We start from the raw sequence: 54692 nt of genomic DNA, 5'->3' as shown, positions 1-54692 counted from the left end.
TCGCCCACGGCGAGGCGATGGCCCACGACGTCGACATCACGCAGGGCATCGAGTGCCGCTCGCACGACATGAACATCGACGTCCTCGGCAGCCTCGGACTCGTCAACGGTGCCCTGGGCAACGCGCTCAACGGCGAGGGCTCCCCGGGCGCGCAGCCCAGCCACCTCGGCTCGGACATGGGCTGCAACAGCGGAGCGCTCAAGTAGACCGTAGGAAGTGTTCGGTTCAACGCCCGCTCCATCACGGGGCGGGCGTTTGGACTGCGAGCCGGAGAGACCGCATGAGACTGTCCTATGCCGACGAGATGCTGCTGCTCAACGGGTGTCCTGGAGTGATCGGCCTGGCGGTGGTCCTCTCCGGCGAGCAACCCGACGTGGAGCAGGTGCGGGCGCGTGTCGCCGAGCGGTGGGCGGGCCTGGAGCGGATGAACTGCGTGCTCGACGGCCCCACGGGCAGCGGCGGGACGGCGCGGCGGGGGCTCTTCGGGCGGCGCGGGCGGATGCGGTGGGTCGTCCCGGGTCCGTTCGATCCCGTCGCGCATGTCGGCGTGGCGCGGACCAAGTTGGACGACCTGTGGACGCAGAGCGTGGACCGGCCGCTCCCCGGCGGGCTGCCGCCCTGGCGGCTCTCCGTGCTCCCGGACGCCGCGCACGGCGGTGATTTCGCCTTGGCACTCGTGGCCCAGCACGCGCTGCTGGACGGGCGTTCCCTGGCGACGCTGATGCGCTCGCTGATGGACGGCCCGGCGACGGCGAGGGAGTCGGTGCGGTCGGTACCGCTGCCGCGGACCGGGCTGCGGGCGGCGGGCAGGGAGCTCATGACGATGGCAGCCGCGGGACAGGCCCTTCCGATGCGGCCGCCCGGGGAGCCGTGCTCCTCGGTCGTGGTGAGCGAACTGCCCGCGCACACGGTCCGCTCCGCACGCCGGCAGCCCGCCGACGGCCGTGGTGCGACGCTGAACGAGCTGCTGGTGGGCGCCGTGGCCGGGGCGGTGCGGGCCCGGTACGGGCCGGTGCGGCAATGGCGGCAGCGGGACGAGCCCGCGTACACGGCCGTACCGTGCGACCTGCGCACCGGGGCGACCACGGGAGAACTCGGGAACACCCTCACGGTCGTTCGGGTGCCGTTGCCCGTCGACGTGGACGGTCCCGTGGCGCGGCTGCGGGCGTGTCAGGACGCGATGGCCACCGTCCCCGAGCGGGCCGCCGCCCACGCCGGCGTGCTGTTCCCCGCCGCAGAAGCGGTTCGCCGGACGGGCCCCTGGGTCACCAGGTTCCTGGCCGACCGCGGTCGCCACTCCTGCTTCGCGGCGACCGCGACCACGGCCATGAAGTGGCCCGGCGGATCCAGCACCTTTCAGGGCCGTCGGCTCGTGCGCACGGTCGGGCTGCCGCCCCTGCAGCACCCGGGCACGGTCAGCTTCGCCCTGGCACAGGCAGGGGACGCGTTCACGCTCACCGTGGTGTGCCACCTGCGCCCGAACGACGCGGCACGGTTTGCCGACGCGGTCGTCACGGAGTTCGAGACATGGGCCCGGATGACGACGCCGTCAGTGCCCTGACGGCACCAGGAGATGGAGGCAGTTGCATGGAAGCGGAACACGGCGACGTATGGGAAGCGCTGCGCCCGCTGTGCGCGCGGGTGATGTCGGTGCCGCCGGAGGCGGTGGTCCCGCAGGCTCGGCTGGTCGCCGACCTGGGAGCCGACAGTCTGGACATCACCGAACTGGAAGCGGCCTCCGAGGAGTTGTTCGGGGTCTCCTTGCGCGGGACCGACAAGGCCGGCGTGTCCACCGTGGGTGATGTGGCCGACCTCATCGTGCGGCTGCGTACCCCCGGCGCCCACAGCACCCTCGCCCGATGACCGGCCGACCCGCTGTCGCCGTCACCGGCCTGGGAGTTCGCAGCGCGGCCGGGGCGAGTCCGGCGGCGCTCTGGGAGAGTCTCGTGCGACGCCGTTCCGCGACGTCGCTGCATGCCTTCGACGACGAGGGCACGGTCGTGTATCCCGCGTCCGCGATGACCGCCTTCGACCCCGCCGGCTATCTGGCGCCCAAGGAGGTACGCCGGACGGACCGGTCGGTGCAGCTCGCCGTGTGCGCGGCCGTGGACGCCGTGGCGGACGCCGGGGGACTGCACGTCGATCCCGGTCGGCGGGCGGTGGTCACCGGCACCGGGTACGGCGGGGTGATCAGCCAGGAGAACGGCATCGGGCAGCCCGACGTGCTCTACGCGCCCCGGCTGATGCACAACGCGGGCGCGTACTGGATCAGCGCCGGGCTCGGGATCGCCGGGCCCAGCCTGACGGTCTCCACCGCCTGTGCCTCCGGCACGCATGCCGTGGGTGAGGCGATGCAGATGATCCGGGCGGGGTGCGCGGACGTGGTGGTGGCGGGAGGTCATGACAGCCCCCTGACGCCGACGACCGCGCTCGCCTTCGGGCGGGCCGGGGCGATGGTCACCGAGTGCGAGGATCCCGCCTCCGCGTCACGGCCGTTCGACGTCGAGCGGCGGGGGTTCGTCCTCGCCGAAGGTGCGGCGTTCCTGGTGCTGGAACGACTGGACCTCGCCCGCGCGCGGGGCGCCCGCGTCTACGCCACGCTGACCGGATACGGACGGACCTCCGACGCCCACCACCTGACGGCTCCGCATCCCGACGGCGCGGGGGCCCGGGCGTGCATGGAGCAGGCGCTCGCCGACGCCGGCACGACCGCCGACGCCGTCACCCATGTCAACGCGCACGGCACCGGCACCGAGCTGAACGACCTCGCGGAAGCGCAGGCCATCAGCGCTGTGTTCGGCCCTCGTGCGGTGCCGGTCACCGCGCCCAAGGCCGTGACCGGGCACGGGCTGGGGCTGGCGGGAGCGCTGGAGGCCGTGATCACCGCCTGGTCCGTGCGGGAGGGGCTCGCGCCGCCGACCGCCCATCTCACGCGGCTGGATCCCCGATGTGAGCTGGACATGGTCGTCGGTGAGCCGCGCAAGATCCCGGACGGGCCGGTGATCAGCAACAGCTTCGCCTTCGGCGGCCACAACGCGTGCATCGTGTTCGACTCGCCCCACGGCTGTGGCGCATGAGGCTGACGGCCATCGACGAAGGGCATCTCCGCAACGGACTGCCGGGGACGATCGGCATCGCCGGGGTGTTTCCCGGCGAGCCGTTCGACCTGGAGCGGGTGCGGGCCCGGGTGCGTGACCGGTGGGGCGGGCTGGAGCGGATGAGCCTGGTCCTCCAGCCGCCCGCCGGGCCGGCGGCGCTGTCCGGCCACCGGTGGCTCACCGCCCGGCCGTTCGATCCCGTCCCGCACGTCACCGCCACGGACCAGGACCTGGAGTCCCTGCTCACCGACGGTGTCAGTCACCGGCTGCCGGCCGAACGGCCGCTGTGGCGGCTGCTGGTCGCGCGGCACGCCCTGGTGCTGTTCGCCCATCACGCACTGCTGGACGGCAGATCACTGGAGACCGTCTTCCGGCTGCTGATGGACGACGCCGCACCGCCACCGCCGCGCGGGCCGGCCGCGGTGGACCCGACCGCGACCGTACGGCAGCGTCCGCGCGTCAGCGCCGCCACCGTGGGCAGGGAACTGCGCCGCATCGGGGCCCTCGGCCGGCCCCTTCCCACGGCTTCCCCCGGCGAGGTGCGGCCGTCGGTGGCGCTGGTGGAGCTCGACCCGCAGGTGATGCGTACGGCCCGCCGCCAGCCGGCCGGCGGGCGGGGAGCGACCCTCAACGAGCTTCTGCTGAGTACGTACGCCGGTGCCCTGCGCGTCTGCCACGGGCCGCTGCGGGCCTGGGCGACGGGATCGGCCCCGTTCTACGCCACGGTGCCGGTCGACCTGCGGACCCGCCGCACCGCGCAGCAACTCGGCAACGGCGTCACCGTGTTGCGGATGCCGCTGCCCGTCGACGTCGAGTCCCCCGTGGCGCGCCTGGAGGCATGCCAGGACCAGGTCGCCGGGTTCGACCGGCGCTGTGACGCCCACCGCGCGATCCTTCCCGCACTGCAGGGTGCCGCACGGGCGGTGCCGTGGCTGGCCGGGGTGATGGCCCGGCGGCTGGCCCGTCCCGAGCTCACCACCAGCCTGTGCACCGCTTTCAAGTGGCGGGACAACCCCAGCCGGCTGCACGGCCGTCCCCTGGCGCGGGTCATCCCCCTGCCGCAGCTCTCCCCGCCCGGTACGGCGAACCTCTGCCTCGTCCACACCGCCGACGCCTACACGCTCACGGTGGTCAGCCACGCGCGTGCCGGTGATGCCGAGATGCTCGGGGCGGCGGTCGCCCGGGAGCTGGAGGCGCTCGCGGTGTCCGGCACGACGTCCGGCACGGCTGCCGCGCGGGTCGGCTAGGGCTTTCGTACGTCTAGGGCTTTCGTACGTCGTGGCTCAGGGCGCGGGACGACTCCGGGCGGGACAGGACGTCCGTACTGTCGATGAACTGGTCCACCGCGCCGACGGGCGGCACATCCTTGAGGGACGGGTCGGTGATGCGGGCGGTCAGGGCCGCGGTGAAGCGGTCGGCGCGCAGGACCTGGAAGGGTCCGGAGCGGTACGCGCGCGTGGCGGGATCGACGCGGTCGGTCAGGCGCAACTGGTTGTGCTGGTGCGCGACGATCTCGTAGGCGTGGACCAGGTGGCGCTCGCGGGTGTGCCAGTCGGTGGCGGCCAGCGCGGCCGTGAGCACGGGGGAGAGGCGGGGGCCGGCGGCGGTACGGGCGAAGGTGCTGCCGAGCCATTTGCCGTACGGCGGGTAGCGGCGGTCCATCAGCAGGCACAGTCGCATCAGGTCGCGGGCCAGGCGGGCGGCGTTGACGGCGGAGCCCAGTTCGTCGCCGACCTCGCCGCAGCGGCCCACGAATGCCTCCTCCTGCGCGATGCGCTGCCACTGGCAGGCCAGGACGTACAGCCAGACGTCGTGGGGGTACCAGCGCAGCGCCCGGCGTAACGGGGTGAGGGTGTGCAGGCCGTCGTGGAAGACGGCACCCGAGGTGACCTCGGCGAGCAGCTGGGTGGGCAGGGCCAGCCAGTCGGCCGGGGTGATGCCCTGGGCCGGGTCGAAGCCGAGGGTGTCGGTGAACCAGCTGGAGGTGCCGGTCACTTCGACCCGGCGGTCGGTCGGGTGGCCGAGGAAGGTCTTCGGGAGGTGCTCGGCGAGTATGTGTCTGATGCGGGCGGCGTGGCGGGGCACGTCGTGGCGGTGGAGGAAGACCTGGAGGCGCGGGCCCCACGCGTGGTCGGCGGAGCGGGGGGTGTCGTAGCCGAGGACCTCGGAGCCGCTGCCGATGCGGGACGCGGAGTGGGGCACGCCGGGGGCGGCCTCCTCCAGCAGGGGGCGTACGGCGTCGGTGTAGAAGCGGCGCGAGAGTTCGAGGCCGGGGACGAAGTCGGGCTCGCAGGCGGGGGAGTGCGGGGTGCGCATATGCGTGGGGCTCATGCCGGTGAGCCGTGCCCGTTCTGTGAGGGCTCATGCGAACTGCCTTCACACTGTTGCCGGTTGAGGACATTCACGCCGGGGCCCGCTGGTGCTCAGGTCACCGACAACCGCGGTGGTCGCGCAGCCGCCGCGCGATTTCCAGCTGGCGCTCCTCCAGCGGGCGGCCGTCCTCGATGTCCCAGAGGCAGTTCTGCAGGAGTCGGCCGTATGTCCACGCGCGCGCGTGTGCCCGGTCCAGGCCGAGTACGTCGGTCATGGCGTCGAAGCGCCAGCGGATGTCGCCTGCGTCGAAGCGGTTGGCGAGGGCGGGCCACAGCTCGAAGCCGGGGTCGCCGGCGAGGGGCTTGGGGTCGATGACGAGCCAGGGGGCGCGCTCGCAGGCGAGGACGTTCTCGTCGTGGAGGTCCCAGTGCAGCAGGCGGTCGCCGGGCTCGTCGACGACCTCCCGTACGGCGGCCGCGCAGTCGGCGACGATCCGGCGGGCCTCCGGGTCCGGGATGTGTTTCAGGGCCTGCGGCGTCTGCTCCAGCATGTCCTCGGCGATGTCGCCGAGGCGGCGCAGTCCGGCCGGCGCGGGGAAGGAGGTGAGGTGGGCCAGCAGGCCGGCGATGACCAGGACGGACTCGTGGACATCCGGGTGGTGCGCGAGCATGCGGGACGAGTCGAGGCGTTCGAGGAGCATGGTGCCGGTGGTCCCGTCGTGGGTCAGGAGGCGTACCGCTCCGTCGCCGTCCCACGCGCGCAGGGCCACCGGTTCGCCCGCGCTCTCCTCGTCGAGGAGTTGCAGCTTCAGGACGGCCGGGGTGCCGTCCCGGCGGATCACGGGGAGGACCAGGGCGGCGACTCCGTGCATGGGGCGGCCGTCGAGCCGTAGCTCCCAGCGGCCCAGGAACTCCTCGGCCAGGTCCGGGAGCCGGGCGATGAACGCCCGCCCCTCCTCGCCGTTGAACTCCTCCTGCGCCGCCGCCAGACCGTCCGGAATCTCGATCACCTTGTGACCCTACGGGCGTGTGGGAATCGGCTCACCCGAATTAACGTCCTCCCCATGAGCAGCTCGGTCAGCGGTGCCGTGAACGGCGCCATCTCCTTCTGGTACGCGGACGACGGCCTCCCCGCGGTCCGCGAGCCGCTCGCGGGGGACACCTCCGCGGACGTGGTGATCGTGGGCGGCGGATACACGGGACTGTGGACCGCGTACTACCTGAAGAAGGCGGTCCCCTTCCTCCGGATCACCGTCCTGGAGCAGAAGTTCTGCGGCTACGGCGCTTCGGGGCGCAACGGCGGCTGGCTGTACAACGGCATCGCGGGCCGCGACCGGTACGCCAAGCTGCACGGCCAGGAGGCGGCCGTACGGCTCCAGCGGGCCATGAACGACACGGTCGACGAGGTCGTTCGGGCCGCCGGGGAAGAGGGCATCGATGCCGACGTCCACAAGGGCGGGGTGCTCGAAGTCGCCCGTACGCCCGCCCAGTTGGCTCGGCTGAAGGACTTCCACGCGCACGAGCTGTCCTACGGCGAGAAGGACCGCGAGCTGTACGGCGCCCGCGAGACCGCCGAGCGCGTCCGGGTGGCCGACGCGGTCGGTTCGAGCTGGACGCCGCACGGCGCGCGCCTGCACCCGGTGAAACTGGTCAAGGGGCTCGCGGCGGCCGTCGAGGCGCTGGGCGTGACGATCCACGAGCTGACGCCGGTCACGGATATCCGGCCCAAGCACGCCGTCACCCCGTACGGCACCGTCCGCGCGCCCTATGTCCTGCGCTGCACCGAGGGCTTCACGGCGAGCCTCAAGGGGCAGAAGCGGACCTGGCTGCCCATGAACTCCTCGATGATCGCCACCGAGCCGCTCACGGAAGAGCAGTGGGATTCGGTGGGCTGGGCGGGGCTGGAGACGCTCGGCGACATGGCGCACGCCTACATGTACGCGCAGCGCACGGCCGACGGGCGGATCGCGCTGGGCGGGCGCGGCGTGCCGTACCGCTTCGGGTCGCGGACGGACAACGACGGCAGGACGCAGCCCGAGACGATCGAGGCGCTGCGGGAGATCCTCGTCGGGTTCTTCCCGGCGCTGGCCGGGGTGCGGATCGAGCACGCGTGGTCGGGGGTGCTGGGGGTGCCGCGCGACTGGTGCGCGACCGTCACGCTGGACCGGTCCTCGGGGCTCGGCTGGGCGGGCGGCTACGTCGGATCGGGGGTGGCCACCGCGAACCTCGCGGCACGGACCCTGCGGGACCTGGTGCAGCAGGACTCGGGGCAGGGCGGGCGGACCGAGCTGACCGACCTGCCGTGGGTCGGACACAAGGTGCGCAAGTGGGAGCCGGAGCCCTTCCGGTGGCTCGGGGTGCACGGGCTGTACGCCACCTACCGGGCGGCGGACCGGCGGGAGCACCTCACCAACAGCGCCGAGTCCGCGAGGCTGGCACGGATCGCCGACCGGGTGGCCGGGCGGAACTGACGAAACTTTCGCCCGCATCCACCCCTGGATACTCACGAGAGCGTTGCCACACCCCTGTGCGACTATCGCCACAACGACCACTGATCCAGGGGGGATTCCGTGTCCGACGACGACTCCTGTCCGTCTGCGAGACCGGGGCGGGCAGCCGTGTTCCCGGCCGTCTTCGCCGCTCTCGTCTCGCTGCTCGCCGCACTGCTGACCATGACCGGGGCGAGCCCCGCCGTCGCCGCCGACGAGGGGTGCGCGCCGCTCGCGCTCGCCCCGTTCGGTGACCCCGGGGACGCCGTCGGCAAGGCGACCGTCGCACCCGAGTCGAGCGTCTGCTACACCGTCACCGTCGGGACGCCGGGCCTGTATCTGGCCCCGGCCCTGGACGACAGCGGCAACACCATGACCAGGCAGCTGCTCGCCGCCGACGGCAGCGAGGTGGACTGCTACGGCGACGGGTACGCCACGCACGGCATGTGCGCGGTGCCCGCGGCCGGCACCTACACGCTGAAGGTGCTCAACACCGACTGGCAGGACAAGGCCACCTCCGTCACCTTCGTCCCGCTCGGCTCGGTCGAGGGCTGCGCGGAATCCGTCGGCACGAACTGGGACCAGCCGGACGTCACCCGTAGGACCGTGAGCCGCGTGGAGGTCGACTGCCAGCCCTTCGAGGGCACGCGCGGCGACCGGGTCCGGCTGACGTACGGCACGAAGGTGTACGGCGACTCCCTCGCCTGGATCACCGACGCGACCGGCAGGCGGATCTGCGAGCGGTTCCCGGAGAACGACGAGGACAGCTGCGTCCTGCCCGGGGACGGCCCCTACCGGGTGATCTCCACCGTCTCGCGCGCGGAGAGCGGCTTCCCCGCCGAGTTCGCGGTGAAGGTGCGCCGGCTCAGCGACCCGCAGGGCTGCGCCGTCGCCCCGGTCCGCGACTACGGCCCGCTGGACGGACAGCACCCCACCGCCAACCCGTGCTTCACCTTCACGGCCGGTGCGGCGGGACCGTACACCGTGCACTCGGTGAGCGAGGACCGGCAGGTCGGGGTGGCCCGGGTGTACGACGCGGCCGGGCTGAGCGTGTGCCGGTACGAGGCCGACCCGTGCCGGATCAAGACGCCGGGAACCTACACGGCCGTCCTCGACGGCACGTACCCGTTCCGGGACAGCCGCGCCGGGCTGGTCGTCCTCGACCGGGCCTCCGACGCCGGTTGCGTGGCGACCGGGGCCGGGCTGCACAAGGGCGAGTTGAGCACGGTCGGGCAGTACGACTGCCTGACGCTGGACGCCCCGCAGGGCGCCCGGATCGCCGCGCTCACCTCGCTCTCGTCGGCCGGGCTGACCCCCGAGGTGGAGGTCCTGGACCGCGTCGGCACGCCGCAGTGCGACGAGGAGAGGCTGCGGGGCGGGGACTGCGCGCTCACCGGTGAGGCCCCCTACCGGGCACTGGTCCACACCGAGGACGGCGGGGACTCGGCGACCGGCCCCTACGCGGTCGCCTTCCACCGCACCGACGTCGCCCAGGGCTGCCCCGTCCTGCCCGCCGGCAGCTTCGCCGCGGACGGCGCCAAGGCCACCCTGACCACCGGCGGCGGTGTCTTCTCGCACTGCCTGGGCATCCCGGCGGACGCGCACACCGACGCCGAGGTCTTCCAGCTGGCCGCCACCTCCGGGACCGCCTCCGCCCAGTTCTCGGTGCTGGACTCCGACGGCAAGCGGATCTGCCAGCGCGGGGGCACCACCAACGGCTGGACGATCTGCTCCCTGACCCCGGGCAAGGCCCACACCGTGCTGGTGACCGGCCGCGACGAGGCCGCCACCTACACCCTGACCCGGCGGGACGTCACCGCGAGCGCCTCCTCGGCGGGCTGCGTGAAGACCGCGGCCGCGAAGGTCGGCGGCCCCTCCGTGAAGAGCGCGTACGGCGCCCCCGGCACCCTCGACTGCCGCCAGGTGACCACCGCCGCGGACACCGACGTCGTACACGTCAACGTGCGGGACGCCCTCGGCACCGCCAACTCCTCGGTCGTCGCCGGGGACGGCCGTGTGGAGTGCTCCTTCCGCAACACCTCCTGCGCGGTCACCGGGTCCACCACCCACCAGGTCCTCGTGCAGACCCCGGCCAACCTCAAGGCCTCGCCCGAGTACCGACTGGACGCCCTGCGGATCGCCACCGCCGACGGGCCGGCGCCGGAGTGCGTCAAGGTGCCGTCCGTGGCGTACGGGTACGGCCCGATCACCGGCACGCTGGACGAGTCGCACACCGCGGTGTGCGCGGCGCTGCCGACCGCCGGGTTCGACCGCTTCGAGACCGACATCAAGGACACCGCCGGCGCCGCCGCCACCGCGGTCCCGGTGCTGTACAACACGTCGACCTGGGCCAACGGCTGCACGCACTACATCCCGGAGGGCTACGACTGCGACGCGCTCGGCTCGTCCTCGCAGAGCACGCCGACGGTGTTCCTGCTGGGCCTGCCCGAGAAGGCGCCGAGCACGGCCTACAGCGCCGAGCTGACCTGCACGTCCGCGCCGTGCGGCACGGAGGAGACGGCTGTCACCGCCGTCAGCCCCGACACCGGGGCCGCGGGCGGCAAGGTGAAGCTCACGGTCACCGGCACCGCCCTCGGCCCGGACGTCACCGTCCGGATCGGCCAGGCCGGGAAGACGATCACGGCGGCGGCCGACTCGGTCTCCGCCGACAACCGGACGGTGACCGCGACGCTCGACCTGACCGGCGCGGCCACCGGCACCTGGAACATCAGCGTGCTCACCCGCGGCTGGGAGTTCCCGCGCGGCTCGTTCACCGTGACCCCGCAGCCCAGGCTGGAGAGCACGGCCGCTCCCCGGGTGACCGGCACGGCCAAGACCGGCGCCAAGGTCACGGCCACGCCCGGGAGCTGGTCGGCGACGCCGTCGTCGTACAAGTACCAGTGGAAGGCGAACGGTACGGCGATCAGCGGGGCGACGGCGTCGACGTACACCGTCCCCGCCTCGATGGTCGGCAAGAAGCTCACCGTGACCGTCACCGCGGCCAGGTCCGGCTGGGTCGGCGGCTCGGCGACCTCGGCGGCGGTGACCGTGGCCAAGGGGGCCGCGCCCAAGGCGACCAGGCTGCCGGTGATCAGCGGGACGGTGAAGGTCGGCAAGACGCTGAAGACGTCCACGGGGACCTGGAGTCCGGCGGCGACGTCGTACGCGTACCAGTGGTACGCGAACGGCAAGGCGATCAGCGGGGCCACCAAGTCGTCGCTGGTGCTGAAGTCGGCGCAGAAGGGAAAGAAGATCACCGTGAAGGTGATCGCGCGCCGTACGGGTCACCAGGACGGGTCGGTGCTGAGCAAGGCGACGAAGGCGGTCGCCGGCTGATCGTCACCGCGAGGGCCGGGCGGCCTTCGTGAAGGGGTGGGGGAGGGGCTCCGCGGTCCGGTGGGGCCCCTCCTCCCGTCTCTCAGGCCGCCGTACCGATCGAACCGCCCACCTGCTGCGAGGTGTTGATGGCTGCGGAGGTGAGTCCGGAGCCCTGCGGGGCCAGGTGAGCGATGATCACCAGGCCCCACCGGCGGCGGGGAGGGTCGGCGGCCCGGGCCGGGGCTTGCGGCTGCTCATGGCTCCAGTACCACCTTTCCGGTGGTCGCGCGCGTTTCCAGGGCCCGGTGGGCGGCCGCGGCCTCCGCGAGTGGGAAGCGCTGCACGGCGGGGGTGAGGCGGCCCGCGGCGGCCTCGGCGAGGGCGCGCAGTTCGAGGGTCCGTACGGGGTTGGGGCCGCCGGCCTTCTGCATCATCACGGGGCCGAGGACCTGCTCGGAGACGCCGTCGACGAGGTAGGGCTCGCCGTCGTGCAGGCCCGCGCCGGACCAGCCGAAGACGACGTGCCGGCCGCCCGGACCGAGCAGGGCGACGGACTCGCGGGCCACGTCGCCGCCGACGCCGTCGAAGACGACGGTGGCGGGCCGTCCGCCGAGGAAGGCGCGGACCTTCTCGGGCCAGGCGGGGTCCTGGTAGTCGACGGAGAGATCGGCGCCGTTCGCCTGTACGCGTGCGGCCTTCTCCGGACCGCCCGCGAGCCCGATGACGACGGCCCCGGCGTTCTTGGCGTACTGCACGAGCAGCGTGCCGATGCCGCCCGCCGCCGCCGGGATCACGGCCACCGCGTCCGGGCCGAGCTCGGCGAACTGGAGGATCCCCATGGTCGTACGGCCCGTGCCGATCATGGCGACGGCCTCGGCGAAGTCGAGGTTGGCGGGGATCTCGTGGGCGCGGTCGACGTCGGTGACGGCCAGCTCGGCGTACCCGCCCGGCGCGAAGCCGAGGTGGGCCACTACGTGCTTGCCGAGCCAGAGCCCGGCGACGTCCTCGCCGACGGACTCGACGACTCCGGCGACCTCGCGGCCGGGGATCGTGGGCAGCGCGGTCGGCTGTGGCGCGGGGCCCTGGAAGCCCTCGCGCAGGGCCGTGTCGAGGAGGTGGACCCCGGCCGCCTTCACGGCGATACGGACTTGGCCGGGGCCGGGGGTGGGGTCGTCGGTCTCCTCGTAGGCGAGGTTCTCGGCCGGGCCGAAGGCGTGCAGGCGGATGGCGTGCATCGGGGTCCCCCATCGCTGTGAACTCGGGTGCGAACTCGGGTCGTCAGTGCGCCGCCCGCCCTGTCGCCGAGGCGACCGGACGCGACCGGATGCGATCGGAGGCGGCTGATCGATGCTGCAACCTCAAGCTCTCTTGAGGTCAAGGGCGTGCCGTCCGAGGGCCAGGGACACGGCCGTGAGTGCGCTGTTGAAGGAGACCTCGGACAGGACGCCCGGGGCGGCGACCTGGTCGCCCGCCAGGTAGATCCCGTCGCCGCGGTCGACGGCCGGGCGGTCGCGCCAGCTGGTGCCGGGCAGGTCGACGGCGCCGGTACGGCCGCTCGCCACCGACTCCCGCCGCCAGGTGACGCGTTCGCGCCAGCCGGGGAAGCCGAGGTCGAGAAGCTGTTCGGCACGGGCGATGCCGTCGGCCCTGGTCTCGTGCGGGGCGATCGGGAACTGGCCCTGGATCAGCTGTTCACCGGCGGGCGCGAGGGACCGGTCCTGTGCGGTGAACCGCTCCAGCCAGCCGGTCTCGTCGAGGTCGGAGACCGCGAAGGCGTCCCCGCGCCGGGTCCGCACGGCGAGGTCGATGAGCGCCGTACGGCCGCTCGTCCAGGTCAGGGAGTCGTCCTTGAGGAGCCGGCGGGCGGCGTCGAGGGAGGTGGCGACGATGACGGGCGCGTCGGTCGCCGGGCTCTGGAGGCCGTCCAGGTCGTCGAGGCTGTCGACACGGGAGAGGGTCTCCATCCGGACCCCGAGGTTCCAGGCGCGGGCCGCCATCCGGTCGATCATGGTCGCCCAGCCTCCCTGCGGATAGTGCGCCTCCGGCGGCAGCTTGGTCGCCCGGCGCAGCCGCTCCCACACGAACGCGGCGGACAGGGCTCCGGGGTCGTGGTGGAACAGGGCGACCGCGGAGTAGTGCGCGGCGGCTCGGGCGCCTTCCTCGCCCGCGATGCCGGTGGCCCAGGTCTGGAAGTCGACGTCCACGGGCGCCTGCGGGAGGCCCCGCCGCAGCAGCTTGAGCATGGCGAAGGGCGGGGTACGGCGCAGTACGCCCCGGTGCCGCAGCCGGAGCCGGGCGGCCTCCAGGGGCGGGATCGGCGCGAGCGGTCCGATGAGGTCCCGCTGCTTGAGCCAGGCCCAGTGCGGGCCGCCGCTGTACAGGGCGTGCGGTCCCTCGTTCGTCCGGTACGGCCCCTCGGCGGTCCGCGCCCATCCGCCGAGGGTGTGGTGGGCTTCGTACACGGTGACCTTGGCGCCCGCCTCGGCGGCGGTGATGGCCGCGGTGAGTCCGGCGAAGCCGCCGCCGATGACGGTGATGCGGTGCATGGCTGGGGGTCTCCCTCGTGCTCGGGGTCGCCTGTCTGTCCTGCTCTGTGAGTACGACGGTTCTGGGCACCCGGAATGTGACATCGAGGGTGTCGGGCCGTGTCGTCGCAGGTCGGGGGAGTTGTCAGTGGTGGGGTGCAGCATGGGGGCATGGCGAGGAGAGCGATGGGTGAGGGCGGCGGCGGTCCGGGCCGGGGCGGCGTGAAGGCGGCGCGGCGGCCCGAGGTGCGGCTGCCGCCGCTGGAGCCGTTCCGGAAGGGGGAGTTGGAGCCGGACGGGGACTATGACGGGCTGGAGTTCCGGGAGGAGGACCTCACCGGGCAGGACGGCGGGGGCGCCCGCTTCATGGACTGCGCGCTGACGGGGTGTGCGCTGGACGAGACGAGACTGCGCCACGCCCGGGTCCTCGACTCGGTTCTCACGGGGCTACGGGGTGTCGGCACCGATCTCGCCGAGTCGACCCTGCGTGATGTGGAGCTGGTCGACGCCCGGCTGGGCGGGGTGCAGCTGCACGGGGCGGCGCTGGAACGGGTCGTGATCCGAGGCGGCAAGATCGACTACCTGAACCTGCGCAAGGCCAGGCTCAGAGACGTCGTCTTCGAGGGCTGCGTCCTGGTCGAGCCGGACTTCGGGGGCGCCCGGCTGGAGCGGGTGGAGTTCGTGGACTGCGCGGTGAAGGGGGCGGACCTCACCGGGGTGACGCTGGCGGACGTGGACCTGCGGGGGGCGGCCGAACTGGACATCGCGCGAGGGGTGGACCGACTGTCGGGAGCGGTGATCAGTTCTGGTCAACTACTGGATCTGGCACCGGTGTTGGCGGCCCAGCTCGGGATCCGCGTGGAGGATTGAGGGGAGGACTGTGGAACGTCGGCGGGGTTGAGGGACGGGTTCGGCCAATGCTGTGAACGGCTCGTAGAGAGGTGGGCGTTCGCTCCTTCACGTGCCGCGCGAGCGTGCTTCGATCCCGGCATGGCGGGGGTCGTCGGAGTCGTCCGGCGGGCCGCCTCCGTCGCAGTGCGCCACGCATTCGGCGACCCATCCCACCAGAGAAGAAGGACGCTCCTCAGCATGAGCAACATCTCTCCCATCGAGACCCGTGAGATAGCCGACGCCGACCTCGACGGCGTCGCGGGTGGCCTCTCCGTCGGCGGCTCCGTGGAGGGCCTCACCGCCAACTTCGAGCAGGGCCCCAACGGTCTGCCCGTCCTGACCGACATCTCCGCGAAGTCCGTCAGCCTCACGGTCTCCGACATCAAGCTGGGCCCGATCGCCGGCTGAGACAGCGGGTGGCTCGGAGCTCTGTGCGGCGGGTTCCGTGCGGCGGGTTCCGTGCCGAGTTCTGTGTGACGGCGGCCTTTCCGACCCGGTTCCGACCCGGTCCCGGTCGGGAAGGCCGCCGTTGTGCTCAGGCCACCCGGGGATAGCGCGCCTGGAGCGTCCAGATCGCCGGGTTCTCGCCCAGATCCTCGTGCAGGTCGATCAGGTCGGCGATCAGGTCGTGAAGGAAGTCACGGGCCTCACGGCGCAGTTCGGTGTGCGAGAAGGTCAGCGGGGCCTCCTCCGCCGGCATCCAGTCCGCCTCGACGTCCACCCAGCCGAAGCGGCGCTCGAAGAGCATGCGGTCCGTGGACTCGGTGAAGTCCAGTTCCGCGTGCTGGGGGCGGGAGGCGCGGGAGCCGGCCGGGTCCTGGTCGAGCCGCTCGGCGATGTCGCACAGGGCCCACGCGAAGTCGAGCACGGGCACCCATCCCCAGGCTGTGGACAACTCCCGGTCCGCTTTGGTGTCGGCGAGGTAGACGTCGCCGCAGAACAGGTCGTGGCGCAGGGCGCGGACGTCCGCGCGCCGGTAGTCCGTCTGCGGGGGGTCCGGGAAGCGGGTGGAGAGGGCGTAGCCGATGTCGAGCACGGGGGTGATGGTGTCACGCCCGACCTCATAGGATCACGGGCGTGTCCCGTTTCGCGCCTGTTGCCCTGACTGTCGCCTGCGCCCTGCTCGTCCTCACCGCGTGCAGTGGCGGCGTCCAGGGCACCCCCGGTGGGGCCGGCGCGCGCGACCCGTACTTCCCCAAGGCCGGCAACGGCGGCTACGACGTCACCCACTACGACCTCGACCTCGGCTACGACCCCGACGAGGAACACCTCACCGGTACCGCCACGCTCACCGCCCGGGCCACCCAGGAGCTCTCCGCCTTCGACCTCGATCTCAAAGGGCTGGACGTCGAGAGCGTCACGGTCGAGGGCGAGCGGGCCCGCTGGAACCGCTCCGGGCAGGAGCTGACCGTCCGCCCCCGCGACGACCTCGACGACGGCGAGACGTTCCGCGTCACCGTCCGCTACTCCGGCTCCCCGGTGACGATCACCGACGCCGACGGTTCCGAGGAGGGCTGGCTGCCGACCGAGGACGGGGCACTCGCGCTCGGGGAACCCGTCGGATCCATGGCGTGGTTCCCCGCCGACAACCACCCCTCCGACAAGGCGTCGTACGACATCGACGTGACCGTGCCGGAGGAACTGGAGGCCGTCTCCAACGGCGAGTTGCTCGACCGGTCGACCCGGGACGGCCGTACGACCTTCCGCTGGCACACCGCCGAGCCCATGGCCAGTTACCTGGCCACGCTCGCCATCGGCGACTACGACATCAAGCGCTCCACCACCGGGAGCGGCCTGCCCGTGTACGTCGCCGTGACGCCGGACCAGGCCGCGGCCGGCCGGAAGGTGCTCGCCGAGATCCCCGGGATCATCGACTGGGCCGAAACCAACTTCGGTCCGTATCCCTTCTCCTCCACGGGCGCGATCATCGACCGTCCCGATGCCGCCGGATACGCCCTGGAGACCCAGAACCGGCCCGTCTTCCCCGGCGCCCCCGGCACCGCACTGCTCGTCCATGAACTCGCCCACCAGTGGTTCGGCAACTCCGTGACGCCGAAGAGCTGGCGGGACATGTGGCTGAACGAGGGCTTCGCGACCTACGCGGAGTGGCTGTGGCGGGAGGACGACGGCGGCGACAGCGCGCAGGAGACCTTCGACGCCCTGTACGACCACGGCGAGGAGCACCACAAGGACCTCTGGTCCTTCCCGCCCGCCAAGCCCACGAGCGCCGCGCACATCTCCGACGACCCCGTCTACCAGCGCGGCGCGATGGTCCTCCACAAGATCCGCCAGGCGGTCGGCGACGACATCTTCTACGACATCGTCCAGGGCTGGGCGGCCGAGCACCGGCACGGCAACGCGTCCACCGCCGACTTCACGGGGTACGTCGAGGAGAGGGCGCCGGACGAGGACTTCGACGGGATCTGGGCGGACTGGCTGTACGGCGAGGGGAAACCGGACCGGCCCTGACGGCGGTCAACGGGAGGCGGGGGTGCCTGGGATGTCGACCGCCCGGGGGATGTCGACCGCCTCGGGGGCGGCTTCCGTCGGGTCGGGCCGGGTGCCGTCGAGTCGTGTGCCGTCGTGCCGGGTGCCGCCGGTCCGTCTGCGCAGGCCGAAGGCGCTGATGAGGGCGTCGAGGGCGGCCGCGACGAACGGGACGACCTGGCCCGCCCGGTAGCCGTCGAGCAGCGCGGCGGGGGCGGCGGCGTGGGTGGCGGCCGTACTGACGGCGGTCGCGGCGGTGAGGCCGAGGGCGGCACCGAACTGGAAGGCCGTGCAGCCGTGTGGAGGAGACCGCCCGCGAGGCCCTGCTCCTCCTCTGGCGGCCCCGTCCGTCGCTGTGATGGTCAGCGGGCCGCACGCCAGGCAGAAGGCGAGTCCGAGGACGAGCAGGCTCGGGAACATCGCCGCGTAGCTCCCTGACCGCGGGGGCGCCGGTGCCGGTGTCAGTGCTGGCGTTCCTGCCGGGTGCGGTCGGCCGGGTCGCGGTGCCGGCGGGCTCGTTCAGGCGCCCTCGGCGCCAGGTGGGGAGGCCGGTGGCGTGGTCGGCGGCGTGATGAGCGGCTTGCGCAGGACCGTGCAGGGGCGGTCGAGCTGGCGGTCCCGCCCGTAGGCGATGGTCTCGTAGCCGAGGGCCGTCCAGAAGGCGAGGGCCGCGGGGTTGTTGTCGAGGACGGCGAGGCGTACGGCGGTGCGGTCCGCCGCGCGGAAGCGGTCCTCGACGAGCGAGGCCAACCGGCCTCCGTGCCCTTGGCGTTGCGCGCCCGCGTCCACCATCAGGAGCCCGATCCACGGGTCCGGGTCGGACGGGTCCGGGTGCCGGGTCAGCGTGATCACGACCCCGACCAGCTGTCCGGCGCTGCGCGCGAGCAGCACCTCCGCCCCGGGGACCTGCAACTCCTCGGCCAGTGCCGCGGCCACCTGCTCCGGGCGGACGTCGTCCGGGTCCGGGAAGTCGCCGCTGAGTGCGTGGAAGTCGCGGTTGGAGGCGTAGAGCGCGGTGAGTTCGGTGAGGAGCGGGGCCGGGAGGTCGTGGTCGGAGGTGAGAGGGAGGGGCTCAAGGATCATGTGGGGCAACCTAATCGAAGCCCTCGACCGAGGGGCCCGGGCCCCCGGAACGCAGGGCCCCGGAAGGCTGGAACGCCGGAACCCCCGGCCGAAGCCAGGGGTTCCGGTGCAGGGCATGACCTGAATGCCTTGCATGCCCTGCACGCAGGGCAGCGCGGCGTCCGTCAGACGTTCACGCCGAAGTCCTGCGCGATGCCCACGAGGCCCGAGGCGTAGCCCTGGCCGACCGCGCGGAACTTCCACTCGGCGCCGTTGCGGTAGAGCTCGCCGAAGACCATGGCGGTCTCGGTGGCCGCGTCCTCGGAGAGGTCGTAGCGGGCGATCTCGGCGCCGCCGGCCTGGTTGACGATCCGGATGTAGGCGTTGCGGACCTGGCCGAAGTTCTGCGAGCGGTTCTCCGCGTCGTAGATCGAGACCGGGAAGACGATCTTGTCGACGTCGGCCGGGAGGCCGGCGAGGTTGACGTTGATCGCCTCGTCGTCGCCCGCGCCCTCGCCGGTGCGGTTGTCACCGGTGTGGACGATGGTGCTGTCCGGGGTCTGCTTGTTGTTGAAGAAGACGAAGTGGGCGTCCGAGTAGACCTTGCCCGTGGGGTTGACCGCGATCGCCGAGGCGTCGAGGTCGAAGTCCGTGCCGGTGGTGGTGCGGACGTCCCAGCCGAGGCCCACGGTGACGGCGGTCAGGCCCGGAGCCTCCTTGGTGAGCGAGACGTTGCCACCCTTGGACAGGCTTACAGCCATTGTTGGGAGTCCCTTCCCTCGTTGCGGTACGGCTAGAAGCTACAGCTACCCGTATGAACGTGGAGAGGGGTACCTCAGGTTCCAGGTGTCTTTACTTTCTTTGCCAAAGAGCACTCGTAGGCCACACACGGCGATATTCGCGTGACGTGGACCGGACAGGACAGGGAACATGGAGGACATGTCTGGTCCCTACGTCATCCGCGGCTCCGTCTCCCTGCCCGAGGCCGAGCTCATGTGGCGTTTCTCGCGGTCGAGCGGCCCGGGCGGCCAGCACGTGAACACCAGTGACTCGCAGGTGGAGCTGCGCTTCGACCTCGCGAGCACCGCGGCGCTGCCCGACGTGTGGAAGCAGCGGGCCCTCCAGCGGCTGGCGTCCCGCCTCGTCGACGGCGTCATCACCGTCCGCTCCTCCGAGCACCGCTCCCAGTGGCGCAACCGCGAGACCGCCGCCGTACGCCTCGCGGCGCTCCTGGCCGAGGCGACGGCGCCGCCTCCCAAGCCGCGCAAGCCGACCCGCATTCCCCGGGGGATCAACGAGCGCCGCCTGCGGGTGAAGAAGCAGCGCTCGGAGACCAAGCGGGGGCGGTCCGGGCGGGGCTGGGCCTAGGCATCCCTCGGGCCGGGCCGGGGGAGTTGCCCGGCGTGCTCGGAGGGCCGGACGGGTGGATCCGGTGACTGGTTGGAGCAGCCCGCTTGGCGCGGTGCCGTGACTCCGGTTTTCGCTGGTAGGGCCGCCTTGAGGACGGGGGCGGTCGTCGCCGCCGGACGCCCCTCGGGCGGATCCACGTCGCCGGGAGTGGCGACCGTGCGGTTCAGCGCGGTGACCGGCAACACCGCGTTCGGCCCGCTCCAGGGCGGCGGCATCTACGAAGGGTCCGGCTCGCAGGTCTCCCTCGCCTCCAGCGCTGTCCTCTTCAACGTCCCGAACAACTGCCGCCCCGTGGGAGCCGTACCGGGCTGCCCGAACTGACCGTCCGCGCGCGGCAACGCCCCAGTCCGCTCCGGTCCCCCCGCATTCCGGTCCCATCGCATTCCGGCCCCTGCCCGCGGTTGCTCCGTGGGCAGGGGCCGTGCGCGCGGTGGGTGTCTGTCTGTCACATCGCCGCTCCGTGATCCGTCAAGTCACCGACCGCATCACCACGGGCCCGTGTCGAGAGGCTGTGACGACGAATGAGCGACACCGAATCCGAATTCCTTGCCCAGCGCTTCGAGGCGCACCGCGCCCACCTGCGCGCCGTCGCCCACCGCATGCTCGGTTCGGCCGCCGAGGCCGACGACGCGGTGCAGGAGGCGTGGTTCCGGGTGAGCCGGGCCGATACGACCCGGGTCGACAACCTCGGCGGCTGGCTGACGACGGTCGTCGGCCGGGTCTGCCTGGACATGCTCCGGTCGCGCAAGTCCCGCGCGGAGGAGTCCCTCGACGCCACCATGCCCCGTCCCGCCGCCTCCACATCCGTCCCCGGGTCCGCCCGCGGATCCGTGTCCGCGGACGGCACCGACCCAGAGCAGGACGCCCTCCTCGCCGACTCCGTGGGCGTCGCCCTGCTCGTCGTACTGGACACCCTGACGCCCGCCGAGCGGCTGGCGTTCGTGCTGCACGATCTGTTCGGAGTGCCGTACGAGGAGGTCGGGGCCGTCGTGGACCGTACGCCGACCGCCGCGCGGCAGCTGGCCAGTCGTGCCCGGCGTCGGGTGCGGGGCGCCGAGGTGCCCGGGGCCGGCCGGACGAGGCCGCGCAGGCAGCGGGAGGTCGTGGACGCCTTTCTCGCCGCCGCTCGGGACGGGGACTTCGAGGGGCTGCTCGACGTCCTGGACCCGGACGTCATCGCGCGCACCGAGGCCGGGGTGGCCACGGGTGCGGCGGCGGTGGCGCGGGGTGCGGCGACCTACGGGTCGCTCGCCGCGGTCGCGCGACCCGGGCTCGTCGACGGTGCCACGGCGGTGTTGGTGCTCGTCGGGGGGCGGGTGGAACGGGCTTTGAAGTTTGCGTTCGTACGGGATCGGATCGCCGTGATCGACATCGTGACCGATCCCCAGCGGCTGTCCCGGCTCGACGTCAGGCCGGCCTAGTCGCCCGCCCGGTCCCGCTCCGCCCGTCCCGCTCCGCCCGGTCCTGTTCCGCCCGGTCCTGTTCCGCCTGGTCCAGCTCCGCCTAGTCCAGCCTCGGCTTCCGCTCCGGCTCCAGTTCCAGCACGCCCACCGTCTCGCCCTCGCTGGTCTCGCCGTTGGGGCGGAAGCCGAGCCCGAGGTAGAAGCCCTCGGGCCCGTTCGGGCCGGGATGCCAGGTGACGTAGAGCTGTTTGCCGCCGCGGCGGCGGATCTCCGCGGCCACGGACTCGACCGCGAACCGGCCGTATCCGCGGCCCTGTTCCCCGGCGGCGATGTTCAGCCGCCACAGGCCCGAGCGGAAGAGGGTGCCGTCGCCGCGCCAGTCGATGTCGAGAAAGGCCATCAGGAAGCCGACCGGGCGGTCGCCGTCGACGATCAGGCGGGGCCAGGCGACGCCGTCGGGATGCACGTATGCCTCGGCAAGGGACTGCATCACCGGGGAGACCGCGAATTCCTGCTCGGGGCGGACGCGTATGCCGGTCGCCGCCTCGAAGTTTCCGGGTGTGATCTTTTCAAGGCGGAGTGCGGGAGTCGATGTCATCCCGGGACCGTATGCCGAGTGATCTTCGGCGGCCACGGATTTTCGCCCGGTCCCCGAGCCCTTCTCGGCGGCCGTGTTCAACCCAACTGCCGGTATCGCCCCCGGAAATACGTCAGCGGCCCTCCGTCCGAGCTCGGCAGCGACGCCGACAGGACGCGGCCGATCACCAGGGTGTGGTCGCCGGCCGTGACACGCTGCTCGGTGCGGCACTCCAGGGTGGCCAGGGCGCCGCCCACCAGCGGGGCGCCGGATTCCCTGCCGCGGACGTACGGGATGTCGGCGAACAGCAGGCGGTCGCTGACCCGGCCCTTCATGGCGAAGCGGCCGGCGATGTGGCGCTGGCTCTCGGTGAGGACCGAGACCGCCCACAGGGGCTGCTCGGCGAGCAGGTCGTCCATGCGGGACCCCTCGCGCAGGCTGACCAGGACCAATGGCGGGTCCAGGGACACCGACATGAACGCCGTGGCCGTCATGCCGACGTCCTCGCCGGCCGGCGCGTGCGGGTCGTCCGGGTCCAGCGGCGGCTCCAGCGCGGTCACCAGGACCACACCCGCGGCCAGCCGCGACATGGCGGCACGGAACTCGTCATTACTCACTCCCTCAGCATGCCCGCAGGCGCCGCGGGCGGCGGGGAGGGGGGCGGTCACGGGCGGCGCGGGCGGGGAAGTGTTCGGCACGCCGAAAACGCTAGTGTCGGACCCGCACACCCGGCATCGGGCCTTCGCCCGAGAAGGGTCCTAGGACTACGGACGGACGGGCCGGTGCGCCTGTTCGGAACGGTTTCGTGGCATCTCCACAAGCACACAGAGTTTGCGTTCAGTAAACGCACAGGAAAACCGCAGAAACTCCGCTCAATTGTTCACGTTTACCTGTGACTTGAGTCACAAGGGGCATTAATTGTTGACCCTGTGTACCGAGTGGGCAGCGCGCTGTGATTCAGTGGCGGTGAACCGAGCAAGGAAGATACGCCGAAGAGCACCCTTGATTCGCTGCGAGGTCTCGGGGGGAGGGCGAGCATGGAGACCGAGTCGGAGCCGTATGTCCGCCTTGCGACCCTGCGGCAACTGCACCAGGTCATGGCTGACATGAACACGGCCCGCAGCCTGGCGGACACGCTGCAGACGGTCGCCGACGGTGTCGTCACCGGCCTCGGCTATGAGCTCGCGTGCGTCAACCTCGTACGCCCCGACGGCGATCTCGTCGTCGCCGCCTTCTCCGGCAACCCCGCCGCCGAGGCCCTCATCACCGGCCGCGTCGGTTCGCGCGACTCCTGGGAACGCCGGCTGAGCATGGGCCGGCACTGGGGCGACCTGGTCTTCATCCCGCACACCGAGGGCTGGATCCTCGACGACGACGACGTCCCGCAGTGGTACACCGACGGCCCCGCGCCCCGCTTCGAGGACGAGTGGCACCCCTCGGACCGCCTCTTCGCGCCGATGTACACGCCCGGCGTCCAGGGCGGCGCGTGCGGCGAGCTGATCGGGGTCCTGTCCGTGGACCGGCCGCGCAACGGCCGGCTGCCGGGCGCGTGGGGGCGCGAGGCGCTCCAGATGTACGCGTTCCAGGCCGCCATCGCGATCAGCAACGCACGTCTACGCGCGAATATGCAGCGGGCGCTGGTCAGGCTCGAACGCGAGCAGCAGGCCCTGCGCGCGAGTGAGGAAAGCTTCAGGCAGGCCTTCGAGTACGCCCCGTCCGGCATGGCCATCGCCGAGATGGGCGGCGACCAGCACGGCCGGATCCTGCGCACCAACGACGCCCTGTGCCGCCTGCTCGGCCGCCCCGCCTCCGCGATGCGTCGCTACGCCTTCTCCGACCTCGTCCACCCCGAGGACATCGGCACCCTGCTGCGGACCTCGGCGGAGGGCGGACGGGCGGAGCTCAGGCTCGGGCGGCGCGACGGGACGTACGTCTGGGTGTCCCTGCGCAACAGCGTGGTCGCCGATGCCGCCGACGGCCCCCGCTTCCTGCTCACCCACGTCGAGGACATCGAGGACCGCAAGCGCCGCGAGCTCCAGCTCGCCCACCGCGCCTCCCACGACTCGCTCACCGGCCTGCCGAACTCCGCCGAGCTGCGCTCCCGCCTCTCCTCCCGGCTGTGCCAGCGCTCGTCGGTCCCCCAGGCTCTCGACTCCGCGCGGGGCGGGACCCCCCTCGGCACTCTGGAGTCGGTCGACTCGCTCGACGCGGCCTACGGCCACCCCGCCTACGACGCCAACGGCCACGGCTTCGACTTCCGGCCCGCCGTGGCGGCGTTCGACGCCTACGACCACCACGTCCACACCGTGGCCCCGGCCGAGGGCGAGCGGGACGACGGCGCCAAGGGGCTCGCGGTGCTCTTCTGCGACCTCGACGGCTTCAAGTCGATCAACGACCGGTTCGGGCACAACGCGGGTGACGCGGTGCTCATCGAGGTCGCCGGGCGGCTGTCGCGTGGCGTCCGTGACGGCGACACCGTCGCCCGGCTCGGCGGCGACGAGTTCGTGATCCTCGCCGACGGACTGGGCCGGGCCGACGCCCAGGACCTCGCCGTACGTCTGCGTAACGAGATCATCCAGCCGATCCGGGCCGAAGGGCGGGCCGTACGGGTCGGCGCCAGCTTCGGTATCGGGTGGGCACACTGCGGGATGACCGCGGACGAAGTGTTGAAGTCCGCTGACGAGCGGATGTACGTAGAGAAACGATCTCGTCCCAAACAGCACAGACGCGCCGGGTAACTCCCAGGTCAGCGAGCTGATGCGATCCGAGTCACCCGTTTGGGTCAGCAGGAGCGGGTAGGCTCGCCATTCTGACCCCACGCATCGCATCCGCCCGCACCTGGTGAGGAGTACCAAGGGATGACGTCCGGCAACAACGGCGCCAGTACGCCCGAGGACGACGACCCGTTCGGCTACCTCTACGCCGACGGGCAGGCCAACGGCGCCCAGCCGCCCTCCGGGGGCGGGGGCTACGGCTACCCGGGCTCGGTCAACCGGGTGCGCGCGGTCGGCCAGCGCCAGTACGGCCAGCAGCAGGCGGCGTCGCCCTACGGCCAGATACCGCAACAGCAGGGCGCGTACGGCCAGCCGAACGCGCACTACGCGGCGCCGGAGACGCACCCCGGCGGGGCGCAGACGGCTCAGCAGCAGCCGGCGTACAGCGGCGGCAGCGGGTCCGGCGGCCGTGGCGGCGGCCCCAACACCAAGGGCCTGCTGATCGGCGCGATCGCCGTCGTCGCTGCGGTCGTGATCGGCATCAGCGTCGCGATGCTGGGCGGTGACGACGACCCGGGGGACAAGGGCAGCGAGGCCGGCTCGACGCCGACGCAGTCCCAGCAGAGCAGCGCGCCCAGCCCCTCGAACAGCAACAGCCAGGCGGCCCAGGACGACCTGCCGACGATCGACGCCAAGGCCCTCGCCCTCGCCGGCGGCGCCACCACCGCGTCCGACGTCAAGGGCGCCCAGGCGGACGGCGGCGTCTATGTCACCGGCTTCAACCAGGTCGGCTCGTCGGTGACTTGGTCCGTGAACGGGATCCCGAAGAGCGGCAAGTACACGGTCTACGTCGGCTTCAGCGTTCCCGGCAAGGACGGCAACGCCACCCTGACGGTCAACGGCACGCCGTCCACCTCGCCGGTCAACCTCAAGAACTACGCCAAGGGTCCTGAGGGCGACTACGAGAAGGGCTGGACGAAGACGTACAACTGGATCCAGCTCAACAAGGGCACCAACACGATCAAGGTGTCCTGTGAGCAGGGCAACCAGTGCGACGCCCTCATCGACCAGATGTGGCTGGTGAACGGCTGGGTCGACTCCTAGGACCTGTCCGACAGGACCTGGCCGTCGTCAGGCCGCGGTGACCTCCCCGGTCACCGCCACCCGCCCCAGCAGCTCCTCGTAGGCTCCCCGGTCGAACTCGCCCGCCACCGGCGCCAGCACGCTCGCCGCGCTGAGCGCTGCCGCGCGGGCCAGCCGGTCCGGCCACGGCAGCCGCTCCACGAGCCCCGACAGCAGGCCCGCGACCGCCGAGTCGCCGGCGCCGGTCGGGTTGCCGTGGAGGCGGGTCGGTGGGGTGGCGCGCCAGCGGCCTTCGGGGGTCGCGGCGAGCAGGCCCTCCGTGCCGAGGGAGGCGACCACCGCACGTGCCCCGCGTCGCCGGGCGTCCTGCGTCGCGCGCAGCGGCTCGTGGGAGCCGGTGAGCTCGGCCAGTTCGTCGGCGTTGGGCTTGATGAGGTCCGGGCGGGCGGCGACGCCCCGGCGCAGCGCCTCTCCGCTGGTGTCCAGCAGTACCGGCACCCCGGCGGCCTTCGCGGCCCGTACGAGACCGGCGTACGCCCCCACCGGCACGCCCGGCGGCAGACTGCCGCACAGGGCCACCGCGGAGGCCGAGGCGAGGAGGTCCTCGTATGCCTCCTGGAAGGCGGACCACTCGGCCGGTGTGACCGTAGGGCCGGGTTCGTTGAGCTGGGTCGTGTCGCCGGTCGCCTCGTCGACCACGGCGATCGTGCGCCGGGTCGCGCCCGTCACCGGGACCAGCGCGTCCACCACACCGGGCAGGGCCGACAGCTGCTCCCGTACGACCCGGCCCGTCGCGCCGCCGGTGAAACCGGTCACCGTCACCTCGTGCCCGAGGGCCGCCAGCACCCGGGCCACGTTCAGGCCCTTGCCGCCGGGGCGTTCGGTCACCTCGGAGACCCGGTGGGACGCGTGCGGGCGCAGGGCCCGGACACGATAGGTGATGTCGAGAGCGGTGTTCAGTGTGACCGTGAGGATCACCTGGGCCGACCTCCCCCGAAGAAGCTCAGAACGCGAGCAGTTCAGAACGCGTTTGCCGTCTGTCCGCCGGACGCTCCGCCCGGAGGCATTGATCATGCCAAAAGGACGGCGGCCGTCCCAGTCTCCCAGGACAACCGCCGCCCTCAACAGCGGGACAGATCACCCCAGTTGGGGATCGACCACCCATTCGCCCCGGCGCATCACGCCCTTGAGGTCGAAGTCGGCGTCCAGTACGACCAGGTCGGCGTCCTTGCCGGGCTCCAGTGAGCCGATGCGGTCGTAGCGGCCGAGCAGCTTGGCCGGGTTGACGGACAGGGCCGCCACCACGTCCTCGACCGGCAGCCGGTCGATCGTCACGGCTCGCTTGAAGGCGCGGTCGAGGGTGAGCGTGGACCCCGCGATCGAGCCGCCCTCGACGAGGCGTGCCACACCGTCGGCGACTTCCACCTCCAGCGGGCCGAGCATGTAGCGGCCGTCGCCGAAGCCGGCCGCGTCCATGGCGTCCGTGATGAACGCGACCCGGTCGGCCCCCGCGTGGCGGAACGCCAGTTCCAGCGCCGCCGGGTGCAGATGGGTGCCGTCGTTGATCAGCTCGACGGTCACCCGCTCGTCCTCCAGCAGGGCCGCGATGGGGCCCGGATCCCGGTGGCCCAGCGGCGGCATCGCGTTGAACAGGTGCGTGGCGACCGTCGCGCCCGCCTCGATCGCCTCCACCGTCTGCTCGTAGGTCGCGTCCGTGTGCCCGATCGCCGCGACGACGCCGCGTTCGGCGAGGAGGCGTACGGAGTCGAGACCGCCCGGCAGCTCGGTGGCGAGGGTGACCATCGCGGCGTGCCCGCGCGCCGCGTCGATCAGCTTGCGGACCTCCGCCGGGTCCGGGTCGCGCAGCAGTGCCTCGGAGTGCGCGCCCTTGCGGCACGGGGAGATGAAGGGGCCCTCGAAGTGGATGCCGGCGATGTCGCCCTGCTCGGCCAGCTCGGAGAGGAGGCCGGCTCGCTGGGTCAGGAAGTCCATGTCGCCGGTGACCGTGGAGGCGACGAGGGTGGTGGTGCCGTGGAGGCGGTGGGTGTGGATGCCGGTGACTACGTCGTCCGGCGTGCCTGACGTGAACGAGGCTCCACCGCCGCCGTGGTTGTGGATGTCCACGAAGCCGGGGACCAGCCAGTGGCCGGTGAGGTCGATGCGGTGGGCGTTCTCTGGGGCTGTACTGGTGATTCGGGTGCGGTCGACGATCACTTGGCCCTCTTTGAGGGTCCCTGTCGGCATGACCACGCTGGCGCCGGAGAGGATCAGGGGCGCTCTGTCCGTTCCGGGGTGCGGGTTCGTTGTGGCTGGTCGCGCAGTTCCCCGCGCCCCTAGGGCGTTGGCCATCAGCGGGTTACCTCCGTACGGTCGGTGTGGTCGAGGAGATCCCAGGCCAGGAGCCCGGCGCCGAGGCAGCCGGCCGTGTCGCCGAGGGCCGCGGGGACGATGGACGGCAGCCGCTGGAAAGTCACCCGCCGCCGGACGGCGTCCCGCAGCGGTGTGAACAACGTTTCCCCCGCCTCGGCCAGGCCGCCACCGATGATCAATATCCGTGGGTCCAGCAGGGTGAGCGCGGTGACCAGGCCGTCGGCGAGCGCGTCCACGGCCTCCTGCCACACCCGTACGGCGTTCGGGTCACCGGACGCGACGGCCTTCGCGCAGTCCGCGGCGTCCGCTTCCGGGTCCCCGCAGGCGGCGGCCCACGCCTCGCTCACCGCCGCCGCCGACGCGAACCGCTCCAGGCAGCCGCGCTGCCCGCATGGACAGGGGGCCCCGCCGGGCCGTACGACGATGTGGCCGATCTCGCCCGCGAAGCCGTGCGCGCCCGCCTCCACCCGGCCGTCGATGCCGATGGCACCGGCGATCCCGGTGCCGAGCGGCACGAAGAGGAACCGGTCGGCTCCCTTGCCCGCGCCGATCCGGCCCTCCGCGAGACCGCCGGTGCGCACGTCGTGGCCGAGGGCGACGGGGGCGCCGCCGAGCCGCTGCGCGAGCAGCTGCCGCAGGGGTACGTCACGCCAGCCCAGGTTGGCGGCGTAGGCGGCGATGCCCCGCGCCTCGTCGACGATGCCGGGGACGGCGACGCCGACGGCGGCCGCGGGCTCGCCGAAGCGCTGTTCGCCGTACGCGCGCAGCTCGGCGGCGAAGTCGAGGATGCCCTCGACGACCGCGTCCGGCCCGCGCTCGCGCCCGGTCGGGCGGCGGGCCTGGTGGAGGAGGTCGCCGCTCGCCCCTGCCAGGGCGGCCTTCATCCCGGTGCCGCCCACATCGAGGGCGATGACGTGTCTCACGGGGAACAGTGTGGCTTGTGCACCCGCGAGAGGTCTAGTCCACTTACGTGGTGTAGACCTTATGGGGGCAATATGTATGACGTTTCGAAAGTTTCGAATGATGGGTGTGGGGCGGTCCAGCGTGCAGCGGTGTAGGCGTAGGGGGCGGACGGGGCGTACAGGGCGTACGGGTCGTACGGGGGCGATCGCGGCAGTGTCCGTGCTGGGCCTGACGGCCGCTCTGGGCGGCTGCGGGCTGACCGGTGGTTCGGACGAGGTGACGCTGAGGCTGGTCGCGGCCGACTACGGCGACAGCGGGGCGAACAGTTCCCAGAAGTACTGGGACAAGCTCGTCAAGGAGTACGAGGAGGAGCACGCCGGTGTCCAGGTCGACGTCTCGGTCTATTCCTGGAACGACGTCGACGCCAAGGTCAAGGAGATGGTCGACGCCGGGAAGGCGCCGGACATGGCGCAGATCGGAGCGTATGCCGACTACGCCGCGAAGGATCTCCTCTACGAGGCCGACGAACTGCTCTCCATCCCCGTCCAGGCCGACTTCGTCTCGCAGCTCGCGGACGCGGGGCAGGTGAACGGGGTCCAGTTCGGCATCCCCTTCGCCTCCTCCACGCGCCTGCTCTTCTACAACAAGACCCTCTTCCAGAAGGCCGGCCTCACTCCGCCCACCACCTGGAAGGAGTTGGCCGCCGACGCCGAGGCGCTCAAGGCGGAGGGCGTGAAGTACCCGTACGCGCTGCCGCTCGGGGCCGAGGAGGCGCAGGCCGAGACCATGCAGTGGCTGCTCAGCGGCGGGGGCGGTTACACCGACGCCGAACTCGGCACGTACAGCATCGACTCCACAGAGAACGTCGCCACGTTCAACTGGCTCAAGAACAACCTGGTCGGCAAGGGGCTCACCGGCCCGGTCGCGCCCGGTGAACTCAACCGGGCCGACGCGTTCTCCGCCTTCGCGGCCGGTGACGTCGGCATGCTCAACGGCCATCCCTCGCTGATGCAGATGGCCGCGAAGAAGGGCGTGAAGTTCGGCATGGTGCCCATGCCCGGGCGGGAAGAGCCGACCAAGCTCTCCATGGGTGTGGCCGACTGGATGATGGCCTTCAAGCAGAACGGCCATGCCGAGCAGGTGGGCGACTTCCTCGACTTCGTCTACGACAAGCAGAACGTCCTGGACTTCTCCCGGCGGTACGACCTGCTGCCGGTCACGAACTCAGCGTCCACGGTGATGACCGCGGCCCCGCAGGACGCCGACCTCAAGCCCTTCCTGGAGCAGCTCTCGCTGTCCGAGCTGTACCCGGTGGGGCGGACGTCGTGGGCGGCGGTCAGCGCGGACGTCAAGAAGCGGATCGGGGGGACGGTCGCCTCCGGTGGCAGCCCGTCGGCGATCCTCGGGCAGCTGCAGTCGACCGCGTTGAGGGCGGAGAGCGCGGAGTAGTCGTCGGTGGCGAGGTGGCGAGGTGGCGAGGTAACAAGGTGGCGAGGGTGTCAGGGGGGTTTGTCAGTGGCGGGGGCTACTGTGCGACGCATGAGTCAGGACCCGCCTGAGCCCGATGCTCTCGCCGCCCTCGCCGAGCGCGAGCGGGCCATTCTCGCTCTGGAACGCCGGGGGTTCCCGGGCCCCGGCGCGAAGGAGCGGGCGATACGCGAGGAGCTGGGGCTGGCGCCGGTCCGCTACTACCAGCTGCTCAACGCCCTGCTGGACGACTCGCGGGCGCTGGCCTACGACCCGGTGACGGTGAACCGGCTGCGGCGGGTGCGGGAGGGGCGGCGCGGCGCCCGGTGACGAGTGGTTTCCGCCCCCGCCGCCCTACCCGTCCCATCCTTCTGGGGCTCCGCCCCCAGACCGCTCCTCAAACGCCGGAGGGGCTGGATTCGCCAGGCATTCTCAGCCCGTCCGGCGTTTGAGGACGAGGCCCGCAGGGCCGACAGCGGGGGTCTGGGGGCGCAGCCCCCAGGGACGGGACGGGTAGGGGCGGCGGGGGGCGAGAGAAGGCCCGGGGTGCACCCGCCCTGGATAGGCTCGCCGCATGGGCAACTCCACGGACCCTTTGCCGACCACCCTGCCGACCCCCACATCCGACCCCGGCCGCGCCGGCCTCGCCGCCCTCCTCGCTCACCCCTCACGGGCACTGATCGCACTGGACTTCGACGGCACCCTCGCCCCCATCGTCCCGGACCCGGAGAAGGCAAGGCCCCACCCGGACGCCCTCCCGGCCCTCACCGCACTCGCGCCGAAGGTGGCCGCCGTGGCGGTGATCACCGGCCGCCCGGCCGGGACCGCCGTGAAGTACGGCGGCTTCGCCGACGTCCCGGGCCTGGAGCACCTCGTCGTGCTCGGCCACTACGGCGCCGAACGCTGGGACGCCGTCAGCGGAAAGGTCACCGCACCCGACCCCCACCCCGGCATCGCAACCGTCCGCGCCGAACTGCCGGGTCTCCTCGACGCGAGCGGCGCCGCGCAGGGCACCTGGACCGAGGACAAGGGCCACGCCCTGGCCGTACACACCCGCCGGGCGGCCGACCCCCAGGGCGCCTTCGACGCCCTCCGCGCCCCCCTCACCGACCTCGCCACCCGCAACGGCCTCATCGTCGAACCGGGGCGGATGGTCCTCGAACTCCGGCCACCCGGCATGGACAAGGGCGTCGCCCTCCTCGACTACGTCCGCGACCTCGGCGTCGAGTCCGTCCTCTACGCCGGCGACGACCTCGGCGACCTCCCCGCCTACGCCGCCGTCGACGAACTCCGCTCCGACGGCACCCCCGGCCTCCTGGTGTGCAGCGGCAGCGAGGAGGTCACCGAGTTGTCGGAGAAGGCGGACGTGGTGGTCGACGGCCCGGCGGGGGTCGTACGACTGTTGCAGGCGATCGCAGCTCAGGCGGGCTGACCGGCCGCCCCCGACTACCCGGCCGCCCCGGACTCCCCGGTCAGCGCGTGCAGCTGGTCCAGGAACCACTGAGCCGGCGGCAGCGCGGTCGCAGCCGCAGCCAGCCGCTTCGACCGTTCCGCCCGCTCCTCCGGCCCCACGGACAACGCCTCGTGCAGCGCCCGCGCCGTGCCGATCACGTCGTACGGATTCACGGCGATCGCGTCCTCGCCCAGCTCCGCGAAGGCCCCCGCCTCCCGCGACAGCACCAGCACGCAGCCCTCGTCGGAGACGACCGGGACCTCCTTGGCGACGAGGTTCATGCCGTCCCGGATGGGGTTGACCAGGGCCACGTCGGCCAGCCGGTACGCGGCCAGCGAGCGTGCGAAGTCGTCCTTGACGTGCAGGACCACCGGGGTCCAAGTCGGGCTCCCGTAGCCGGAGTTGATCTCGTCGGCCAGCCGCTGGACCTCGGCCGTGTAGTCGCGGTACACCGCGAGATCCTGCCGCGAGGGGTACGCGAAGGCCACGTGCACCACCCGCTCCCGCCACTCGGGGTGGTCGTCGAGCAGCTGCCGGTAGGCCAGCAGGCCCCGCACGATGTTCTTGGACAGCTCGGTGCGGTCGACCCGCACGATCGTCTTCCGGGCGCTTCCGTCCGCGGCCGGGCCGATCTCGTCCCGCAGCGCCGCCATCCGCTCGGCCACGTCGGACCGATGCGCCCGCGCCCGCAGGAAGTCCGCGTCCGCCCCCAGCCCGTGCACCCCGACCCGGGTGCCCCCGAGCCCTCCGGCGAACTCCGCGCAGCACGCCTCGAAGGCGTCCGCCCACCGCCGCGTCAGGAACCCCAGCCGGTCCGCGCCGAGCATTCCGCGCAGCACCTGTCCGGCGACGTCGTCGGGCAGCATCCGGAAGTACTCCGGCGGCGCCCACGGCGTGTGTGAGAAGTGGCCGATCCGGACATCCGGCCGCAGCTCGCGGAGCATCCCCGGCACCAGCGTCAGGTGGTAGTCCTGCACCAGCACCGCCGCCCCGGGCGCCGCCTCCTCGGCCAGCGCCTCGGCGAAGGCACGGTTGTAGGCCTCGTACGACGCCCACTGACGCCGGAACTCCGCGTCGAAGACCGGCTCCAGCGGGGTCTGGTACAGCATGTGGTGGACGAACCAGAGGACCGAGTTCGCGATGCCGTTGTAGGCGTCGGCGAAGACGGTCGCGTCGATGTCGAGCATCCGCACGTGCTGGCCGCCGGTCGCCTCGACGGACAGCCGCCGTCCGCCGTGCGAGCGGCGCACCGCCTCCCGGTCGGCGTCGCTCAGCGCGGCGCACACCCACACCGCCCCCGCGTCCGGCCCGATCGCCGACAGCCCGGAGACCAGCCCGCCGCCACCCCGCCGGGCATGCAGCGTCCCGTCCTCACGAACCTCGTACGAAACCGGGCCGCGATTGGACGCGACCAGCACCTCAGCGCCGTGCGTGGAAGCCATACGCCTCAACCTAGCCCGGCCCGGAAACGCTCAAACGTGCGGTTCCCCTCAGTGGCGGGGCGTTTACGCGACCTTCCGTGTCGCGTACTCGGCGATCTCCACCATCGGCGGTCGCTCCTCCGTGTCCACGGAGTACGTGCGCGGCTCGAACCCGTCCTCGCCCCGCTCGAACTGGGTAAGGGCGGGGCGGATCAGGTGGCCCCGGGCCAGCCGCAGCTGGGCCGTGCGGTAGATCGCGGCGGACATCCGGCCGAGCGCCTGCCCGTCCTGGTGCCGGTGCTTGCGCACACCCACGTCCACCTGGGCCAGCGCGTCCAGGCCCACCAGGTGCAGGGCGTCGACCAGCATGCCCAGCTCGACGCCGTATCCGACGGGGAAGGGGAGCTGTTCCAGCAGGCTGCGGCGGGCCGCGTACTCGCCGCCCAGCGGCTGCACGAAACCGGCCAGCTGCGGCCAGTGCATGTTCAGCAGCGGGCGGGCCATCAGTTCGGTGACCCGGCCGCCCTGCCCGGCGGCGCCGCGCAGCGGACGGTCGTACATGCCCTTGACCAGGTCGACCTCGGGGTTGGTGAGCAGCGGGCCCACGATGCCGGAGACGAAGTCGGAGGAGAACTCCTTCAGGTCCGCGTCGATGAAGCAGACGATGTCCCCGCCGGTGACGAGCAGGGAGCGCCACAGCACCTCGCCCTTGCCGGGCACGGCCGGGACGCGCGGCAGGATCGCGTCCCGGTGCACCACGGTCGCGCCCGCCGCGGCGGCCACCTCGGAGGTGCGGTCGGTGGAGCCCGAGTCGACGACGACGATCTCGTCGACCAGCGGCACCTGCTGCATGAGGTCGTGCCGGATGACCGCGACGATGTCGCCGACGGTCTCCTCCTCGTTGAGCGCGGGCAGCACGACGGAGACCGACTGACCCGTACGCTGCTTGGCGGCCAGGATCTGGTGGAGCGGGCGATCGGTCGCGGACCAGGAGCGGGTGCTCAGCCAGCGCTCGACTTCTTCCAGCACGTAGGCGGCTCCTTAAAGTGTGTGACCGTGTGATCCGTGTGATCCATCTCGCGGTTCGGACGACTATCTCAACTGTCCCGGTTGTCGGTTACAGTCTTGAACAACGCGGGTGACCATCGCATGTCCTGGCCGGCCCGCCTTTTACAACTTCATACCGCTCATCCAGAGGGGCAGAGGGATACGGCCCGATGAAGCCCCGGCAACCCTCCAGCCGGTCTCGTTCACGCGAGGCTCCCGGCTAGGGAAGGTGCCAAATCCGTCTCACGGCGAGATGCGTCGTGAGGAAGATGAGGAGAAAGGGCCTCGCCTCCATGGCTGCGCAGACTGTTGCAAGCACCACGAACTCCGTCGATCTGGGTCCCGCCGCGGCACTGAGCTGCCGGGAATGCGGTCACCGCGTCCCGCTCGGCCCGGTCTTCGCCTGCGAGGAGTGTTTCGGCCCGCTGGAGATCGCGTACGACTTCTCGGCCTACGGCGCCGAGGAGCTCCGCAAGCGGATCGAAGCGGGCCCCGCGAACATCTGGCGCTACGCGCCCCTCCTTCCCGTCCCGGCCGACGTGGCCGCCAAGCCGAACATCAACCCCGGCTGGACCCAGCTCGTCAAGGCCGACAACCTCGCGCGTGAGCTGGGCGTCGACACCGGCAAGCTGTTCATCAAGGACGACTCCGGCAACCCGACGCACTCCTTCAAGGACCGTGTCGTCGCCCAGGCCCTGGAGGCCGCCCGCGCCTTCGGCTTCACCACCCTCTCCTGCTCCTCCACCGGCAACCTCGCCGGCGCGGTGGGCGCCGCCGCCGCCCGCGCCGGCTTCCGGTCCTGCGTGTTCATCCCGCACGACCTGGAGCAGGGCAAGGTCGTCATGGCCGCGGTCTACGGCGGGGAGCTCGTGGGCATCGAGGGCAACTACGACGACGTGAACCGTTTCTGCTCCGAGCTGATCGGCGACCCGGCCGGCGAGGGCTGGGGCTTCGTCAACGTCAACCTGCGGCCCTACTACGCCGAGGGCTCCAAGACCCTGGCGTACGAGATCTGCGAGCAGCTCGGCTGGCAGCTGCCGGACCAGCTGGTCGTGCCGATCGCCTCCGGCTCGCAGCTCACGAAGATCGACAAGGGGCTCCAGGAGCTGATCAAGCTCGGGCTCGTCGAGGACAAGCCGTACAAGATCTTCGGCGCCCAGGCCGAGGGCTGCTCGCCGGTGTCCGTCGCCTTCAAGGCCGGCCACGATGTCGTCCGCCCGCAGAAGCCGAACACGATCGCCAAGTCGCTGGCGATCGGCAACCCGGCGGACGGTCCCTACGTCCTGGACATCGCTCGCCGTACCGGCGGTGCGGTGGAGGACGTGACCGACGAGCAGGTCGTCGACGCGATCAAGGTCCTTGCCAGGACCGAGGGCATCTTCGCGGAGACCGCGGGTGGGGTGACCGTGGGTGTGACGCGCAAGCTGATCGAGAACGGGCTCCTCGACCCGACCCTGACGACCGTCGTGCTGAACACCGGCGATGGGCTCAAGACGCTGGACGCGGTGGCCGGTACGGGGCTTACTGCGACCATTCGTCCCAACCTGGATTCGTTCCGCGAGGCTGGGCTCGCCTAGGGGCCCGTCCCATGGATTTCGTCGGCGGGCCGGTGGGGCTGGTCGCGCCCACGCGGCGGTAGCCGCAGATCCGACACAGCCCCGCGCCCCTGAGGCGTCTACCTGACCGGAGGTCATAACGTGAGCGTCAACGTCCGCATCCCCACCATCCTGCGCACCTACACGGGTGGCCAGGCCGAAGTGACCGCGGAAGGCGGGACCCTCGGCGAGGTCATCGCCGATCTGGAGAAGAACCACACCGGGATCGCCGCCCGGGTTCTCGACGACCAGGGCAAGCTGCGTCGGTTCGTCAACGTGTACGTCAATGACGACGACGTGCGTTTCGAGCAGGGGCTGGAGACCGCGACCCCGGACGGTGCGGGCGTCTCCATCATTCCGGCCGTCGCCGGTGGCTGACAGGGTGACCGAATGACCGAACATTACCATCGGTAACACCGGTCACTAAGAGTTCATCGAATTGCCCCCTCCGTGAGAGAAGCGGAGGGGGCAATTCTGTGTGGTTGAGCGAGGTACAGTTGGGGAACGTGCCGCCGGTCCACGGGTCGGCAACCCTTGATTTTCACCGCGAGCCCGACAAGAAGTAGCCAAAGTGCGCGGGTTTTTTGCGGCTTTTGTTCCCTTTGCCGGGCCCGACTTGACCTGAAGTCAGAGGAATTGTCCCCACATTCCCGACCGGTCGTGCCCGGATTTCTCGTCCGATTGACCTGTTGCAGACGGCAGTTGGGCAGATACATTCAGCCGCGGTCGACGCGTTCCGGCGCACGCCCCCGACCGATGGGGGGTGAGGTCTGACCCGGATCCGCGAAGTGTGGATCTGTGCAAGGGCCAGTAATAGGGGAGTTAGGCATGGCTCAGGGCACCGTCAAGTGGTTCAACGCGGAGAAGGGGTACGGCTTCATCGCGGTCGACGGTGGTGCGGATGTTTTCGTCCACTACAGCGCGATTCAGATGGACGGGTACCGCACCCTGGAAGAGGGCCAGCGAGTCGATTTCGAGATCTCGCAGGGTCAGAAGGGGCCGCAGGCGGACATGGTCCGGCTGGCGGCCAGCTGAAGCACGCGTCGACTTAAAGCAGCGACGTTCTTCTTCGAAGGGCCCGCACCTCCCGGGGTGCGGGCCCTTCGCCGTGCCGTCCGCCGTGCCGTTCGCCGTGATCTTCGCCGGGCCCTTCATTTCGGCCCGAACTCCGCCTTGCTCCTGCTCAGCCTCCGCCCGGCCCCCGTTCGCGCCCGGCTGAGCGCCCCTCCCGATCCCCGAGAGCCGCTTGCACTCGCATGGGTCGAGTGCTAATCATTGCGTTAGCACTCTGAAGGTGAGAGTGACAAAGAAGGACCGGGTCGGTGAGGCCCGCAGGCCGGGTGGGGCAAGGAACCACAAGGCATGTGAGCCGTCCGTCGCGGGCGCGGGCGCGGTCCGAAGGAATCACCCCCAGTCCTGGAGGGACCACTTCACATGGCCAAGATCATCGCGTTCGACGAGGAGGCGCGGCGCGGCCTCGAGCGCGGCATGAACCAGCTCGCGGACGCCGTGAAGGTGACGCTCGGCCCCAAGGGCCGCAACGTCGTCCTCGAGAAGAAGTGGGGCGCCCCCACGATCACCAACGATGGTGTCTCCATCGCCAAGGAGATCGAGCTCGAGGACCCGTACGAGAAGATCGGCGCCGAGCTGGTCAAGGAAGTCGCCAAGAAGACGGACGACGTCGCCGGTGACGGTACGACCACCGCGACCGTTCTCGCCCAGGCCCTGGTCAAGGAGGGTCTGCGCAACGTAGCCGCCGGCGCCAACCCGATGGCCCTCAAGCGCGGTATCGAGAAGGCCGTCGAGGCCGTCTCCGCCGCCCTGCTCGAGCAGGCCAAGGATGTCGAGACCAAGGAGCAGATCGCCTCCACGGCCTCCATCTCCGCCGCCGACACCCAGATCGGCGAGCTCATCGCCGAGGCGATGGACAAGGTCGGCAAGGAAGGCGTCATCACCGTCGAGGAGTCCCAGACCTTCGGTCTGGAGCTGGAGCTCACCGAGGGTATGCGCTTCGACAAGGGCTACATCTCGGCGTACTTCGCCACCGACATGGAGCGGATGGAGGCGTCGCTCGACGACCCGTACATCCTGATCGCCAACTCCAAGATCGGCTCCGTCAAGGACCTGCTCCCGCTCCTGGAGAAGGTCATGCAGTCGGGCAAGCCGCTGCTGATCATCGCCGAGGACGTCGAGGGCGAGGCCCTGTCGACCCTGGTCGTCAACAAGATCCGCGGCACCTTCAAGTCCGTCGCCGTCAAGGCCCCGGGCTTCGGTGACCGCCGTAAGGCGATGCTGAACGACATCGCCATCCTCACCGGTGGCGAGGTCATCTCCGAGGAGGTCGGTCTCAAGCTCGAGAACACCTCCCTGGACCTCCTTGGCAAGGCCCGCAAGGTCGTCATCACCAAGGACGAGACCACCATCGTCGACGGTGCCGGCTCCTCCGAGCAGGTCGCGGGCCGGGTCAACCAGATCCGCGCCGAGATCGAGAACAGCGACTCGGACTACGACCGCGAGAAGCTCCAGGAGCGCCTGGCGAAGCTCGCGGGCGGCGTGGCCGTCATCAAGGCCGGTGCCGCCACCGAGGTCGAGCTCAAGGAGCGCAAGCACCGCATCGAGGACGCCGTGCGCAACGCCAAGGCGGCCGTCGAGGAGGGCATCGTCGCCGGTGGTGGCGTGGCCCTGCTCCAGGCCTCCCAGGTCTTCGAGAAGCTGGAGCTCGAGGGTGACGAGGCGACCGGCGCCAACGCCGTGAAGCTCGCCCTGGAGGCCCCGCTGAAGCAGATCGCCGTCAACGGTGGTCTCGAGGGCGGCGTCGTCGTGGAGAAGGTCCGCAACCTCACGGTCGGCCACGGCCTGAACGCCGCGACCGGCGAGTACGTCGACATGATCGCCGAGGGCATCATCGACCCGGCGAAGGTGACGCGTTCCGCGCTGCAGAACGCCGCGTCCATCGCCGCGCTGTTCCTCACCACCGAGGCCGTCATCGCCGACAAGCCGGAGAAGGCCGCCGCGCCTGCCGGTGGCGGCATGCCGGGCGGTGACATGGACTTCTGATCGACTTCGGGGGCTTCTGCCTCCGGTTGATCAACGTCCTTACCGAGGGCGGTACTTCCTGTTCCGACAGGGGGTGCCGCCCTCGGTCGTTTGTGCGAGGGGATCGGGGCGGGTTGCGGTGAGACGGTGGCTGCGGGTGGTTCGGTGGTTGCTCGCGCAGTTCCCCGCGCCCCTTGAGGCGTGCACTGGACGCACCTGTAGGGGCGCGGGGCTGTGTCGGATTTGCGGCTGCCGCCGCGTGGGCGCGACCGGCCCACGACTGCCCGCAGTCGCCCGCAATGCGAAACGCACACGGCGGAGCGGAATGTGCGGCACGGCATAGGACGTTGCTTAAGTAGGTGCAACAATGCGCATGCACATACCAGCCGGTCCATACAAGCCGTTCCCAAGGAGCCCCCGCGTGACCGTCACCACGTCCCCCACCTCCCGCGCCGCCCAGATCCTGTCCCGGCCGACCGTGATCAACGGCCTGACGGTCCCCAACCGCATCGCGATGGCGCCGATGACGCGCATGTTCTCCCCGGGCGGCATCCCCGGCGAGGACGTCGTGTCGTACTACTCGCGGCGCGCCGCGGCCGGCGTCGGCCTGATCGTCACCGAGGGCACCTACGTCGGGCACGACTCGGCCGGGGAGAGCGACCGTGTCCCGCGCTTCCACGGCGAGGAGCAGCTGGCGGGCTGGGCCAAGGTCGCCGAGGCGGTGCACGCGGGCGGCGGCACGATCGTGCCGCAGCTCTGGCACATCGGCATGGTCCGCCAGCCGGGCAAGCCGCCCTACGCCGAGGCCCCGGCGGTCGGCCCGTCGGGCCTGCGCATCGGCGCCGAGGAGGCCACCGGCAAGGCGATGAACCAGAGCGACCTCGACGACGTCATCGACGCCTTCGCGCAGGCCGCCGCGGACGCCGAGCGCATAGGCTTCGACGGCGTGGAGATCCACGGCGCCCACGGCTACCTCGTCGACCAGTTCCTCTGGGCGGGCACCAACCGCCGCACGGACGCGTACGGCGGCGACCCGGTGGCCCGTACGAAGTTCGCCGCGGAGATCGTGGCCGCCGTACGCGAGAAGGTCTCCGCCTCCTTCCCGGTCATCTTCCGCTACTCGCAGTGGAAGCAGGACGCCTACGACGCCCGGCTCGCCGAGACCCCCGAGGAGCTGGAGGCCATCCTCACCCCGCTCGCCGCGGCCGGTGTCGACGCCTTCCACGCCTCCACCCGCCGCTACTGGATCCCGGAGTTCGACGGCTCCGACCTCAACCTGGCCGGCTGGACGAAGAAGCTCACCGGCAAGTCCGTCATCACGGTCGGCTCGGTCGGCTTGAACGGTGACTTCATCAAGGCCCTCGCCGGTGAGGGCTCCGAGGTCAAGGGCATCGACGACCTCCTGGACCGCCTGGAGCGCGACGAGTTCGACATGGTGGCCGTCGGCCGCGCCCTGCTCCAGGACCCGGAGTGGGCGGCGAAGGTCCTGGCGGACCGTCTCGACGAGCTCAAGCCGTACGACGCGGCGGCGCTGAAGTCGCTGTCCTGATCGCCAACTCCCGTCTACTGTCCGGGGGATGCGGATACTGCACCTCTCGGACACCCATCTCGAACGTACCGACGCCCCCAACAAGTGGGGCGTCAACGCCACCGACTCCCTGCGCCTGATGCTCGCGGATCTCCGCCACCTGCGGGACGTGGACGCGGTCGTCGTCACCGGCGACCTCGCCGACGACGGGGCGGTGGAGGCCTATACGGCGGTCCGCGATCTCGTGGGCGACTTCGCCCGCCCGCTGAACGCCCCCGTCTTCTACACCACCGGCAACCATGACGAGCGGATCGCCTTCGGCAAGGTGCTGGGCAGCGGGCATCCGGAGCCCGTCGCGACCCTGGAGTCCGGGGCGGCGGAACGGGCGGCGGTGAGCACGGTTGCCGGATGGCGTTTCGTCACCCTGGACTCACTGGTGCCGGGGAAGGTGTACGGCGAGTTGGGCGTCGCCCAACTGGGCTGGCTGCGCGGGGTGTTGAGCGAGCCCGCCGAGCGGGGCACCGTCCTCGCCCTCCACCATCCGCCGATCAGCCTCGACATCTCGGCGACCCAGCCGCACTTCGGGCTGCGCGACCCCGGGGAGCTGGCGGCGGCGATCCGGGGGAGTGACGTACGGGTCGTGCTGACCGGTCACTACCACCTCCAGCTCTTCGGGCTGCTGGAGTCCGTCCCGGTGTGGGTCACCCCGGGTGTGGTCAACCGCGTCGACCTGACGGCCGCGCCCGGCACGGAGCGCGTGGTGCGCGGGGCGTCGGCCTCGCTGGTGGAGCTGGGCGGGGCTACGGGGCCGATGTTCCACACCTTCCATGCGCGGGACCCCCGGGCGCACGAGACGGTGTACGAGCTGGACGAGGACCGGGTGCGGTCGTTCGTGGAGCGGGAGGCGTGAGCTGCGCTCCTTGAGTAAGTCAATCAACTGACTTAAGGTTGCCTCGGTCAATTACGTACCCCTTTGTGCTCGTACGCCGACGGAGGCCCCGCCATGTCCCACGCCCCTGCCCCTCCCGCCGAGGCCGGGGGTGGCGCCCCGCCGAGGCCGAACGCCGTGGTGGCGGTGCTGGCCTTCGCCGGCATCGTCGTCTCGCTGATGCAGACCCTGGTCATCCCGATCGTCCCCGAGCTGCCCCGACTGCTCGACGCACCCGCCTCGGACACGGCCTGGGCGGTCACGGCCACACTGCTCGCCGCCGCCGTCGCCACGCCGGTGATGGGGCGGCTCGGCGACATGTACGGCAAGCGGCGGATGCTGCTGGTCAGCATCGTGCTGCTGGTGAGCGGCTCCGTGGTCTGCGCCCTGAGCGACGCGCTGGTCCCGATGATCGTCGGACGGGTGCTCCAGGGCCTGGCCTCCGGTGTGATCCCGCTCGGCATCAGCATCATGCGCGACGAACTCCCCGCCGAACGCCTCGGCTCCGCCACCGCCCTCATGAGCGCCTCCCTCGGCATCGGCGGCGCCCTCGGGCTGCCCGCCGCCGCGCTGATCGCGGACAACTTCGACTGGCACACGCTCTTCTGGACGTCGGCCGGCATGGGCGTCGCGGCGCTGGGGTGCGTGCTGCTGATCGTGCCCGAGTCGAAGGTGCGCACGGGCGGCCGCTTCGACCTCGTCGGCGGCACAGGTATGGCGGCCGGCCTGGTCTCCCTGCTCCTTGCCATCTCCAAGGGCGGCGACTGGGGGTGGACCAGCGGTACGACGCTCGGTCTGTTCGCGGCGGCCGTGGTGATCCTGCTGGCGTGGGGCTGGTGGGAGCTGCGGGTGGAGCAACCGCTGGTCGACCTGCGGACCACGGCCCGCCGTCAGGTGCTGGTCACCAACCTGGCCTCGATCGCCGTCGGCTTCGCGATGTTCGCCATGAGCCTGGTCATCCCGCAGCTCCTCCAGCTCCCCGCGCAGACGGGCTACGGCCTCGGCAAGTCCATGCTGATCGCGGGTCTGTGCATGGCGCCGTCCGGACTCGTGATGATGGCGACGGCTCCGGTGTCGGCCGCGATCTCCCGGGCCAAGGGGCCGAAGGTCACACTGATGGTGGGTGTGCTGATCGTCGCCGCCGGATACAGCCTCAACATCGTCCTGATGTCCGAGGTCTGGCACTTCATCCTGGTGGCCTGCATCATCGGCGCCGGCGTCGGCTTCGGCTACGGCTCGATGCCCGCCCTCATCATGAGCGCCGTACCGGCGTCGGAGACGGCCGCCGCGAACAGCCTCAACACGTTGATGCGCTCCCTCGGTACGTCCACGGCGAGTGCGGTCGCGGGGGTGATCCTCGCCCAGATGACGACGAATCTCGGCGGATACGCGCTTCCGTCCGAGAACGCCTTCAAGGTGGTCCTGGCGGTGGGTGCCGGGGCGGCGCTGCTGGCGTTCGTGGTGGCGTCGTTCATCCCCGCGCAGCGGACCGCCGTCGCCGGTGAGGAGCCGGTGGCGGTGGAGGGCGCGGCTGAGCCGGCCGGGGCGGTGAAGTAGTCCCTACAGGTTGCCCAGTGGCTCGATGTCGACCTTCACCGGCGTGCCCCAGACGCGCAGCACCTCGTAGTCGGTGAACTCGTGCACGAGCCGGTAGGCCATGGCGGGGCGCGGGCCGCGACGCGCGGCGGCGAGATAGAGCTCGGCCTCGCGGCGGTCGCGGCGCGGGGTGCCGCAGAGCTGCCACTCCTGCCCGTTCCACAGCTCCGGCAGCCAGCGCTGCTGGGGCTGTGGGCGGTCGCCCCGGACGCCGTAGCGGGAGGGGACCGGGTGCTCGGGGGAGTAGGGGGCGGCGGGGCCGGCGCCGTTGAACTCGGCGCGCCGGGCCGCTCGGCGACGGGTCTCGCAGAGCAGGCAGAGATCGGGGGCGGCGGCGTCGACCGGGCCGTTCGGGTGCTCCGGGCAGCGCGTGGCGGGGGCGGCGCCGGTGACGCTCTCGTCGAGGAGGTCGAGGGCACGGCGGAGGTCGGCCCTGATCTCGTGGAGCCGCGCGTCGGGGGTGTCGGCGGTGAGGGACTCGCCGTGTTCGCCCACGAGGCGGAGGGCTCGGCCCAAGGCGGTGAGCTGGGCGTGGTTCATGGGTGGCTCCGGGGGCTTGCGAGGGCCGGGTCAGGTGCTGGTGCTGCGGGCAGCCTTCAGCATGCACATGGGAGTCCGCTGCCTCCAACCGGGCCGTTCAGGTCGCCCAGTAATCGCGGTCCGGCAGTTCGACCCAGTGGTCCGGTGGGCCGACGACCGCTCGGGCGTCCGTCGGGCGCAGACCGGCGTACGCGAGCGAGTAGGCCACCGCCTGGTGGCAGTAGACGTACGAGAACAGGACATCCGCCGGACCGTCCTCAGTGTCCGGGCCGCCGCCCGGGTGCAGGTCCCAGCCCTCGCAGACGCCGTCGCGGTGGATGCTGCCCTGGTTGCCGCTCTTGGGGTTGGCGTACAGACCGTAGGAGACGGTGCCCGCGGAGAGGCGGGTGTGTACGCCGGGCATGGAAGGGCCGTATCCCCACGGCTGGGTGACGACGCAGCCGCCCGGCACGGTCGTCACGCCGATGTGCCGCAGGCTCTCGTCCGGGTCGTGGTCGTACGGGTCCGCCGGCAGATCGGCCATCAGCTCGGCGTCGGCCGGTGTCGCCTCCAGGCGGCGTATCGCCTCCTCGGCATCGATCCCGGCCACGCATGCCAGCCCCAGGCCGTCGTAGTAGAAGTCGCCGAGGGCCGCGATGAGCCGGCGGCCTTCCTCCGCCACCGCGCGCTCTGCCTCCGTCAGACCGGGCTGATCCTCGGGCAGGGTGAACAGGCGGGGCTCCGGCCCGGCGAGGCTCAGCCGCGCCGGCGTCCAGCCGCCGTACCCGATCCACCCGGGGTCGGCTCCGGCGGCGGCCAGTGCTCGCGCGTTCTCAGCACGGCCCGCCACCACCGCCTCCCACAGTGCCGTAGCCCCGTTCTCCAGTGCGTCCACGTCCGTCACGCGCCGGGCCAGTTCCGTGACGACCTCGGGCGAGCCGAACACCGCCGCCCGGTGCAGGGGCCGCGAGCCCCCGACGCCCCACCTCTCCGGATCGGCTCCCGCATCGAGACGCCGCGTCACCTCCGCGTGGTCCTCCCAGCCCCGATAGTCCATGCCCGCCCAGCCGTCGGCGTCCCTGCCCGTCATCCCGTGCCCCCACCAGCCCGTCGCTCTCTCGTCCCCACACCATCGCAGACAGCACTGACAACGGGCGGTGCACCTTCCGCTCGGAACGCGAGCTTCGGGCGGTGGGCGGCCCGCCGGGGCGCCGGGCTGGTGGACTGACGCCATGAGGACCCTGTCGCGTCGCCTGCTGAAGGCGCTCGAACACTTCAATGCCGCCCATCCCTGGGACCACAACGCCCACTATCACCGTTGGATCCTGCGGCAGTTGCCGCGCCGGTTCGGGACCGCGCTGGATGTCGGTTGCGGCACGGGGGATCTGGTCCGGCTGCTGGCCGCCAGGGCGGACAAGGGGGTTGTCGGTGTCGATTCCGATGCCGGGATCGCCGGGCGGGCGAGGGAGCTGACCCCGCCCGGCGCTCCCGTCACCTTCATCGTCGCCGATGCTCCGGGCGGGATTCCCGAGGGGCCGTACGACGTCATCGCCTGCGTCGCCGTACTGCATCACCTGCCGCTCGGCGAGACCCTCGCCCGCCTGCGACGGCAGCTCACTCCCGGCGGGACCTTGGTGGTGGTCGGGCTGGCCCGTGACGAGGGGTTCGTCGAGCAGCTGCTCGGCTTCGTCTCCGTCCCGCTCAACCTGCTCATGGGGCTCGTCAAGAACCGGGGACGGCGCACGATGGTCCGGCCCGTCTCCATGACCGCGGTGACCCGACCGGCGGAAGTCCCGTTCGGGGACATCGCCAGTGAGGCCCGGCGCGTTCTTCCCGGCGCACGGCTGCGGCGGCGGATGTTCTGGCGGTACACGCTCGTCTGGCGTGGCTGAGAAGTGAGACCGCCGCCCTTCGTGCCGGTCGCTCAGCCCATGCTCTTCGCGCCGTCCAGGGCCTCGCGGATGATGTCGGCGTGGCCGGAGTGCTGGGCCGTCTCGGCGACGATGTGCATCAGCACCCTGCGGGCCGACATCCGAGCCCCGGGCTCGTTCCACGGGGCCTTGGGCAGCGGATGGGTGACGTTCAGGTCGGGCAGGGTGGTGACCAACTCGTCGGTCTCGCGGGCCACTTCCTCGTACGCCGCCAGCACGCCGGCCAGCGTCTCGCCCGGCAGCATCCGGAACTCGTCGGCCCGCTCGGCCCAGTCCTTCTCGGTCATGGCGGTGAAGTCGGGCATGGCCGAGGGGCCGTGCTGGATGAACTCGGCCCAGTGCCGCTCCACCGACGTGACGTGCTTGATCAGGCCGCCGAGACACAGCTCGCTGACGGTGGTCCGCTGCCCGGCCTGCTCGTCGGTGAGGTCGCGGGTGGTGAAGCGCAGGAAGTGACGCTGCTTGGCGAGTGCCTCCAGCAGGTCGGTGCGCTCGGCGGCGTCGGCGGTGGTGGCAGCGGCGGTGTTGTGCGTGGTCTCAGTCATGACGGCCACGCTAGGAGGCAAGTAGGTCAGATCCTGACCGCTTTGACGAAAGCCGACCATGCCGATGCTCGGGTACGGGGTTCTTCGGGCCTGAGGATCCTTGGAGTCGCGGACGGGGACGACGGGGGCACGTGGGCGGCAGGGTGCAGTTTCGGCCCGTCGAGGGTGGGCGTGAGTGGGACTGCCCGCCGGATGCGGTGGAGGTGGCACCGCGCGGAGGTGCTGCGGGCCGGGTGGGAAGGGGTGTTGAGACCCAGACCTTCCCACCCGGTCCTTGGAGGGAGGCCGTGGTTCAGCCGAGCTTGGCCGCCTGGGCGTCGATGACGGCGGTCGGCTGCTCGAACGCCTCGCCCCGGGTGACCGCGGCGATGTTGAAGGACGAGAAGCCCGCGAGCGTGGTGCCCTGTCGGAAGACGACGACCTTGGTCTCGCCGGCGCTGCCGTCCTGCTTCGTCCCCACCGTCCAGGCGACGGCGTCCTCGCCGGCCGCGAGCTTCTCCTCGCTGACCTTGGTGACCTGCTGCTTCTCCCCGTCGATGGTCATGGAGAAGCCCCCGGCGCACTTCTCGCCGGCCCCCCGCAGCGCGGCGAGGGCCTGCTCGGCGCCGTCGGCCTCGTAGGACCAGAGGGAGGTCATCGTCTTGGTGATGTCGAGCGAGTCGAGCGTCGCTTCCTCGGCCTCCTTCTCCGTCATCTCCCCGAGCTCCTCCACCGAGGGCATGCCCTTCTTGGCCGCCTCGGACTCCTGGACCACGAGGCGCTGGACAGTCGCCGCCGGCTTGCCCGCCGGCAGGGCCGACAGCACCTGCCCGACGGCATCGCACTCGGCCTTATCGACGGACACGGAACCGGGCTCGAAGACGTCCGCCTTCCCCGGCTTCGTGATCTCGTGGCCCTGGACATCGCCCTTGGCGACGACGAGCTTCTCCAGCTCGGCGGCGGTGAGCGTCTTCGCCGCGGGCTTCTCGGACTTGGTGCCGCCCTTCGCCTCCTTGTCCTCACCACCCTGTTCGCCGCCACCGCAGGCGGTGACCAGAAGCGAGAGGGAGACCGCGGAAACGGTCAGGACGGTACGACGAATGGCGGTGGCTGGCATGGTGCATCTCCCGTGATCAACGCCCTGCGCCCGGTTGCGGCGCAGAGTTCACGCACGCAAGACCAACGTGACCGGGGCAGGGTTGTGCGCGCTACGGGGTTTCTGTGAGCGGTCTTGCGGACCGCCGCGTCAGGCCGACTCGGCCGACTCGGAGACGTGGCCCAGGCGCTCGTACTGCTCCTGGGTGAGGTGCACGGCGTTCGCCCCGAGGTTCTCCTCCAGGTGCGCGATGCTCGTCGTGCCCGGGATCGGGACGATCACCGGTGAGTGGGCGAGGAGCCAGGCCAGGACGACCTGCGTCGGCGTCGCGTCGACCTCCTTCGCCACCGCGGCGATCTCGGCCCTCGCCCCCGACTGCCCCGCCGCCACCGGCCGCCACGGCAGGAACGCGACGCCCGCCGCCTCGCACGCCTTCAGTACGGGCTCGTACTCGCGGTCGAGGAGGTTGTAGCGGTTCTGGACGCTCGCGATCTCGACGACGGCCTGCGCCTCGGCGAGCTCGGCGGCCGTCACCTCGGACAGGCCGATCCGGCCCACCTTGCCCTCGTCGCGCAGGTCGCGGAGGGCGCCGAGCTGGTCGGCCAGCGGTACGCCCGGGTCGAGGCGGTGCAGCTGGAGCAGCTCGATGCGGTCGAGGCGGAGACGGCGCAGGGCCTCGTCGACCTGAGCGCGGAGGTCGGCCGGCGCGCCCGCGTGGCGCCAGCCCTCTCCCGCTGTGGTGTGCCGGATGCCGACCTTCGTGGCGATCACGAGGTCGTCCGGGTAGGGGTGCAGGGCCTCGGCGAGGAGGTCCTCGTTCGCTCCCCAGCCGTAGAGGTGGGCCGTGTCGATGAGGGTGACGCCGAGTTCGACGGCTCGCCGGGCGACCGCGAGATGGGCGGCGTGGGCCTTCTCGTCGGGGTCGGGCCGCAGCCGCATGGCTCCGAATCCGAGCCGCCGTACTTCCAGGTCGCCGCCGATGCGGAAGGTCGTCGGTACCGTCATGTGGCCACGCTAACAGGGGAGTTGACCGGGCGAGGCGCAGTCAGGTGGCCGACGCCAGCGCGGCCCGCAGGTGACCGCCCGACTCCTCCAGGAGACGGGTGGCCGTGGCTCCGTCCAGGCTTGCCAGCAGGACCAGGATCGCCGTCTTCACCTCGCCGCCCGCCGCGGTCAGCGCCCGCTCGATGTCGGCGTCGTCCGCGCCCGTGGCCAGGGCGACGATACGGCGGGAGCGGGCCCGCAGCTTGTCGTTGGAGGCACGGACGTCGACCATCAGGTTCCCGTACGTCTTGCCCAGCCGGATCATCGTGATCGTCGAGAGCATGTTGAGGACCAGCTTCTGCGCGGTGCCGGCCTTCAGCCGGGTCGAGCCGGTCAGCAGCTCCGGACCCACGACGATCTCGATGCCGTGGTCGGCGGCCGCCGCGAGGGCACTGGCCGGGTTGCAGGCCAGGCCGACCGTCAACGCGCCCTGCGCGCGGGCGTGTTCGACCGCGCCGATCGCGTACGGCGTCCGTCCGGAAGCGGAGATGCCGACCACCGTGTCGGTGGCGTCGAGTGCGAGGGCGTCGAGATCGGCGCGGGCCAGCTCCCTGGAGTCCTCGGCCCCCTCGACCGAGGTGACCAGCGCCTCCGGGCCACCCGCGATCAGCCCGACGACCTGGGAGGGGTCGGTGTTGAAGGTGGGCGGACACTCGGACGCGTCGAGCACGCCCAGCCGACCGGCCGTACCGGCACCGGCGTAGACGAGCCGCCCGCCCTGCGCCATCCGCTCCGCGATGGCGTCGATGGCGGCGGCGATCTGCGGGAGCCGCGACGCGACGGCCGCGGCCACGGAGGCGTCCTCGCCGTTCATGAGCCGGGCGATGTCGAGGGTGGGCAGCTGATCGATCTCGGCGAGCTCGGGACGGAAGGCTTCGGTGGTGAGGGAGTCCAGCTCGGAGCGGAGATCACGGGGATCGGAAGTGGAGGTCATGGGAGGACGGCTCTCTTCGACTTCGGTGTGCACGAACAGGCCCTGGGGGCGCGGGGCCGCATCGACACGCGGCTCCGCCGCGTGGGCGCGACCAGCCACATCCGACCCACAGACGCTCACAACAGCCGGACCTGCGGTCTATCTACGGTGACGATGTGCGAGGGCTTCGTACGACGCCGCCAGCGCAGGCGCCGCCGTCTCATACGTCCGCTGAGCCACTCCCACAAACAGGCAGTCCACCACAAGAAGCTGACTCGTACGGGACGACATCGCCGCCGGCCGCAGTTCACTCTCCCGCGCCGTCGACGTCGTGAGTATGTGATCGGCGTACTGGGTCACGGGCCCGTCCGGACGCCCCGTGATCGCGACGGTGGTCGCCCCGCGCTCGAACGCCACCCGCAACGGCTCGATGACATCACCGGTGGACCCGGAGTGCGTGATGGCGATGGCGACGTCGCCCGCCCGCAGCTGCACCGCGTTCGTCACGGCGAGATGCGGATCGCTGTGCGCGTGGGCTATGAGCCCTATGCGCAGCAGCTTCTGCGTCAGATCCTGTGCGACCAGCCCGCTCGCGCCGACGCCGTACACGTCGATACGGCGGGCCGCCGCGGCAGCCGACACGGCCGCTCCCAGCTGGACGGTGTCGAGACCGGCGGCGGTGTCGGCGAGGGTCTGCTGCTCGTCGTAGGCCAGCTTGGCGACGACGTCGGCGATCGGGTCGTCCACCGCGATGTCGGTCGTTATGGCGGGGGCCCGGCCCGACTGCTGCTGGGCGGCGAGGCCGGCGAGGGCGAGGCGCAGGTCGCGGTAGCCGGGGTAGCCGAGGAGGCGGGCGGTGCGGACGACGGTGGCCTCGCTGGTGCCGGTGAGTTCGGCGAGGCCGGTGACCGTGAGGGCCGCGCAGCCCGCCGGGTCGTTCGCGACCGCTTCGGCGACGCGCTGCATCGAGCGGGTCATCGACGGGGCGAGCGTGCGCACCTTGGCGGCGAGGGCCGCGGGCGCCGGAGCAGCGCCCCCGTCTCCGAAAGTTTCCTTCACTTCACGGGTCACACTTGAAAGGTATTTTCAATGTCGAGGCGTGGTCAAGAGTGCGCACAATAGGTCCATGGAACCCATCAGTCCGCTGGAGCAGGCGCTGCACACCGCCCGCGCCCTCGTCCTCGCCGACCTGGTCGCGGGCGAGGCCGCCGAGGCGGACGTCGTCTCGCTGGTCGAGGAGTCGGTCGTACAGCGGCGCTGGTGGGTGGAGCAGTGGCCGGACGGGGTCGAGTACGTGGCCGGGCTGGTCGCCCAGGACGTACAGGACGCCCTGCTGGACCGGTACGGGCGCTGGCCGTTGTGCCCGGTGTGCGCCTCCGGCGATCCGCATGCGCTGGAGGTCGAGCCGGAGCTGGGGCCCGATCCGCACTGGGTGTGCCACCAGACGGGGGTGAAGGTCGCGGCGGTGGGGGCGCTGGGGTCGGCCGGCCCGGGCGGGACGCCGCCCTCCTCCGGGCACGGGAACGCGTGACGTCGTGGCGATCTATATCGACCCCCCGACCTGGCCGGGCCACGGGCGCATGTGGTCGCACCTCGTGAGTGACGTGTCGTACGACGAACTGCACGCGTTCGCCGAGAAGTTGGGCGTGCCGCAGCGGGCCTTCGAGCGGGATCACTACGACATCCCGTCCCACCGGTACGCCGACGTGGTGCGGGCCGGGGCGGTGGAGGTCAGCAGCCGTGAGGTGGTGCGGCTGTTGCAGGGAGCGGGGTTGCGCAGGCCGAAGGGGCGGGCGAACGGCTAGCGCCCCCTCGGCCTCGGTTGAAGCGGCTTCCGGCTAGGCGAACTGGCCGGGCTGGTAGTCCCCGGCGGGCTGCTGGATGATGACGTTCATCCGGTTGAAGGCGTTGATGAGGCCGATCAGGAACACCAGGGCGGCGAGCTGCTCCTCGTCGTAGTGCTTGGCGGCGTTCTCCCAGACCTCGTCCGAGACCCCGCCGGCCCCGTCCGCGATCCGGGTGCCCTCCTCCGTCAGCTCCAGGGCGGCGCGCTCGGCCTCGGTGAAGCAGTTGGCCTCCCGCCACGCGGCGACCAGGTTGAGGCGCAGCCAGTCCTCGCCGGCGGCGACGGCATCCTTGCTGTGCATGTCGGTGCAGAAGCCGCAGCCGTTGATCTGGCTCGCGCGGAGCGTCACCAGGTGCTGGGTCATGACGGGAAGCGACGAGTCGTGCACCACCTTGCTGGCCGAGGTGATGTGCTTGATGACCTTGCCGGCGGTCGGGATCTGGAAGACGTTCAAGCGGGCACCCATGGCGAACTCCTCTGCCGTTGTCGTTGGTTACACAGCTATGACGGAACGACTCGGCGGGATGTGACATGGGTGGATGTGGCGTGGGTCACGCCTCGTCGGTCACCCTTGGGCGTGCTCGGTTGGCCGGGTGGGGCCGGCGCCGCTGCGGATGTAGAGCTGGAGCGTCTCGTCCATGTCCTGTTCCTCGTGCACCGCCCGGACATACCCGGCGCGCGCGGCCACGCCCTGCGACGGGAGGTTGTCGGCTTTGACGGTGGCACAGAGGAGTTGTACGTCGTCCCTGGCCACCGCCCACTCCGACAGCGCGCTCAGCGCCTCGCTCGCGTAGCCGCGGCCGCGGGCGCCCTCCACGAGGTCGTAGCCGACCTCGGCCCGGCCGTCCTCGTCGGGGGTGCCGTGGAAGCCCATGCCGCCGACCGCGAGGCCGTCCTCCTTCCGGACGAGGACGAACAGACCGAACTCGGGGCGGTGCACACCCGCCTCGCGGGCCTTCAGCACCATTCCCGCCGCCTCCCTCGTCCCCTCGTAGGGGCCGCCCACGATCCAGGTGAACCCGCCGTCGCCGCCCGCGCTCAGGTCGGCGGCGGCAGCGGGGGTGACGCCCTGGAGGGTGAGGCGGTCGGCGGGGATGACGAGGTTGTTGCGCCAGCGCCACTCCGTGACGGGCGCCCGGCCGGGCAGGTCACCGCGGCCGGTGGCCCAGAGCAGGGTGCGCCAGTGGTCGGGGCCGGGCTGGACGTGCGGGAAGATCCGGGTGAGGACGAACTCGGGGAGCTCGGCGGGCGGTTCGTACGCCATCCCGAACCCCTCGGCGATGTCGTGCGTGTGCAGCAGCACTTCGGCGATCCCCATCGCGGCGAAGCCCTCGCGGTTCGCGCTGCGGAAGGGGTACGGGTGGAAGGCGCGCACCTCGGGGGGCGTGGTGCGGATGGTGGCGGTGAAGAGGGCGCCGGTCGTCTCGATGACGTGGATGAGGCCGTGGTTGTCGGTGCCGTCGTCGAGGGTGATCTCGAAGGGGACGTAGTCGTCCTGCGCGCGTCCGGCCAGGTTGGCGGCGTAGGCGATGAGGTCTTCGGCGATATGGAACGCGGTGGCGTGGCAGTCCCACTCCACCCGTCCGGCCCTGACGGCCGTCCAGTCCCGGTCCGCCACCGTTCGCAGCAGTGCCGCACAGCTTGCCACGGCCTGTTGTACGCGTTCCCCGCTTATGTCTCGCATGCCGTGCAGGCTACGACGGCGGGCAGGTCACAGCGACAGCATTTCCAGCTCGGCGGAGAGGTTGTAGCGGGCGGTCGCCGCCCATTTCTCCTGCCCGTACGGCGTGCTGAACAGGCTTGGCAGAGCGAGGAGTTGGCGCAGAATCGCTGCCCGGCCCTCGCGGAAGGCGTCGTTCGGGACGAAGTGGTACTCCTCGCGGACGGCGGCCGTGTAGGCGGCGTACGCGGAGGGCGGCGCGGCGAGGATCGCGAGGTCGGCATCGCAGAGGACCTGGCCGTCGTGGTCGTCGGCGGCCGGGGCGTGGGTGGTGGTGAGCCGCACCAGACGGGCCACCTCGGCGGTGCGCTCCGCGGGGACGCCGGCCTCGGGGAGGGCGCGTTCGGCGAGGCGGGCGGAGCGCTCCTCGTTCTCCGAGCGGTCGGGGAGGTAGACCGCGTCGTGGAACCAGGCGGCGAGGCGTACGACGTCCGGGTCGTCGGCGTACTCGGCCAGCTCGTCGACGTGGTCCAGGACAGCGGTGAGGTGGGCGAGCGTGTGATAGCGGCGCTGCGGTTCCTGCCAGCGGGTGAGGAGGTTGTCGGCGTACGGGGCCGGGTCGGGGGCGGTGGCGGGGGAGCGGGCGGCGTTGAGGGCTTGGGCGAAGCGGGTGCGCAGGGCGGGGAGATCGGCCATGGCGTCATTCTCGCGGGTAGGGGTGGGTTTCCGGTGCGGTAACGCCGCCCGGTGAGGGTCACGGGGCCGGATCGACATGAGCTCCGCCGCGTGGGCGTGACCGGTGCGACCGCCCCCCCCCGGTTTCCTCACTGTGCTCGCGCGGAGCGCCTAGCGTGGACGTCATGACTTCTGCTGACGTGCACGACGTACGGGATCCCGAGCTGCCGGGGCGGCTGCTGGCCGTCGAGCGGGATGCGCTGGTTCCGCTGTTGCGGTCGAGGCCGGAGGCGGACTTCGCGCTGCCGACGGCCGCGTGTCCGGGGTGGTCGGTGCGGGATGTGCTGGCGCACTGTTCGGCCGCGTTGATGCGGGTGGTGGAGAACCGGTTCGAGGAGGGCGTCTTCTCGCCCGAGTCCAACGACCGGGACATCGCCGAGCGCGCCGACTGGACCTCCGCGCAGGTCGTCGACGAGCTGGAGCGCGGAATGACCGAGGCGGGGCCGGTGATCGCCAAGGCGGGCGGGGTGCTGGACGGCATCGCGTTGGGGGAGTGGGTGCATGCCGGGGACGTACGGGAGGTGTTCGGGGCGCCGGGGGCGTACGCGGGGGCCGGGCTGCCCGACGCGCTCCGGCTGCTCGCGTGGCTCACCCGGGAACGGCGCCACACGCCCCTGCACGCCGACCTGGACGACGTCGACGAGCCCCTGCGCCTGGGCGACCCGACGGCCCCGCGGCCGCCGGCGCGCTACATCGGGGACGCCGCCACGCTCGTACGGCTGTATGCGGGGCGGCCGGTGGAGGGGGCGCCGTACGAGCTGGCGGGGGCGGAGGCGGGGGAGCTGAACATCTTCGGGTGACCGGTGGGCCCGGTGGGACCGGTGGGACCGGTGGGCCCGGTGGGCCCGGTGGCGGTGTCATGGGTTGAGCCGATCTTCGACGGGGCAGGCGTACCCTGGATTGGACTAGACCTGTAGTCGCCCAGTGGTCGTCGCCAGTCGAATGCCGAGGAATGGGGTCCCATGAGCAAGCGTGCAGTCCTGGAGGTGATCGCCCTCGGTGTCGAGGACGCGGTCGCCGCCCAGGCCGGGGGTGCGGACCGGCTCGAACTGGTCGCCGACATGGCGGCCGACGGGCTCACCCCGCCGGTCGGGACGTTCGCCGGGATCCGGGCCGCCGTCGACATCGACCTGCGCGTGATGCTGAGGCTGGCGGACGGATTCGCGGTCGGGGACGTCGAGCGGGTGGTGCGGGCGGCCCGGGAGATGCGGGACGCGGGGGCCGAGGAGTTCGTGCTCGGCTTCCTCGACGCTGCGGGAGGGGTGGACATCGGGGCCGTCGAGCGGGTGGTGGGTGAGCTGGACGGGTGCCGGTGGACGTTCCATCGCGCCATCGACCGGGCCGCCGACCGGGATGCGCTGCGGAAACAGCTGGACGGGATGCCGGGGCTGGACACGTATCTCACGGCCGGGTCGGGGGCTGGGGTTGATGACGGGCTCTCCACGCTGCTCGCGGAGGCGGCGCGGGGTGGGGAGCCGGGGTACGAGCAGCGGATTCTGGTGGGGGGTGGGCTGCGGCTCGACCATGTGCCGACGCTGGTGGGGGCCGGGATCGACGCGTTCCATATCGGCGGGGCCGCCCGGCCGCGCCCCGGGTCCCCCCCGGGCCCCCCGAAAAGGCCGCCCGCCACTCCGCCCGAGCCCGTCGCGGGCACCGTCACCGTCGACCTGCGGGGCGAGCGCCGTACCGTGCCGCAGCGACCGGGCGAGAC

54 protein-coding genes, 1 pseudogene and 1 riboswitch (1 of these 56 running past the window's edge) are annotated in these 54692 nt (G+C 71.7%); of the genes and pseudogenes, 30 read left to right on the top strand and 25 right to left on the bottom strand.

Features of this window, described 5'->3' with window-relative positions; all coding sequences use genetic code 11:
• The 5 genes from ADK36_RS28035 to ADK36_RS28015 form a co-directional block, all read left to right on the top strand.
• A protein-coding gene (locus ADK36_RS28035) for a hypothetical protein (RefSeq protein ID WP_030050321.1) crosses the window boundary here: on the top strand, window positions 1-206 show its 3' portion. It extends 76 nt beyond the left edge of the window; the window shows 206 of its 282 coding nt (coding positions 77-282); its start codon lies beyond the left edge, outside the window; its stop codon occupies window positions 204-206.
• Window positions 207-280: 74 nt separating this feature from the next.
• A complete protein-coding gene (locus ADK36_RS28030) occupies window positions 281-1561 on the top strand; it encodes a WS/DGAT domain-containing protein (RefSeq protein ID WP_048585793.1) in 1281 nt (426 codons plus the stop codon).
• A gap of 26 nt (window positions 1562-1587) precedes the next feature.
• The gene (locus ADK36_RS28025; protein ID WP_030050324.1) at window positions 1588-1863 is read left to right on the top strand and encodes an acyl carrier protein; all 276 of its coding nucleotides are present in this window, start codon (window positions 1588-1590) and stop codon (window positions 1861-1863) included.
• Complete coding sequence (locus ADK36_RS28020; protein WP_053199500.1) at window positions 1860-3077, top strand: beta-ketoacyl-[acyl-carrier-protein] synthase family protein; 1218 nt, start codon at window positions 1860-1862, stop codon at window positions 3075-3077. Before ADK36_RS28025 ends, ADK36_RS28020 begins: the two co-directional genes overlap by 4 nt.
• Window positions 3074-4345 carry a wax ester/triacylglycerol synthase domain-containing protein gene (locus tag ADK36_RS28015; RefSeq protein ID WP_048585795.1) on the top strand — a complete coding sequence of 424 codons (1272 nt, stop codon included), beginning with the start codon at window positions 3074-3076 and terminating at the stop codon, window positions 4343-4345. Before ADK36_RS28020 ends, ADK36_RS28015 begins: the two co-directional genes overlap by 4 nt.
• Window positions 4346-4358: 13 nt before the next feature.
• Here ADK36_RS28015 and ADK36_RS28010 read toward each other — a convergent pair whose 3' ends face one another.
• Together ADK36_RS28010 and ADK36_RS28005 are read right to left on the bottom strand one after the other, a co-directional pair.
• Window positions 4359-5429 carry a DUF4037 domain-containing protein gene (locus ADK36_RS28010; protein ID WP_234329899.1) on the bottom strand — a complete coding sequence of 357 codons (1071 nt, stop codon included), beginning with the start codon at window positions 5427-5429 and terminating at the stop codon, window positions 4359-4361.
• 97 nt (window positions 5430-5526) lie between these two features.
• Window positions 5527-6420, bottom strand: a complete 894-nt coding sequence (locus ADK36_RS28005) for an aminoglycoside phosphotransferase family protein (protein WP_053199498.1) — start codon at window positions 6418-6420, stop codon at window positions 5527-5529.
• A 54-nt stretch (window positions 6421-6474) separates the two neighbouring features.
• Between ADK36_RS28005 and ADK36_RS28000 the strand changes: the two genes are divergently transcribed.
• Complete coding sequence (locus tag ADK36_RS28000; RefSeq protein ID WP_199830262.1) at window positions 6475-7881, top strand: NAD(P)/FAD-dependent oxidoreductase; 1407 nt, start codon at window positions 6475-6477, stop codon at window positions 7879-7881.
• A 201-nt stretch (window positions 7882-8082) separates the two neighbouring features.
• Window positions 8083-11235, top strand: a complete 3153-nt coding sequence (locus ADK36_RS27995; RefSeq protein ID WP_078942737.1) for an IPT/TIG domain-containing protein — start codon at window positions 8083-8085, stop codon at window positions 11233-11235.
• A gap of 236 nt (window positions 11236-11471) precedes the next feature.
• On the opposite strand, the gene ADK36_RS27990 is transcribed toward ADK36_RS27995, so the two are convergent.
• Window positions 11472-12452, bottom strand: coding sequence for a zinc-binding dehydrogenase (locus ADK36_RS27990; protein ID WP_048585799.1), 981 nt, complete (start codon window positions 12450-12452; stop codon window positions 11472-11474).
• A gap of 123 nt (window positions 12453-12575) precedes the next feature.
• Window positions 12576-13763, bottom strand: coding sequence for an FAD-dependent oxidoreductase (locus ADK36_RS27985; RefSeq protein ID WP_053199495.1), 1188 nt, complete (start codon window positions 13761-13763; stop codon window positions 12576-12578).
• A 150-nt stretch (window positions 13764-13913) separates the two neighbouring features.
• Between ADK36_RS27985 and ADK36_RS27980 the strand changes: the two genes are divergently transcribed.
• Both ADK36_RS27980 and ADK36_RS27975 read left to right on the top strand, forming a co-directional pair.
• The gene (locus ADK36_RS27980; RefSeq protein ID WP_107086922.1) at window positions 13914-14612 is read left to right on the top strand and encodes a pentapeptide repeat-containing protein; all 699 of its coding nucleotides are present in this window, start codon (window positions 13914-13916) and stop codon (window positions 14610-14612) included.
• Window positions 14613-14831: 219 nt separating this feature from the next.
• Entirely contained in the window at window positions 14832-15041 is a 210-nt protein-coding gene (locus tag ADK36_RS27975) for a hypothetical protein (RefSeq protein ID WP_048585801.1), read from the top strand.
• Between the two features lie 127 nt (window positions 15042-15168).
• Here the strand turns inward: ADK36_RS27975 and ADK36_RS27970 are convergent, their stop codons facing one another.
• Complete coding sequence (locus ADK36_RS27970) at window positions 15169-15669, bottom strand: hypothetical protein (RefSeq protein ID WP_048585802.1); 501 nt, start codon at window positions 15667-15669, stop codon at window positions 15169-15171.
• A gap of 41 nt (window positions 15670-15710) precedes the next feature.
• Here ADK36_RS27970 and ADK36_RS27965 point away from each other — a divergent pair, with 41 nt between their 5' ends.
• Window positions 15711-17102: a M1 family metallopeptidase gene (locus ADK36_RS27965; RefSeq protein ID WP_053199493.1), complete on the top strand. Its 1392-nt coding sequence runs from the start codon at window positions 15711-15713 to the stop codon at window positions 17100-17102.
• A gap of 6 nt (window positions 17103-17108) precedes the next feature.
• Here the strand turns inward: ADK36_RS27965 and ADK36_RS27960 are convergent, their stop codons facing one another.
• The 3 genes from ADK36_RS27960 to ADK36_RS27950 all read right to left on the bottom strand — a co-directional run bounded on the left by ADK36_RS27960 (window position 17109) and on the right by ADK36_RS27950 (window position 18943).
• Window positions 17109-17540 carry a hypothetical protein gene (locus tag ADK36_RS27960; RefSeq protein WP_048585804.1) on the bottom strand — a complete coding sequence of 144 codons (432 nt, stop codon included), beginning with the start codon at window positions 17538-17540 and terminating at the stop codon, window positions 17109-17111.
• A 99-nt stretch (window positions 17541-17639) separates the two neighbouring features.
• Window positions 17640-18203: a GNAT family N-acetyltransferase gene (locus ADK36_RS27955; protein ID WP_053199491.1), complete on the bottom strand. Its 564-nt coding sequence runs from the start codon at window positions 18201-18203 to the stop codon at window positions 17640-17642.
• Between the two features lie 164 nt (window positions 18204-18367).
• A complete protein-coding gene (locus ADK36_RS27950; protein WP_030050335.1) occupies window positions 18368-18943 on the bottom strand; it encodes a TerD family protein in 576 nt (191 codons plus the stop codon).
• A gap of 169 nt (window positions 18944-19112) precedes the next feature.
• On the opposite strand from ADK36_RS27950, the gene arfB reads away from it, so the two are divergent.
• The 3 genes from arfB (at window position 19113) to ADK36_RS27940 (ending at window position 21013) form a co-directional block, all read left to right on the top strand.
• The gene (arfB, locus tag ADK36_RS27945) at window positions 19113-19550 is read left to right on the top strand and encodes an alternative ribosome rescue aminoacyl-tRNA hydrolase ArfB (protein ID WP_048585806.1); all 438 of its coding nucleotides are present in this window, start codon (window positions 19113-19115) and stop codon (window positions 19548-19550) included.
• A gap of 129 nt (window positions 19551-19679) precedes the next feature.
• Window positions 19680-19913, top strand: coding sequence for a hypothetical protein (locus ADK36_RS49050; RefSeq protein ID WP_159391209.1), 234 nt, complete (start codon window positions 19680-19682; stop codon window positions 19911-19913).
• Between the two features lie 200 nt (window positions 19914-20113).
• On the top strand, window positions 20114-21013 hold the full coding sequence (locus tag ADK36_RS27940) for a sigma-70 family RNA polymerase sigma factor (RefSeq protein ID WP_053199490.1): 900 nt from the start codon (window positions 20114-20116) through the stop codon (window positions 21011-21013).
• Between the two features lie 82 nt (window positions 21014-21095).
• Here ADK36_RS27940 and ADK36_RS27935 read toward each other — a convergent pair whose 3' ends face one another.
• Window positions 21096-21593 (bottom strand): GNAT family N-acetyltransferase, encoded by a 498-nt coding sequence (locus ADK36_RS27935; RefSeq protein WP_048585808.1) that lies wholly within the window; start codon window positions 21591-21593, stop codon window positions 21096-21098.
• 77 nt (window positions 21594-21670) lie between these two features.
• Entirely contained in the window at window positions 21671-22270 is a 600-nt protein-coding gene (locus tag ADK36_RS27930) for a flavin reductase family protein (RefSeq protein ID WP_078916624.1), read from the bottom strand.
• A gap of 339 nt (window positions 22271-22609) precedes the next feature.
• On the opposite strand from ADK36_RS27930, the gene cdgB reads away from it, so the two are divergent.
• Window positions 22610-24310, top strand: a complete 1701-nt coding sequence (cdgB, locus tag ADK36_RS27925) for a diguanylate cyclase CdgB (protein ID WP_048585809.1) — start codon at window positions 22610-22612, stop codon at window positions 24308-24310.
• A 120-nt stretch (window positions 24311-24430) separates the two neighbouring features.
• Entirely contained in the window at window positions 24431-25390 is a 960-nt protein-coding gene (locus tag ADK36_RS27920; RefSeq protein ID WP_048585810.1) for a CBM35 domain-containing protein, read from the top strand.
• A gap of 27 nt (window positions 25391-25417) precedes the next feature.
• Here ADK36_RS27920 and ADK36_RS27915 read toward each other — a convergent pair whose 3' ends face one another.
• From ADK36_RS27915 to ADK36_RS27905, 3 genes are all read right to left on the bottom strand, one after another.
• The gene (locus ADK36_RS27915) at window positions 25418-26347 is read right to left on the bottom strand and encodes a 1-phosphofructokinase family hexose kinase (protein WP_048585811.1); all 930 of its coding nucleotides are present in this window, start codon (window positions 26345-26347) and stop codon (window positions 25418-25420) included.
• A 159-nt stretch (window positions 26348-26506) separates the two neighbouring features.
• The gene (gene nagA, locus ADK36_RS27910; protein ID WP_078942736.1) at window positions 26507-27718 is read right to left on the bottom strand and encodes an N-acetylglucosamine-6-phosphate deacetylase; all 1212 of its coding nucleotides are present in this window, start codon (window positions 27716-27718) and stop codon (window positions 26507-26509) included.
• Window positions 27718-28662 carry an ROK family protein gene (locus ADK36_RS27905; protein ID WP_048585812.1) on the bottom strand — a complete coding sequence of 315 codons (945 nt, stop codon included), beginning with the start codon at window positions 28660-28662 and terminating at the stop codon, window positions 27718-27720. Before ADK36_RS27905 ends, nagA begins: the two co-directional genes overlap by 1 nt.
• A 193-nt stretch (window positions 28663-28855) precedes the next feature.
• On the opposite strand from ADK36_RS27905, the gene ADK36_RS27900 reads away from it, so the two are divergent.
• The 3 genes from ADK36_RS27900 to otsB all read left to right on the top strand — a co-directional run bounded on the left by ADK36_RS27900 (window position 28856) and on the right by otsB (window position 31541).
• A complete protein-coding gene (locus tag ADK36_RS27900; protein WP_048585813.1) occupies window positions 28856-30091 on the top strand; it encodes an ABC transporter substrate-binding protein in 1236 nt (411 codons plus the stop codon).
• 90 nt (window positions 30092-30181) lie between these two features.
• Window positions 30182-30439, top strand: coding sequence for a DUF3263 domain-containing protein (locus ADK36_RS27895; protein WP_048585814.1), 258 nt, complete (start codon window positions 30182-30184; stop codon window positions 30437-30439).
• Between the two features lie 244 nt (window positions 30440-30683).
• Window positions 30684-31541, top strand: a complete 858-nt coding sequence (gene otsB / locus ADK36_RS27890; RefSeq protein ID WP_053199488.1) for a trehalose-phosphatase — start codon at window positions 30684-30686, stop codon at window positions 31539-31541.
• 14 nt (window positions 31542-31555) lie between these two features.
• On the opposite strand, the gene ADK36_RS27885 is transcribed toward otsB, so the two are convergent.
• Window positions 31556-33004 (bottom strand): alpha,alpha-trehalose-phosphate synthase (UDP-forming), encoded by a 1449-nt coding sequence (locus tag ADK36_RS27885; protein ID WP_053199486.1) that lies wholly within the window; start codon window positions 33002-33004, stop codon window positions 31556-31558.
• A 63-nt stretch (window positions 33005-33067) separates the two neighbouring features.
• Window positions 33068-34012 carry a glucosyl-3-phosphoglycerate synthase gene (locus tag ADK36_RS27880; RefSeq protein WP_048586892.1) on the bottom strand — a complete coding sequence of 315 codons (945 nt, stop codon included), beginning with the start codon at window positions 34010-34012 and terminating at the stop codon, window positions 33068-33070.
• A 155-nt stretch (window positions 34013-34167) separates the two neighbouring features.
• Window positions 34168-34306, top strand: a riboswitch (SAM riboswitch).
• 17 nt (window positions 34307-34323) lie between these two features.
• Here ADK36_RS27880 and thrC point away from each other — a divergent pair.
• The 7 genes from thrC to ADK36_RS27845 all read left to right on the top strand — a co-directional run bounded on the left by thrC (window position 34324) and on the right by ADK36_RS27845 (window position 42674).
• Window positions 34324-35607 carry a threonine synthase gene (gene thrC, locus ADK36_RS27875; protein ID WP_048586893.1) on the top strand — a complete coding sequence of 428 codons (1284 nt, stop codon included), beginning with the start codon at window positions 34324-34326 and terminating at the stop codon, window positions 35605-35607.
• Between the two features lie 120 nt (window positions 35608-35727).
• A complete protein-coding gene (locus ADK36_RS27870) occupies window positions 35728-36003 on the top strand; it encodes a MoaD/ThiS family protein (protein WP_030941262.1) in 276 nt (91 codons plus the stop codon).
• 450 nt (window positions 36004-36453) lie between these two features.
• Window positions 36454-36660 carry a cold-shock protein gene (locus ADK36_RS27865; RefSeq protein ID WP_030050353.1) on the top strand — a complete coding sequence of 69 codons (207 nt, stop codon included), beginning with the start codon at window positions 36454-36456 and terminating at the stop codon, window positions 36658-36660.
• A gap of 399 nt (window positions 36661-37059) precedes the next feature.
• Complete coding sequence (gene groL / locus ADK36_RS27860) at window positions 37060-38682, top strand: chaperonin GroEL (RefSeq protein WP_048586894.1); 1623 nt, start codon at window positions 37060-37062, stop codon at window positions 38680-38682.
• A 352-nt stretch (window positions 38683-39034) separates the two neighbouring features.
• Window positions 39035-40210, top strand: coding sequence for an NADH:flavin oxidoreductase (locus tag ADK36_RS27855; protein WP_048586895.1), 1176 nt, complete (start codon window positions 39035-39037; stop codon window positions 40208-40210).
• A gap of 28 nt (window positions 40211-40238) precedes the next feature.
• A complete protein-coding gene (locus ADK36_RS27850) occupies window positions 40239-41099 on the top strand; it encodes a metallophosphoesterase (protein WP_053199484.1) in 861 nt (286 codons plus the stop codon).
• Between the two features lie 93 nt (window positions 41100-41192).
• Window positions 41193-42674, top strand: coding sequence for an MFS transporter (locus ADK36_RS27845; RefSeq protein ID WP_048586897.1), 1482 nt, complete (start codon window positions 41193-41195; stop codon window positions 42672-42674).
• 3 nt (window positions 42675-42677) lie between these two features.
• Here the strand turns inward: ADK36_RS27845 and ADK36_RS27840 are convergent, their stop codons facing one another.
• A complete protein-coding gene (locus tag ADK36_RS27840) occupies window positions 42678-43253 on the bottom strand; it encodes a hypothetical protein (protein WP_048586898.1) in 576 nt (191 codons plus the stop codon).
• A gap of 97 nt (window positions 43254-43350) precedes the next feature.
• The gene (locus tag ADK36_RS27835; protein ID WP_048586899.1) at window positions 43351-44322 is read right to left on the bottom strand and encodes an ankyrin repeat domain-containing protein; all 972 of its coding nucleotides are present in this window, start codon (window positions 44320-44322) and stop codon (window positions 43351-43353) included.
• Between the two features lie 142 nt (window positions 44323-44464).
• On the opposite strand from ADK36_RS27835, the gene ADK36_RS27830 reads away from it, so the two are divergent.
• Entirely contained in the window at window positions 44465-45124 is a 660-nt protein-coding gene (locus ADK36_RS27830) for a class I SAM-dependent methyltransferase (RefSeq protein ID WP_053199483.1), read from the top strand.
• Between the two features lie 32 nt (window positions 45125-45156).
• Here ADK36_RS27830 and ADK36_RS27825 read toward each other — a convergent pair whose 3' ends face one another.
• The 5 genes from ADK36_RS27825 to ADK36_RS27805 all read right to left on the bottom strand — a co-directional run bounded on the left by ADK36_RS27825 (window position 45157) and on the right by ADK36_RS27805 (window position 49811).
• Complete coding sequence (locus ADK36_RS27825) at window positions 45157-45708, bottom strand: DinB family protein (protein ID WP_048586910.1); 552 nt, start codon at window positions 45706-45708, stop codon at window positions 45157-45159.
• Window positions 45709-46000: 292 nt separating this feature from the next.
• Entirely contained in the window at window positions 46001-46804 is an 804-nt protein-coding gene (locus ADK36_RS27820; RefSeq protein WP_048586900.1) for a hypothetical protein, read from the bottom strand.
• Between the two features lie 129 nt (window positions 46805-46933).
• Entirely contained in the window at window positions 46934-47788 is an 855-nt protein-coding gene (locus tag ADK36_RS27815) for an aldo/keto reductase (RefSeq protein ID WP_048586901.1), read from the bottom strand.
• Between the two features lie 40 nt (window positions 47789-47828).
• Window positions 47829-48761 carry an N-acetylmuramic acid 6-phosphate etherase gene (murQ, locus tag ADK36_RS27810; RefSeq protein WP_053199481.1) on the bottom strand — a complete coding sequence of 311 codons (933 nt, stop codon included), beginning with the start codon at window positions 48759-48761 and terminating at the stop codon, window positions 47829-47831.
• A 138-nt stretch (window positions 48762-48899) separates the two neighbouring features.
• Entirely contained in the window at window positions 48900-49811 is a 912-nt protein-coding gene (locus ADK36_RS27805) for a MurR/RpiR family transcriptional regulator (protein WP_053199479.1), read from the bottom strand.
• A 55-nt stretch (window positions 49812-49866) separates the two neighbouring features.
• On the opposite strand from ADK36_RS27805, the gene ADK36_RS27800 reads away from it, so the two are divergent.
• Together ADK36_RS27800 and ADK36_RS27795 are read left to right on the top strand one after the other, a co-directional pair.
• Window positions 49867-50271 (top strand): hypothetical protein, encoded by a 405-nt coding sequence (locus ADK36_RS27800; RefSeq protein WP_048586904.1) that lies wholly within the window; start codon window positions 49867-49869, stop codon window positions 50269-50271.
• A gap of 4 nt (window positions 50272-50275) precedes the next feature.
• Window positions 50276-50545 carry a DUF4031 domain-containing protein gene (locus ADK36_RS27795; protein WP_053199477.1) on the top strand — a complete coding sequence of 90 codons (270 nt, stop codon included), beginning with the start codon at window positions 50276-50278 and terminating at the stop codon, window positions 50543-50545.
• Between the two features lie 33 nt (window positions 50546-50578).
• Here the strand turns inward: ADK36_RS27795 and ADK36_RS27790 are convergent, their stop codons facing one another.
• The 3 genes from ADK36_RS27790 to ADK36_RS27780 all read right to left on the bottom strand — a co-directional run bounded on the left by ADK36_RS27790 (window position 50579) and on the right by ADK36_RS27780 (window position 52942).
• Window positions 50579-51052 (bottom strand): carboxymuconolactone decarboxylase family protein, encoded by a 474-nt coding sequence (locus tag ADK36_RS27790; protein ID WP_048586906.1) that lies wholly within the window; start codon window positions 51050-51052, stop codon window positions 50579-50581.
• Window positions 51053-51151: 99 nt separating this feature from the next.
• Window positions 51152-52270: a GNAT family N-acetyltransferase gene (locus ADK36_RS27785; RefSeq protein ID WP_053199475.1), complete on the bottom strand. Its 1119-nt coding sequence runs from the start codon at window positions 52268-52270 to the stop codon at window positions 51152-51154.
• Between the two features lie 27 nt (window positions 52271-52297).
• The gene (locus ADK36_RS27780; protein ID WP_053199472.1) at window positions 52298-52942 is read right to left on the bottom strand and encodes an HD domain-containing protein; all 645 of its coding nucleotides are present in this window, start codon (window positions 52940-52942) and stop codon (window positions 52298-52300) included.
• A gap of 164 nt (window positions 52943-53106) precedes the next feature.
• Between ADK36_RS27780 and ADK36_RS27775 the strand changes: the two genes are divergently transcribed.
• Window positions 53107-53781: a maleylpyruvate isomerase family mycothiol-dependent enzyme gene (locus ADK36_RS27775; RefSeq protein WP_053199513.1), complete on the top strand. Its 675-nt coding sequence runs from the start codon at window positions 53107-53109 to the stop codon at window positions 53779-53781.
• A gap of 162 nt (window positions 53782-53943) precedes the next feature.
• Window positions 53944-54567 (top strand): annotated as a pseudogene (locus ADK36_RS27770) (copper homeostasis protein CutC); the annotation flags it as partial.
• Between the last annotated feature and the right edge of the window lie 125 nt (window positions 54568-54692).

Source organism: Streptomyces viridochromogenes (assembly GCF_001270495.1).
GTDB classification, from domain to species: Bacteria; Actinomycetota; Actinomycetes; order Streptomycetales; family Streptomycetaceae; genus Streptomyces; species Streptomyces viridochromogenes_A.
The sequence above is the reverse complement of the archived record's forward strand: the minus strand, read 5'-3'. Positions and strand labels throughout refer to the sequence as shown.

Excerpts from the sequence above, each read along its gene's own strand:
- ADK36_RS27920 (WP_048585810.1), top strand. The coding sequence starts at position 24,431 with ATGACGTCCGGCAACAACGGCGCCAGTACGCCCGAGGACGACGACCCG.
- groL (WP_048586894.1), top strand. The coding sequence starts at position 37,060 with ATGGCCAAGATCATCGCGTTCGACGAGGAGGCGCGGCGCGGCCTCGAG.
- ADK36_RS27960 (WP_048585804.1), bottom strand. The coding sequence starts at position 17,540 with ATGTTCCCGAGCCTGCTCGTCCTCGGACTCGCCTTCTGCCTGGCGTGC.
- ADK36_RS27865 (WP_030050353.1), top strand. The coding sequence starts at position 36,454 with ATGGCTCAGGGCACCGTCAAGTGGTTCAACGCGGAGAAGGGGTACGGC.
- ADK36_RS27955 (WP_053199491.1), bottom strand. The coding sequence starts at position 18,203 with ATGATCCTTGAGCCCCTCCCTCTCACCTCCGACCACGACCTCCCGGCC.
- ADK36_RS27845 (WP_048586897.1), top strand. The coding sequence starts at position 41,193 with ATGTCCCACGCCCCTGCCCCTCCCGCCGAGGCCGGGGGTGGCGCCCCG.
- ADK36_RS27775 (WP_053199513.1), top strand. The coding sequence starts at position 53,107 with ATGACTTCTGCTGACGTGCACGACGTACGGGATCCCGAGCTGCCGGGG.
- ADK36_RS28000 (WP_199830262.1), top strand. The coding sequence starts at position 6,475 with ATGAGCAGCTCGGTCAGCGGTGCCGTGAACGGCGCCATCTCCTTCTGG.
- otsB (WP_053199488.1), top strand. The coding sequence starts at position 30,684 with ATGGGCAACTCCACGGACCCTTTGCCGACCACCCTGCCGACCCCCACA.
- ADK36_RS28030 (WP_048585793.1), top strand. The coding sequence starts at position 281 with ATGAGACTGTCCTATGCCGACGAGATGCTGCTGCTCAACGGGTGTCCT.
- murQ (WP_053199481.1), bottom strand. The coding sequence starts at position 48,761 with ATGACCTCCACTTCCGATCCCCGTGATCTCCGCTCCGAGCTGGACTCC.
- ADK36_RS27785 (WP_053199475.1), bottom strand. The coding sequence starts at position 52,270 with ATGCGAGACATAAGCGGGGAACGCGTACAACAGGCCGTGGCAAGCTGT.
- ADK36_RS27940 (WP_053199490.1), top strand. The coding sequence starts at position 20,114 with ATGAGCGACACCGAATCCGAATTCCTTGCCCAGCGCTTCGAGGCGCAC.
- ADK36_RS28020 (WP_053199500.1), top strand. The coding sequence starts at position 1,860 with ATGACCGGCCGACCCGCTGTCGCCGTCACCGGCCTGGGAGTTCGCAGC.
- nagA (WP_078942736.1), bottom strand. The coding sequence starts at position 27,718 with ATGGCCAACGCCCTAGGGGCGCGGGGAACTGCGCGACCAGCCACAACG.
- ADK36_RS28025 (WP_030050324.1), top strand. The coding sequence starts at position 1,588 with ATGGAAGCGGAACACGGCGACGTATGGGAAGCGCTGCGCCCGCTGTGC.
- cdgB (WP_048585809.1), top strand. The coding sequence starts at position 22,610 with ATGGAGACCGAGTCGGAGCCGTATGTCCGCCTTGCGACCCTGCGGCAA.
- ADK36_RS27815 (WP_048586901.1), bottom strand. The coding sequence starts at position 47,788 with ATGACGGTACCGACGACCTTCCGCATCGGCGGCGACCTGGAAGTACGG.
- ADK36_RS27835 (WP_048586899.1), bottom strand. The coding sequence starts at position 44,322 with ATGACGGGCAGGGACGCCGACGGCTGGGCGGGCATGGACTATCGGGGC.
- ADK36_RS27985 (WP_053199495.1), bottom strand. The coding sequence starts at position 13,763 with ATGCACCGCATCACCGTCATCGGCGGCGGCTTCGCCGGACTCACCGCG.
- thrC (WP_048586893.1), top strand. The coding sequence starts at position 34,324 with ATGGCTGCGCAGACTGTTGCAAGCACCACGAACTCCGTCGATCTGGGT.
- ADK36_RS27840 (WP_048586898.1), bottom strand. The coding sequence starts at position 43,253 with ATGAACCACGCCCAGCTCACCGCCTTGGGCCGAGCCCTCCGCCTCGTG.
- ADK36_RS27935 (WP_048585808.1), bottom strand. The coding sequence starts at position 21,593 with ATGACATCGACTCCCGCACTCCGCCTTGAAAAGATCACACCCGGAAAC.
- ADK36_RS27995 (WP_078942737.1), top strand. The coding sequence starts at position 8,083 with ATGACCGGGGCGAGCCCCGCCGTCGCCGCCGACGAGGGGTGCGCGCCG.
- ADK36_RS27885 (WP_053199486.1), bottom strand. The coding sequence starts at position 33,004 with ATGGCTTCCACGCACGGCGCTGAGGTGCTGGTCGCGTCCAATCGCGGC.
- ADK36_RS27855 (WP_048586895.1), top strand. The coding sequence starts at position 39,035 with ATGCACATACCAGCCGGTCCATACAAGCCGTTCCCAAGGAGCCCCCGC.
- ADK36_RS27990 (WP_048585799.1), bottom strand. The coding sequence starts at position 12,452 with ATGCACGCCATCCGCCTGCACGCCTTCGGCCCGGCCGAGAACCTCGCC.
- ADK36_RS27895 (WP_048585814.1), top strand. The coding sequence starts at position 30,182 with ATGAGTCAGGACCCGCCTGAGCCCGATGCTCTCGCCGCCCTCGCCGAG.
- ADK36_RS27800 (WP_048586904.1), top strand. The coding sequence starts at position 49,867 with ATGGAACCCATCAGTCCGCTGGAGCAGGCGCTGCACACCGCCCGCGCC.
- ADK36_RS27950 (WP_030050335.1), bottom strand. The coding sequence starts at position 18,943 with ATGGCTGTAAGCCTGTCCAAGGGTGGCAACGTCTCGCTCACCAAGGAG.
- ADK36_RS27820 (WP_048586900.1), bottom strand. The coding sequence starts at position 46,804 with ATGCCAGCCACCGCCATTCGTCGTACCGTCCTGACCGTTTCCGCGGTC.
- arfB (WP_048585806.1), top strand. The coding sequence starts at position 19,113 with ATGGAGGACATGTCTGGTCCCTACGTCATCCGCGGCTCCGTCTCCCTG.
- ADK36_RS27825 (WP_048586910.1), bottom strand. The coding sequence starts at position 45,708 with ATGACTGAGACCACGCACAACACCGCCGCTGCCACCACCGCCGACGCC.
- ADK36_RS27975 (WP_048585801.1), top strand. The coding sequence starts at position 14,832 with ATGAGCAACATCTCTCCCATCGAGACCCGTGAGATAGCCGACGCCGAC.
- ADK36_RS27980 (WP_107086922.1), top strand. The coding sequence starts at position 13,914 with ATGGCGAGGAGAGCGATGGGTGAGGGCGGCGGCGGTCCGGGCCGGGGC.
- ADK36_RS28010 (WP_234329899.1), bottom strand. The coding sequence starts at position 5,429 with ATGAGCCCCACGCATATGCGCACCCCGCACTCCCCCGCCTGCGAGCCC.
- ADK36_RS28015 (WP_048585795.1), top strand. The coding sequence starts at position 3,074 with ATGAGGCTGACGGCCATCGACGAAGGGCATCTCCGCAACGGACTGCCG.
- ADK36_RS27790 (WP_048586906.1), bottom strand. The coding sequence starts at position 51,052 with ATGGGTGCCCGCTTGAACGTCTTCCAGATCCCGACCGCCGGCAAGGTC.
- ADK36_RS27780 (WP_053199472.1), bottom strand. The coding sequence starts at position 52,942 with ATGGCCGATCTCCCCGCCCTGCGCACCCGCTTCGCCCAAGCCCTCAAC.
- ADK36_RS27850 (WP_053199484.1), top strand. The coding sequence starts at position 40,239 with ATGCGGATACTGCACCTCTCGGACACCCATCTCGAACGTACCGACGCC.
- ADK36_RS27830 (WP_053199483.1), top strand. The coding sequence starts at position 44,465 with ATGAGGACCCTGTCGCGTCGCCTGCTGAAGGCGCTCGAACACTTCAAT.